At 54.5% G+C, this 56,293-nt stretch carries 52 protein-coding genes (2 of these 52 running past the window's edge); 24 read left to right on the top strand and 28 right to left on the bottom strand.

Going from position 1 to position 56,293, the window contains the following annotated elements; genetic code table 11:
- Positions 1–175, top strand: partial view of a type II toxin-antitoxin system VapB family antitoxin gene (vapB, locus tag INP77_RS10260; RefSeq protein WP_194748920.1) — the 3' portion only. Its footprint begins 26 nt before the window's first position; only the last 175 of its 201 coding nucleotides appear in the window; its start codon lies off the left edge, out of view; it ends in the stop codon at positions 173–175.
- Positions 176–264: 89 nt separating this feature from the next.
- On the opposite strand, the gene INP77_RS10255 is transcribed toward vapB, so the two are convergent.
- The 6 genes from INP77_RS10255 to INP77_RS10230 form a co-directional block, all read right to left on the bottom strand.
- Entirely contained in the window at positions 265–579 is a 315-nt protein-coding gene (locus tag INP77_RS10255) for a hypothetical protein (protein WP_194748919.1), read from the bottom strand.
- Positions 580–637: 58 nt separating this feature from the next.
- Entirely contained in the window at positions 638–1,729 is a 1,092-nt protein-coding gene (locus INP77_RS10250) for an ADP-ribosylglycohydrolase family protein (protein ID WP_194748918.1), read from the bottom strand.
- A 14-nt stretch (positions 1,730–1,743) separates the two neighbouring features.
- Positions 1,744–2,493, bottom strand: a complete 750-nt coding sequence (locus INP77_RS10245; RefSeq protein WP_194748917.1) for a tetratricopeptide repeat protein — start codon at positions 2,491–2,493, stop codon at positions 1,744–1,746.
- A 31-nt stretch (positions 2,494–2,524) separates the two neighbouring features.
- A complete protein-coding gene (locus tag INP77_RS10240; protein ID WP_194748916.1) occupies positions 2,525–3,745 on the bottom strand; it encodes a MalY/PatB family protein in 1,221 nt (406 codons plus the stop codon).
- Complete coding sequence (ovoA, locus tag INP77_RS10235) at positions 3,742–5,847, bottom strand: 5-histidylcysteine sulfoxide synthase (RefSeq protein WP_194748915.1); 2,106 nt, start codon at positions 5,845–5,847, stop codon at positions 3,742–3,744. Before ovoA ends, INP77_RS10240 begins: the two co-directional genes overlap by 4 nt.
- Before the next feature lie 201 nt (positions 5,848–6,048).
- Positions 6,049–6,957 carry a hypothetical protein gene (locus INP77_RS10230; protein WP_194748914.1) on the bottom strand — a complete coding sequence of 303 codons (909 nt, stop codon included), beginning with the start codon at positions 6,955–6,957 and terminating at the stop codon, positions 6,049–6,051.
- A 218-nt stretch (positions 6,958–7,175) separates the two neighbouring features.
- Between INP77_RS10230 and INP77_RS10225 the strand changes: the two genes are divergently transcribed.
- From INP77_RS10225 to INP77_RS10215, 3 genes are read left to right on the top strand one after another with little or no spacing between them, the layout of a single operon-like run.
- A complete protein-coding gene (locus INP77_RS10225) occupies positions 7,176–8,564 on the top strand; it encodes a TolC family protein (protein ID WP_194748913.1) in 1,389 nt (462 codons plus the stop codon).
- A complete protein-coding gene (locus INP77_RS10220; protein WP_194748912.1) occupies positions 8,561–9,712 on the top strand; it encodes an efflux RND transporter periplasmic adaptor subunit in 1,152 nt (383 codons plus the stop codon). The genes INP77_RS10225 and INP77_RS10220 overlap by 4 nt, the downstream gene beginning before the upstream one ends.
- Complete coding sequence (locus tag INP77_RS10215) at positions 9,709–12,810, top strand: efflux RND transporter permease subunit (RefSeq protein WP_194748911.1); 3,102 nt, start codon at positions 9,709–9,711, stop codon at positions 12,808–12,810. Before INP77_RS10220 ends, INP77_RS10215 begins: the two co-directional genes overlap by 4 nt.
- A gap of 77 nt (positions 12,811–12,887) precedes the next feature.
- Here INP77_RS10215 and INP77_RS10210 read toward each other — a convergent pair whose 3' ends face one another.
- From INP77_RS10210 to INP77_RS10190, 5 genes are all read right to left on the bottom strand, one after another.
- A complete protein-coding gene (locus INP77_RS10210) occupies positions 12,888–13,124 on the bottom strand; it encodes a DUF2789 domain-containing protein (protein WP_194748910.1) in 237 nt (78 codons plus the stop codon).
- Positions 13,125–13,271: 147 nt separating this feature from the next.
- Positions 13,272–14,600, bottom strand: coding sequence for a chloride channel protein (locus INP77_RS10205; RefSeq protein ID WP_194748909.1), 1,329 nt, complete (start codon positions 14,598–14,600; stop codon positions 13,272–13,274).
- A 133-nt stretch (positions 14,601–14,733) separates the two neighbouring features.
- Positions 14,734–15,597, bottom strand: a complete 864-nt coding sequence (locus INP77_RS10200; RefSeq protein WP_194748908.1) for a bestrophin family protein — start codon at positions 15,595–15,597, stop codon at positions 14,734–14,736.
- A 44-nt stretch (positions 15,598–15,641) separates the two neighbouring features.
- Entirely contained in the window at positions 15,642–17,750 is a 2,109-nt protein-coding gene (locus tag INP77_RS10195) for a sensor histidine kinase KdpD (protein ID WP_194748907.1), read from the bottom strand.
- Positions 17,751–17,789: 39 nt separating this feature from the next.
- The gene (locus INP77_RS10190) at positions 17,790–18,488 is read right to left on the bottom strand and encodes a response regulator transcription factor (protein ID WP_194748906.1); all 699 of its coding nucleotides are present in this window, start codon (positions 18,486–18,488) and stop codon (positions 17,790–17,792) included.
- A gap of 254 nt (positions 18,489–18,742) precedes the next feature.
- On the opposite strand from INP77_RS10190, the gene INP77_RS10185 reads away from it, so the two are divergent.
- From INP77_RS10185 to INP77_RS10165, 5 genes are all read left to right on the top strand, one after another.
- Positions 18,743–20,041 carry a prohibitin family protein gene (locus tag INP77_RS10185; RefSeq protein WP_194748905.1) on the top strand — a complete coding sequence of 433 codons (1,299 nt, stop codon included), beginning with the start codon at positions 18,743–18,745 and terminating at the stop codon, positions 20,039–20,041.
- Between the two features lie 2 nt (positions 20,042–20,043).
- Positions 20,044–21,540 carry an SH3 domain-containing protein gene (locus INP77_RS10180; protein ID WP_228518852.1) on the top strand — a complete coding sequence of 499 codons (1,497 nt, stop codon included), beginning with the start codon at positions 20,044–20,046 and terminating at the stop codon, positions 21,538–21,540.
- A gap of 163 nt (positions 21,541–21,703) precedes the next feature.
- Positions 21,704–21,973 (top strand): hypothetical protein, encoded by a 270-nt coding sequence (locus tag INP77_RS10175; protein WP_194748904.1) that lies wholly within the window; start codon positions 21,704–21,706, stop codon positions 21,971–21,973.
- A 72-nt stretch (positions 21,974–22,045) separates the two neighbouring features.
- Positions 22,046–23,776 (top strand): DUF692 family multinuclear iron-containing protein, encoded by a 1,731-nt coding sequence (locus INP77_RS10170; RefSeq protein WP_194748903.1) that lies wholly within the window; start codon positions 22,046–22,048, stop codon positions 23,774–23,776.
- Positions 23,760–24,212: a DoxX family protein gene (locus INP77_RS10165; protein ID WP_194748902.1), complete on the top strand. Its 453-nt coding sequence runs from the start codon at positions 23,760–23,762 to the stop codon at positions 24,210–24,212. The genes INP77_RS10170 and INP77_RS10165 overlap by 17 nt, the downstream gene beginning before the upstream one ends.
- 52 nt (positions 24,213–24,264) lie before the next feature.
- Here the strand turns inward: INP77_RS10165 and INP77_RS10160 are convergent, their stop codons facing one another.
- The 10 genes from INP77_RS10160 to INP77_RS10115 all read right to left on the bottom strand — a co-directional run bounded on the left by INP77_RS10160 (position 24,265) and on the right by INP77_RS10115 (position 37,000).
- Positions 24,265–25,698, bottom strand: coding sequence for a PLP-dependent aminotransferase family protein (locus INP77_RS10160; RefSeq protein WP_194748901.1), 1,434 nt, complete (start codon positions 25,696–25,698; stop codon positions 24,265–24,267).
- Positions 25,699–25,839: 141 nt separating this feature from the next.
- The gene (locus INP77_RS10155) at positions 25,840–26,202 is read right to left on the bottom strand and encodes a hypothetical protein (protein ID WP_228518851.1); all 363 of its coding nucleotides are present in this window, start codon (positions 26,200–26,202) and stop codon (positions 25,840–25,842) included.
- The gene (locus tag INP77_RS10150) at positions 26,192–28,516 is read right to left on the bottom strand and encodes an FdhF/YdeP family oxidoreductase (protein WP_194748900.1); all 2,325 of its coding nucleotides are present in this window, start codon (positions 28,514–28,516) and stop codon (positions 26,192–26,194) included. The genes INP77_RS10155 and INP77_RS10150 overlap by 11 nt, the downstream gene beginning before the upstream one ends.
- A gap of 335 nt (positions 28,517–28,851) precedes the next feature.
- Entirely contained in the window at positions 28,852–29,340 is a 489-nt protein-coding gene (locus INP77_RS10145; protein ID WP_194748899.1) for a BLUF domain-containing protein, read from the bottom strand.
- Positions 29,341–29,554: 214 nt separating this feature from the next.
- Entirely contained in the window at positions 29,555–30,769 is a 1,215-nt protein-coding gene (locus tag INP77_RS10140) for a DUF2252 family protein (protein ID WP_194748898.1), read from the bottom strand.
- 84 nt (positions 30,770–30,853) lie between these two features.
- Complete coding sequence (locus INP77_RS10135; protein ID WP_194748897.1) at positions 30,854–31,033, bottom strand: hypothetical protein; 180 nt, start codon at positions 31,031–31,033, stop codon at positions 30,854–30,856.
- Between the two features lie 157 nt (positions 31,034–31,190).
- Positions 31,191–32,945, bottom strand: coding sequence for a bifunctional diguanylate cyclase/phosphodiesterase (locus INP77_RS10130; RefSeq protein WP_194748896.1), 1,755 nt, complete (start codon positions 32,943–32,945; stop codon positions 31,191–31,193).
- Positions 32,946–32,947: 2 nt separating this feature from the next.
- Positions 32,948–33,391 (bottom strand): response regulator, encoded by a 444-nt coding sequence (locus INP77_RS10125; protein WP_194748895.1) that lies wholly within the window; start codon positions 33,389–33,391, stop codon positions 32,948–32,950.
- Complete coding sequence (locus tag INP77_RS10120) at positions 33,363–34,874, bottom strand: PAS domain S-box protein (RefSeq protein WP_194748894.1); 1,512 nt, start codon at positions 34,872–34,874, stop codon at positions 33,363–33,365. Before INP77_RS10120 ends, INP77_RS10125 begins: the two co-directional genes overlap by 29 nt.
- A 239-nt stretch (positions 34,875–35,113) precedes the next feature.
- On the bottom strand, positions 35,114–37,000 hold the full coding sequence (locus INP77_RS10115; RefSeq protein ID WP_194748893.1) for a diguanylate cyclase: 1,887 nt from the start codon (positions 36,998–37,000) through the stop codon (positions 35,114–35,116).
- 309 nt (positions 37,001–37,309) lie between these two features.
- Between INP77_RS10115 and INP77_RS10110 the strand changes: the two genes are divergently transcribed.
- Complete coding sequence (locus INP77_RS10110; RefSeq protein WP_194748892.1) at positions 37,310–37,576, top strand: hypothetical protein; 267 nt, start codon at positions 37,310–37,312, stop codon at positions 37,574–37,576.
- A gap of 43 nt (positions 37,577–37,619) precedes the next feature.
- Complete coding sequence (locus INP77_RS10105) at positions 37,620–38,177, top strand: YgjP-like metallopeptidase domain-containing protein (RefSeq protein WP_194748891.1); 558 nt, start codon at positions 37,620–37,622, stop codon at positions 38,175–38,177.
- Here INP77_RS10105 and INP77_RS10100 read toward each other — a convergent pair.
- Both INP77_RS10100 and INP77_RS10095 read right to left on the bottom strand, forming a co-directional pair.
- Positions 38,123–39,271: a DUF1501 domain-containing protein gene (locus INP77_RS10100; protein WP_194748890.1), complete on the bottom strand. Its 1,149-nt coding sequence runs from the start codon at positions 39,269–39,271 to the stop codon at positions 38,123–38,125. The two genes, INP77_RS10105 and INP77_RS10100, sit on opposite strands and share 55 nt — an antisense overlap.
- Positions 39,272–39,273: 2 nt before the next feature.
- Complete coding sequence (locus INP77_RS10095) at positions 39,274–40,659, bottom strand: DUF1800 family protein (RefSeq protein WP_194748889.1); 1,386 nt, start codon at positions 40,657–40,659, stop codon at positions 39,274–39,276.
- 226 nt (positions 40,660–40,885) lie between these two features.
- Between INP77_RS10095 and INP77_RS10090 the strand changes: the two genes are divergently transcribed.
- The 5 genes from INP77_RS10090 (at position 40,886) to INP77_RS10070 (ending at position 46,296) form a co-directional block, all read left to right on the top strand.
- Positions 40,886–42,232 carry a PAS domain-containing sensor histidine kinase gene (locus tag INP77_RS10090; protein ID WP_194748888.1) on the top strand — a complete coding sequence of 449 codons (1,347 nt, stop codon included), beginning with the start codon at positions 40,886–40,888 and terminating at the stop codon, positions 42,230–42,232.
- Positions 42,217–43,566 carry a sigma-54 dependent transcriptional regulator gene (locus INP77_RS10085; protein ID WP_194748887.1) on the top strand — a complete coding sequence of 450 codons (1,350 nt, stop codon included), beginning with the start codon at positions 42,217–42,219 and terminating at the stop codon, positions 43,564–43,566. Before INP77_RS10090 ends, INP77_RS10085 begins: the two co-directional genes overlap by 16 nt.
- A 157-nt stretch (positions 43,567–43,723) precedes the next feature.
- Entirely contained in the window at positions 43,724–44,566 is an 843-nt protein-coding gene (locus INP77_RS10080) for a hypothetical protein (RefSeq protein WP_228518849.1), read from the top strand.
- 145 nt (positions 44,567–44,711) lie between these two features.
- Positions 44,712–45,059, top strand: coding sequence for a DMT family protein (locus INP77_RS10075; RefSeq protein WP_194748886.1), 348 nt, complete (start codon positions 44,712–44,714; stop codon positions 45,057–45,059).
- A gap of 10 nt (positions 45,060–45,069) precedes the next feature.
- Positions 45,070–46,296, top strand: coding sequence for an MFS transporter (locus INP77_RS10070; RefSeq protein WP_228518848.1), 1,227 nt, complete (start codon positions 45,070–45,072; stop codon positions 46,294–46,296).
- Between the two features lie 20 nt (positions 46,297–46,316).
- Here INP77_RS10070 and INP77_RS10065 read toward each other — a convergent pair whose 3' ends face one another.
- Both INP77_RS10065 and INP77_RS10060 read right to left on the bottom strand, forming a co-directional pair.
- Entirely contained in the window at positions 46,317–46,586 is a 270-nt protein-coding gene (locus INP77_RS10065) for a KTSC domain-containing protein (protein WP_194748885.1), read from the bottom strand.
- 6 nt (positions 46,587–46,592) lie between these two features.
- Positions 46,593–46,832, bottom strand: coding sequence for a hypothetical protein (locus INP77_RS10060; RefSeq protein WP_194748884.1), 240 nt, complete (start codon positions 46,830–46,832; stop codon positions 46,593–46,595).
- 281 nt (positions 46,833–47,113) lie between these two features.
- Here INP77_RS10060 and INP77_RS10055 point away from each other — a divergent pair, with 281 nt between their 5' ends.
- The 4 genes from INP77_RS10055 (at position 47,114) to INP77_RS10040 (ending at position 50,047) form a co-directional block, all read left to right on the top strand.
- Positions 47,114–48,694 carry a Na+/H+ antiporter gene (locus INP77_RS10055; protein WP_194748883.1) on the top strand — a complete coding sequence of 527 codons (1,581 nt, stop codon included), beginning with the start codon at positions 47,114–47,116 and terminating at the stop codon, positions 48,692–48,694.
- A gap of 220 nt (positions 48,695–48,914) precedes the next feature.
- Positions 48,915–49,136, top strand: a complete 222-nt coding sequence (locus INP77_RS10050; protein ID WP_194748882.1) for a hypothetical protein — start codon at positions 48,915–48,917, stop codon at positions 49,134–49,136.
- A 58-nt stretch (positions 49,137–49,194) separates the two neighbouring features.
- Positions 49,195–49,620, top strand: coding sequence for a YeeE/YedE family protein (locus INP77_RS10045; protein WP_194748881.1), 426 nt, complete (start codon positions 49,195–49,197; stop codon positions 49,618–49,620).
- A 7-nt stretch (positions 49,621–49,627) separates the two neighbouring features.
- Positions 49,628–50,047 carry a DUF6691 family protein gene (locus INP77_RS10040; RefSeq protein WP_194748880.1) on the top strand — a complete coding sequence of 140 codons (420 nt, stop codon included), beginning with the start codon at positions 49,628–49,630 and terminating at the stop codon, positions 50,045–50,047.
- Between the two features lie 5 nt (positions 50,048–50,052).
- Here the strand turns inward: INP77_RS10040 and INP77_RS10035 are convergent, their stop codons facing one another.
- The gene (locus tag INP77_RS10035) at positions 50,053–51,417 is read right to left on the bottom strand and encodes a sigma-54-dependent Fis family transcriptional regulator (protein WP_194748879.1); all 1,365 of its coding nucleotides are present in this window, start codon (positions 51,415–51,417) and stop codon (positions 50,053–50,055) included.
- 175 nt (positions 51,418–51,592) lie between these two features.
- Between INP77_RS10035 and INP77_RS10030 the strand changes: the two genes are divergently transcribed.
- From INP77_RS10030 to INP77_RS10020, 3 genes are read left to right on the top strand one after another with little or no spacing between them, the layout of a single operon-like run.
- Positions 51,593–52,297, top strand: coding sequence for an MBL fold metallo-hydrolase (locus INP77_RS10030; protein WP_194748878.1), 705 nt, complete (start codon positions 51,593–51,595; stop codon positions 52,295–52,297).
- Complete coding sequence (locus tag INP77_RS10025) at positions 52,294–54,021, top strand: SulP family inorganic anion transporter (protein ID WP_228518847.1); 1,728 nt, start codon at positions 52,294–52,296, stop codon at positions 54,019–54,021. The genes INP77_RS10030 and INP77_RS10025 overlap by 4 nt, the downstream gene beginning before the upstream one ends.
- Before the next feature lie 34 nt (positions 54,022–54,055).
- Positions 54,056–54,235 (top strand): DUF2892 domain-containing protein, encoded by a 180-nt coding sequence (locus tag INP77_RS10020; RefSeq protein WP_194748877.1) that lies wholly within the window; start codon positions 54,056–54,058, stop codon positions 54,233–54,235.
- Here the strand turns inward: INP77_RS10020 and INP77_RS10015 are convergent.
- Positions 54,232–54,678 (bottom strand): hypothetical protein, encoded by a 447-nt coding sequence (locus INP77_RS10015; RefSeq protein ID WP_194748876.1) that lies wholly within the window; start codon positions 54,676–54,678, stop codon positions 54,232–54,234. The genes INP77_RS10020 and INP77_RS10015 overlap by 4 nt on opposite strands.
- Positions 54,679–54,831: 153 nt before the next feature.
- Here INP77_RS10015 and INP77_RS10010 point away from each other — a divergent pair, with 153 nt between their 5' ends.
- Entirely contained in the window at positions 54,832–55,821 is a 990-nt protein-coding gene (locus INP77_RS10010; protein WP_194748875.1) for a helix-turn-helix domain-containing protein, read from the top strand.
- On the opposite strand, the gene INP77_RS10005 is transcribed toward INP77_RS10010, so the two are convergent.
- Positions 55,818–56,293 carry the final stretch of an NAD(P)-dependent alcohol dehydrogenase gene (locus tag INP77_RS10005; RefSeq protein ID WP_194748874.1) on the bottom strand. The gene runs 532 nt beyond the window's last position, so the window shows 476 of its 1,008 coding nt (coding positions 533–1,008); the start codon falls outside the window, past its right edge; it ends in the stop codon at positions 55,818–55,820. The two genes, INP77_RS10010 and INP77_RS10005, sit on opposite strands and share 4 nt — an antisense overlap.

The raw sequence follows: 56,293 nt of genomic DNA, 5'->3' as shown, positions 1-56,293 counted from the left end.
TAATCGCACGCAAGCTGTACGCCTGCCTGCTGAAATGCGCTTGCCAAAGGATGTGAAACTGGTGAACGTGCGTGCACTTGGTAACGAGCGCATTATCACGCCGATTGCTGAAACCTGGGATAGCTTTTTTAATGCTAACTTGACGGTGAGCGATGATTTTATGCCAACGCGGTAGGGCGGACTCGCTTTCAGTGCGCCGCATGGTTCATTTCAAATACAACGCACCATGCGCGGGAGCTACATAAAAACAATTGCCTTAAGCATTCACCGCGTATTTTTCTTATACACACGGAAAGACTCTACACTCAACTGCCTGGTGATGGTTTTGATTTCCAGTGTTTGCTTGCCTTTTTGGTAGAGGAATGTACAGCCGTCAATTTCCATCGAGATGCAATCGGTGACCTCTGTCATGCCCATGTTGTAGATTTCTTGCGCGTATAGACTAGCCCGATCAATCTTGGTGTTTTTGATTGGCGCCCACCCTTGATCAATCAGCGTTTGCTTGACCTCGTTGTATGGTTTGCCTTCAGTCATAAAGCTTAAGTCATTGGCAGCAAAGGCAACGCTGCCGCTCATCATAAAGAGGGTTGCTAATATTTTTGTAAGCATGGTTTTTATCGCCTGATTAGTCAAAATTTTAGGCAAACTGCGCCACAAACTGTTCAATCTCGCGGTGAATGGCATCGTGTGCGGTGAGGCCTTTGATCCAGCGTGGCGGAATCGCCTCCAACCCAAACGAAGCACCCAAAATCGCGCCCAGCACCGCACCACGGTGGCAGTTATCCCCGCCGACATTGGTGTTGGCAATCAAGGCGCTTTCAAAGTCATCATGGTAGCGGGTGGCGAGGTAGAGCACAGATGGAAACGATTGGTCTATGTAGCAGGCGGGGCTGAGTAGGCCACCTATCACATCGAGGTCAGATTTTTGTGTGGCGCGGACTTGTTCGACTACTTTAGCGGCCGGAAATCCCAATTGACTGGCCGCAGCGCTGGCGAGTTGTTCGTTGTCAGGGTGTGGTGAGTTGAAAATTTCAAACAAGAGTTGGCTCAGTGCCAGCGTATGGCGCTCTAACTCGGTTGAGCTGTGGGTGAGGTTTTGTTGCCTTAAGGCGGCTTGGTTGCAGGCGGCCAGGTCGTTCGCCTTCACGCTGGCCATGACCACCATGGGGATGTTCACCAGGCCGCCGATGGAGGCGGTGTCATGGCCTTCGTCGCCCGCACATTTTTTCGGGGCCACGCCTTTGGCATAGTTGGCAAAAAAATCACGGTGGTATGACTCAGCATAAGTGTCGTTGTGCTGATCTGGTTCGGTCATAAAGCGCACATAGGCTTGCAAAAAGTCTGAGGGATCATGCTGGCCTTGGGCGATAAGGGAGCGCAGCAACACACGGGCACACAGCAGGTTAAGCGTGTTGTCGCCTGCCTGCATGCCTTGGTGATAGTGGCCGTTAGGCAGGCCCCAGAATTGTTTTTTGCCTTTTAAAATCACACTGCCGACAATATCGCCCGCTTGTGTGCCGCGGCCTGCCTTGCCTGTGCTGGCCAGGGGCATGATGGAGCTGGGGTGGCTGGCTTTGGGCGCTTGATAGTCGCGAATTTGACCAAAGTCTTGCCAGAGGGCGGCGATGTTGTAATACCAGTGCACGGGCATGGCCAGCGCATCGCCAATAAACATCCCCCAGAGGGCGCCGCGCATTCGGTCTGCACGTTGAAGGGTGGTGATTGGCATCGTGTGATCCTTGTTTAACAGCCTTGCAGTTGCTGGCTTTTACATTGCGTGGCCAATTGGGTGGCAGCGACTTTTTGCTCCTCGCTCATTTGAGCATAAAGATAATTCAGCATTTTGCTGTGGCGATTCACCAGGCGTTTTTCTTCGTTTTGGGTTGCCAATATCAACCACATTGCCGCTTTGAGGGTACTTTGCTCCACGCCGGCCCCTTGCTGGTAAAGCTCGGCCAGGTAGCCCTGGGCTTCACTATTGTTGTTGCTGGCGGCCAGGCTTAACCAGTGCACGGCGGCGGGCATGTCTTGCGCAATCACTTCGCCCCGCAAATACAGCATACCTAAATTGAGCTGCGATTTCACATGACCTTGCTTGGCTGCTTGCTCGTAATAGGCCACCGCTTGCGGGTAGCTAATGCTTTGAATCTGTCGCTGAAACACTAGTGAGCCCAGTGTGTACTGGGCCTCTTTGTAATTCAACTCAGCCGATTTTGTGTACCATTTGACCGCTTCGTCCATGCTTTTGGGCACGCCATCGCCGTTCTGCGACATCATGCCCAGGTTGTAGCAGGCTTTGGCATCGTTTTGATTGGCGAGCGACAGATAAATGGCGTGGGCGGCGGCATAGTCTTTTTGCAGTAGCTTCTGTCTGGCTTCTTCTAGCGTGTTTGCCTGCGCGAGGCTGGATGCACACAGCGCGCACAGCATCAATGCGGTGGAGATTGCTTTGCTGAATAACTGCGCCAACATTGTTTTAGCTGCTTGCGTCATGGCTGTTCCTAGCGTGTGGTGAGGGGAGTAATTAAGTTGAGAGACCGTGACGGCTGAAGGCGGCTTTTAATCGCGCCAGCGCCGCGAGCACGTTGGCCTGGGGGGTGCCTATGTTCATGCGCATAAACCCTTCGCCGCCATGACCAAACATCGCACCGGGCGAGAGGCCGAGTTGTGCTTCTTCAATAAAAAAGCGTTTTAATGCGGCGTTATGCAGATTGAGGGCGCGGCAATCCAGCCATAGCAGATAAGTGGCTTGCGGAACGATGACTTTGATACTGGGCAGCTCTGCCTGAATATACGCCACTGCCGCATCGCGTGTAGCTTGCAGATAAGGCATCAGCTCATTTAGCCAGTTGCTGCCGCCGCGATAGGCCGCTTCAAAGGCGGCCATGTTGAGTGGGTTGGTCACTGAGAGGCCTAGCGTGTTGAGCTGGCGTTGAATGGCTTGCCGATGCGCGGTGTTTGGCACAATCAAGGCTGAAAGGCCCAGGCCTGGAATATTGAAGGTTTTGCTGGGCGAGACGGCGGTAATCACGCGGTGGGACAACGCGGTTTGCTCGGTGGTTTCGGCTTGCATGGCCAAACGGCTAAGCGGTTGGTGTTGCGCTTCTGCATAGACTAAATCGGCATGGATTTCGTCGGAGAGCACAACTAAGTCGTGCTGGTTAGCGATGCTTAAAATGGCTTCCATTTCTGCCGTTTGCCACACCCGACCTACCGGATTATGCGGTGAGCATAGCAGCAGCATGCGCGCCTGTTGCGCGCACGCCGTCAGGTGATCCATATCCATCTGGTATTGCGGCTGGTTTGCGTGATCGGAGGTTAGGCGCAACGGGTTTTCAAGCAAACGCCGTTGCTGGCCCGTGACCGCTGAAAAAAACGGAAAATACACGGGTGGTTGCACGATCACCCCGTCGTTGGGGGCGGTGAGGGCCGCGACGACCAGGTTGAGCGAGGGCACCACGCCGGGCGTGAGCACAATCCATTCGCGCTGGACTTGCCAACCGTGCTTGATTTGTAACCAATCCATCAGCGCTTGATACAGGCTATCGGGTGCCAGGGAATAGCCAAACACCGGATGGGCGATGCGCGCTTGCAGCGCCTCGGTCACCGCTGCGGGCACGGCAAAATCCATATCGGCCACCCACATGGGCATGACCTCGGTGGTGCCGAAGGTCTGCTGGCGGCCATCGTATTTTAATGCGCCGCTACCTTCACGCGCGATGGGCTGGTCAAAGCGGCTGCTCAACGCACGCGCTCCCACAGCGTCACTTCTGACAGCGTATGCTGGAATTTGTGGCGGGTTTCACGAATCACAAACGGAATCTCTACCGGGGCTTGCATGAGTGTAAAGTGCGGGCTTAGCAGCGCTTTCAGGCCATCCAGCGTGGTCACATTTTCGCCATCTTGCTTGTAGCCGCCTATCCATTCCTCACGTGGGGTGTGCTCTTCCAGCCAGGTATACGGCGAGGTGATCATGAGTACGCCGCCGATATTCAAGCGCTCATGAATGGTGCTCAAAAACTGGCGTGGGCGATAGAGCCGGTCAATTAAATTGGCGGCCAGAATAAAGTCGTAGCCGGTGAATTGAGGCTTGAGGTTGCAGGCATCGCCCTGCCAGAATTCCACCTTGTCGACCACCTGGTCTAAGCCTAAGGCACTCAGTGTGCGCTCTTGGTAGCTGACCAAGTCGCCTTCATTGACCATGGTGTAACGCAACACGCCTTGCTCGGCCGCTTGTAACGCCAAGCCAATAAAGCGGGCAGAAAAGTCTATACCGGTGACGTGCTCAAACTGTGTGGCCAGCTCAAAAGTGGCACGGCCGGTGGCACAGCCCAAATCTAGTGCGGTGCGTTTTGGTTTGGCTTGCAAATGCTGCAGGGCATAATCGCTCAGCGCTTTGGGGAAGTTGGGTACGCCAAAATAGCTGTCACCATAATGAAATTCGGCATACTCGGACAGCTGCTTGTCAGATTCGTAATACGAGCTGTTATTTTCTACGGGGGTATCAGTCACAATATAGCGGAATCCTGCATGTTGAAAAAAATGTCGGCGAAAGGCGTAGCGCGCACTTTTAATCGCCTCGTTGCCCGTTGAGATCCAGGAGCCGCCCTTGATGAGATTATGGCGGCCATCATAGGTCGGGGTGGTAAAGTCATCGTACAACGGGTGTACTTTAAAGCCATCAAACGGAAAAATGGGTGTTTCTGTCCATTGCCAGACATTGCCCACCACATCACACAGCTCACCATGCGCAAACTGGTTGACCGGGCAAGACGATGCTCCATGGTCTAAAAACAGATTGGCAAGATGGCCGTTGGTGACCTGGGCGTCGGACAAGCCTGCATGTTCATACAGACTATACCACTCCTGCTCGCTGGGCAGCCGCACTGGTTTGCCCAGCTGTGCCGACAGCCAATTGCAAAACGCTTTGGCCTCATGGTAATTGACTTCTACCGGCCAGCTCCATGGCATGTCGACTTCTTCCGTCAGCAGGCGCAGTTGCCAGCCGGAGGCTTGTTTGATCCAAAACGTGGGATGCTCGGCTTGCGTATAGGTGCGCCAGGCCCAGCCTTCTTCTTGCCAGTAGGCCTTGGCCTGGTAGCCGCCCGCTTCCACAAAGCGTAAAAACTCGGCATTAGAGGTCAGGTATTGGGCCGCCTCAAAGGCTGGGCAGTGGCCGTGAAATTGACCGTATTCGTTATCCCAGCCGTAATACGCATCTGACTTGCGCAACACAATTTCACGCGCCGGGATAGGCACCAAGCGATTTTCAGGGGCGACCACATCCCGCGCAGCAGAGGGTGCCCATGCGGGGGAGGGGCGAACATACTGTAAGGCATGTTGCCGGATCAGCACCGAGCTGGTTTCCAGATGGATGCGCTCATGCTCAATGCCCATCAGAATCGGCCACCACGGGCTCTCCCAATCCATCGGCAGCTCAAAAGGCAGGCGCATGATCAGTTGGTCAACCACTTCGCGCACCTGTGCACGGTAGGCCTTCACCTCCGCTGGCGTTGGCCATTGGTAGTGGGCTTCGTTCACGTCATCCCAGCCCATTTCATCGACGCCGACCGCAAACATGGACTCAAACCTGGGATTCACGCGTTCGGTGATGAGCCCGGCCAGAATCAGCTTGTTGATAAAAAAGGTATGGGTATGGCCGTAGTAAAAAATCAGCGGATGTCTCAGCGCAATGGGTTTCACGTAGTACGCTTGCTCGTTGCTGAGTAACGTAAACAAGGCTTCATAGACATCTGAGGTCTCATGAAAATAAGCCCGTATCTGCTCACGCGTGAGCGATGTGTGATCCTGGCTGAGTAGAAGGCTGCGATGAGGAGGTTTGGTCATGTCTGTCGTGATCGGTTTCGTGGCCTGTCTATCAAGCGCATCTTTAGAGATTGGAAAATAAGCGCACACAGGGGGAATGTAAATCCCCAGGCAGCGCTTGTTTATTGAATAGCATTTGAAATGATTGGTTCAATTTGAATGCACGATACGCATTTGTGTCGTAGCGATGGATAGGGTGCGCAGCAAACGGTGGCAAGGCTGTTATTCAATCAAGCCCAGCCATTGCGCCGCGCCCACCGCCGAGGCCTGCACGGCTTGTTGATAGGTGGCCGTTGCTGGCAAATGGTCAGCCAGCTGGTGTAGCGATCTGTAGCCAGGGTCTAAGCGTATGTCTTTTTCGCGGAAGATGCTGTGCTCTTGGGCATAGGTGTCTGCCAGCGCTCGCAGCGATTCGGCCAAGGGCTTGTTGGGCGCGCTGGGGATAAAGTCACCCAGCAGCCACAGGTGCACATTCTCTTCCTCGGCATAGCCTGCTTTAGGGTCAGCCAGCATGAGTGCATGGTCTATTCTGGCCTGAGTTTCAACTTGTTTCGGGTCACCATAGGCGACCTCGTAATATTTCACCTCACGCATGAGCAAAGAGGTCGGGCCGTCAATCGGCACCTGGCCCACCGCATAATAGCCTGCAATCGCGCGCAGGCTTTGCAAATGATGCTCTTTGCCGACAAAGTGGATGGGTTCGCCTTGTGCCTGCAAGGCTTGAATACCCGCCGCCATGTCTTTGGTCGCGGCGTAAATCAGCGCGGCGCTCTGTTCGGGACTACTATGCTTGGCACTATCACGCTCGGCACTAGCATGCTCGACACTTTTTCGGGCCAGGCTGTAGTTGATCATGGCGGTGCCGTTGCGATACAGCTCCAGCGCACTGGCGGCAGCGACTTCACCCTGCGCATCCAGCACCACCGACACAGCCATTTTGGTGCCGTTGGCATTGCCGCCCGCCAAGGCAGCCAGCCAATTAGGCAACTGCTCTGCGGGCCATTCCGGGTATTGCTCGCGGGCAAGGGCAAACACTTGTGGCAGCAGCCGGGATTGCTCGGTGACGCTTAAGTTTTGCAACCTTACGATGCTGTGTGCTGGGGGTAGATTGTAGTCGTAGCGGGCGATCATAGTGACCTATTTTAAGTGTGGTACAAGTGAGCATTCAACCGTTTTTCTGCAAGGGTGTCAGCGCACTGATTGTATGAGTGCTGCAGGCTTGCAATCTCGCTACGATGCTGGCTGGCATGCAAAGGCGCTTTAGGCATGAAAACCAGGCATTTTAGGCGGTTGTAATAAATCCTTCACAAAATGGATTCATGATGGACGACATTTGAAATGCCGCCTTTATGAAGTCATTGTTTCCGCATCTCCGACCGCTGTTACTGCTCCTGTTGGCAGCCGTGCAGATGCCTGCTTTTGCAGCGGAGGTTATTGCTCCGCCCGCTTTTGTCAAAGACGGCCTCTCCGCCCGGTTACCCGATCAAAATCATTCACCGCTGGCTGCTGAGCAGCTGGAAGACACGGCGCTCGATCTCAACAAAACCATCTATCTCGCACTTCAGGCAGACCCGCAAATCAAGTCTGCGGTGGAAGGCATTTATCAGGCCGAGGCGGACCTGGTCACGGCCAAGTTGCCGCCTAACCCGGTGATGAACGTCTCTAATACCTTGATGCCGCTGAATCAGTCTTTTAACGTCAATCGCCAAGGCGGCCCTCCGCAGTTTGATCTCGGGGTGGCATATCCGATTGATTGGTTTGTGTTTGGCAAGCGTGCGGCTGAGATGCGTGCTGCCCAACTCGGAGTGGAGGTGGCCAGGGCGAGTGTGAATGACACTATCCGGTTGCGCATTGCTGGGGCGATTGCAGCTTTTTACGATGTGCTGGAGGCGCAAAATCTGCAAGCGCTGGCGCAGGAGGATTTCACCGAGCTGGCGGCCCTGAAAGCGTTGACGGAAAAACGGGTGTTAATCGGCGGGGCCGGGTCTATCGAGCTGGATAGAGTGAATTTGTCTTTGCTCTCCAGCCAAACCGAGTTGCGCGCCAAACGGGTGGCTGTGGAAAATGCCATCAGCCGCCTCAAGGCCTTTCTTGGCATGCAAAAGAACAAAGTCATCCACGTGGTTGGCAGCCTGGAGATTGATCATCCGCAGCCGATCAGTGATCCTGAGCATTTGATCCAGATGGCCGAGGAAAACCGGCCGGATATCGCCATGCTAAAGCGGCAAATCGAACAGTCAGTCGGCAATATCGAGCTTGAAGAGGTCAAGGCTTATCCCTCGGTGGTGACCCATTTGGGGGTGACCCGCCAGTTTCAGAAAGAGGCGATTGGTTTCCCGGATCAGAATGCCTGGGGCATAGGCGTGGATGTTTCGTTGCCAGTATTTGACCGCAACCAGGGCAATATTGCCAAGGCCAAATCACTCAAAAGACAGAGTGAGCTGGATCTGGATACGCAGCTGATTGAGCTCAGGTCTGAAATCGAGCGTAATTACCACATCTATGACGCTTCTTATCTGGTGCTGGTCAATGAGGCAGACACCAAGCTGGGTGTTTCTAAAGTGATCCGTGACAAGATGAAAGCGGCTTACGCGCTGGGCGGCAAGAGTCTGTTCGAGTTGTTGGATGCGCAAAGAAACTACCGCGAAACCAATCGCGTACACATTATGACGTTATCCAACTATTGGCATTCGCTCTACGCCTTGAATGCAGCCATTGGGAAGCAGGTTTTAAAATGAGTCAATTACAAAAAAAGGGCGCCCTGGTTGCACTGGTGTTGTTGGGAATAGTAGGTGCCGGCCTCTATTACATGGCTACACGCTCGGTCAAGCCTGCGGTCGCATCGGCACCGGCCCAGCAGGGGCAGGCAGTGACGCTGTTGCGGAACGGGCAAATCCTGATTGATCCGGCTTCTACCTTTAATCGCAAGATTCTGCGCGAGCAGCTGCAACTGCAAGCGGTCAGTTTGCCGGACTTGACCGTGACAGGCAGCATTATTGCCAAACGAAAACCGACCAGCGCGGCCGACGATGAGCAGTATGAGTTCATCAATCAGCAAATCTCCAGTTTGTATGCCAACTGGAAAAACGATGGCAATGAAATCGAGTTTTTGAGCAAGCAGTACAAGAAAACTGCCGAGCTGAACGAGGCTAAGTTGCACTCGCAACGGATAGAGGTGGAACGCCTGAAAAAACTGGTGGATATCGGCACAGAAGCTGCCAGAGACTTGAGCTTGTCCGAAGCCAACTTGCTGCAGGCGCAGCTGGAAGGGCAGAAAGCGCTGTTTGATATTCAGAGCGCTTTAAACCAGGCAAGAAACAACCGTGCGGATGCAGAACGTCAGCTGTTTCAGCAGGGCATAGACATTGATTTATTGATCCGCCTGAAGGCGGATGAAGTGTTGGTGGCGGGCGATGTGCCTGAAATGAATGCCGGCAAGGTGTATGCGGGCCAGGCCCTGACCACCGTATTTTACGGCAATGCGGATAAACCGTTTGCAGGCAAGCTGGCGAGTATTTCTCCGCTGGTGTCATTTGAGAAGCGTTCCTTACGCATTTACTATGCGCTGCAGGACAGTCTGCATCAGCTCAGGCCCGGCATGTTTGCCGATATCCAGTTAGGCACTGAACAGCGCAAAAAAATGCTGGTGTCGAATGAGGCCCTGATTCATCTCAATAAAAAAGATTATGTCTTTGTCTTGAGCCAGCCGAATACCTGGAAGCTGGTGGAAGTGACCATCGGCGATAATTTTGATCGTAAATCGGTTGAAATCCTGTCCGGGCTGCGAGAACACGACACCATCATTGCGCATGGCGCCATTTTGCTCAAGCCGTTGGCCATCAAGGCGGTAGAGATTGTGAATGCGGACGAGAGTGCTGCATCATGATGGCGAAATTGATTCGCGAGGCATTGCAGTACAAATGGATCGTCATCGGCGGGCTGGTGGCGCTGAGTCTGTTGAGCCTGTATTCCCTGTCGCGCATGAAAATCGATGCCTATCCGGATATTTCATCGCAAATGGTGCAGATCATTACGGTGTTTCCGGGCAAGGCACCCGAGGATGTCGAGCGCCAGGTCACGGTGCCGCTCGAAATCCTGATGAAAAATGTCCCCAATGTGGAGACCGTCCGCTCGCGGACCATCTTTGGTTTGTCGGTGATTCAGCTTATTTTCAAGGAAGGCACCGAAAGTTACTGGGCGCGGCAGCGCGTGCAGGAAAAACTGTCACTGTTTACGTTGCCGCCGGGGGCTGAGGCCGAGCTGGGACCACTGGCGACGGCGTATGGGGAGATGGTGCGCTATCAATTAACCGGCGGTGAGGGCAGCGACCTGGTGCAGTTGCGCACCCTGAATGACTGGGTGGTGATCCCCAGATTGTTGCGGGCGGATGGGGTGGCCGAGGTCACCAATTTCGGTGGCTATGAGAAACAGTACGGCATTATTCTGAATCCCTCGCAATTGCGTCGCTACGATGTGTCGGTGAATGATGTGATTGAGGCGGTGCAATTAAACAACGCCAACTCGGGCGGCAGCCTGCTGTCGCGAGGCAGTATGTCGTTTGTCATTCGTGGTGAAGGTGCGATCAAGAGCAAGAAAAATATTGAGGATAGTTTTCTCAAGAATATCGATGGCCAGCCCATTTACGTGCGCGATGTGGCCAGTGTGCAAATCAACAAAAAGATTCCGGCCGGGATTTTTAGCAAGAATACGGTGGATGAATCTGTCGAAGGCATCGTCTTGCTCAGAAAAGGCGAAAACCCGTCTGAGGTGCTGGCCAGGGTCAAGCAGGCGATACAGGAGCTGAACGATGGCATGCTGCCCAAGGGCGTCCAGCTGGTGCCGTTTTATGACCGCAGTGAGCTGATCAACAGCACCTTGCATACGGTGACGCATAGCGTGGTGTTAGGCATTGCGCTGGTGTTGCTGGTGCTGTTCTTGTTTTTTGGACGGCCCTCGCTGGCTATTCTGGTGGCGCTGACCATTCCGGTGGCGTTGGTGTTTGCCTTGCTGGTGATGTATTTGACCGATATCCCGATTGGCTTGCTGTCACTGGGTGCGATTGATTTCGGTGTGCTGGTGGATGGGGCAATCATCATTTCTGAAAACATAGCCAGACGTTTGGATGAGCGCAATCATGTCGCGGATCCGCCATCGGTGGAGCTCACGGTGCTCAATGCCACGCTGGAGGTGGAAAAACCCGTATTCGTTTCAATTTTGCTGATTATTGGTGGCTTCTTGCCCCTGATCTCGCTCACGCATATTGAGGGCTTGTTATTCCGGCCCATGGCCATGACCATTATTTTTGCATTGATAGGTGCCAGTTTATTCTCATTCTTTGTGGTGCCGGTGCTGGCGACCATGATCTTTAAACAGGGATTCAAGGAGCGGCACAACCCAGTCCTCGAGCGCGTGAATCAGTGGTATACCCGTGGCATCACGCACTTGTTGCGCCATGCCTCGAAAACGCTGCTGGCGGTGTTTGCCAGCCTGATCTTGCTGCTGGTGTGGGTGGTGCCCAAAATCGGCAGTGAGTTTTTACCATATATGGATGAAGGCGTGGTCTGGGTACGCGCCAATTTCCCGGAGGGGACATCGCTTGAGCAGACCGCACTGTTTGGCAAGCGCTTGCGCGAAATTGCGCTGCAGTACCCGGAGGTGAAGTATGCCACCATTCAGACCGGCCGCAATGACAGCGGCACCGACCCGTATCCGCCAAGCCGGATCGAGATGATGATTGTGCCGCAACCGCATGAGCGCTGGCAGCAGTTTGCCACCAAGGCCGAGTTGATTGTTGCCCTGGGGCAGGCATTTAGAAATGAGTTTCCAACCACCCGATTCAACTTTACCCAGCCCATCATCGATAGTGTGACAGAAGATTCTAACGGCACCTCGGCCGATATGGCGGTGGAGTTTTCCGGGCCAGACCTTGATGTGTTACTGGGCTTGGCCAGGCAGTCTGAGGATTGGCTGAAAACGGTGGACGGTGCGGTGGATGTGAACATTGAGCAGGAGGGGCCGCAGCCGCAGCTGGTGATTACGCCCAACCGTGCCTTGTGCGCGCGCTACAAAGTCAATATTCATGATCTTTCGGCGTTTATTGATAATGCGATTGGCGGTGCACCCGTGGGCGTGATTTACGAAGGCGAGCGCAGGTTTGATATTGTGGCCAAGTTTGACAAGGCGGCCATCAGCTCTGTCAATGCCATAGAACGCTTGCCGGTGACCAACACCGATGGCGTGACGATCCCGCTGTCGCAGGTCGCTACCATCCGTGTGGTAGATGGGCAAACGATTATCGCCCGCGGTGATGGCAAGCATAGAATCACCGTGCGCAGCGACATCCGTGGCCGCGATCAGGGAGGCTTCGTCGCCGAAGCGCAACAGTTGCTGGCACAAAAAATGGTGATTCCAAACGGCTACCGCATGAGCTGGATCGGCATGTATGAAAATCTGGACCGTGCTGCCAACCACTTCAAGGTGCTGGTGCCGCTGACCATGGCCATCATCTTTGCCATCCTGTTTTTCTTTTTTAAATCCTATCGAGATACGCTGGTGGTGTTGTCTGTGTTGCCCGCCGCGCTGGCGGGCGGGCTGTTGGCGCTGTTCATGCGCGGCATGCATCTGAATGTGTCTACCGGGGTTGGCTTTGCCGCCGTGTTTGGGGTGTCGATCATGAGCGGGGTACTCATGGTTAAAACCATTAAAAACTACTCAACGCCGGGGCAGGCCTTGCATACCGCGATTATTCAGGGGGCCAGCGTTTGCATGCGGCCAGTCATGATGGCCTCATTGGTCGCGATCTTGGGCTTGCTGCCCGCCTCACTCGCGACGGGGCTGGGCTCGGATGTACAACGTCCGCTGGCGACGGTAATCGTATGGGGGTTGTTCTTCTCGTCAGTGATTTCGCTGTTTATTTTGCCGGTGATGTATCAGGCCTTGCATGGCAGACATACCAAGCCAGAGACTGCATCCGCGCTGGCATGAGATGCCTGATAAAAAAGCCGCCTACTGCGGCTTTTTTATCAGAGGCTGTACAGGCTTAGCCGCACAGTCATTCCGCCTTATTTGGCATGTAGCCTGGCATTCAGCTGGTCGATGACCTCTGCCCAGTCCGCATCCTTCAATATTTCTTCTCTTAAAAAAGCGGCTTGCGCCGGTGTCCAATACGGGGCATCCGCCAGTGAAATGGTGCCGGCCAGTTGACGATGCGTGTGGATAAACTGTTCAATCTCGGCATCACTATTCGGCAAGCCGAGTTGGGCAAACAGATTGTTGAGGCTGTGTAGTGACGCTTCCATAAGGCGGACTCCTGACGTTGTGAGGTTGACTAAGCACGGCATCTGTGAGGCGGGCAAACGATTCGCCTGCCTGCGTGCGCGGTCATTGAGGTCACCAGTCTACGCCGAAACTTGGTCGGCTAGTGGTTCTCTGACGGCTGCCTGGCCTCAGGGGTGATCCAGCCGCTTTTGATCTGGCGGGCCCGCGGTAAACTGGCCAGCAAGTACCGAATAAAGCGGGCGGCTGAAGATGCGCGAGGTGACGGTGGCAATCAGTGACACCGCCATCAGGCTGATCACCATTTCATGCCCGTCTATCATTTCCATGACAATAATAAACGAGGTGATGGGCGCTTGTGTTACGCCGGCCAGAAAGCCGGCCATGCACAAGGCACTGAAAGCAATGGTGAGGTGGTGGTAATGAAAAATGCTGGCTAAGTCATAGCCTATGCCTGCGCCTATGGAGAGGGCCGGGGCAAAAATGCCACCGGGGATCCCGCTTAAATAGGTGAAGATGGTAGAGAGGTATTTGACCACAGGGTAGTACCAGGTTTCGTTGATGGAACCATTGAGCATGGCTTTGGTGAGTGAATACCCTGAGCCATTGGCCGCACCATGACTGACTATGCCCAGGCCGGCTACCAGCAGCGCACAAAAGCCCGTCCAGTACAGCGGGTGGCGGGTACGCAAGCGGGTGATTCTGCCTGGCAGGTTTTCTGTGAGTTCAATCAGGGTTTTGCTGAAGATACCACCAAACACGCCACACACCAGCCCGCCAATCAGCACGGGCAGCAAAATTTGCGTATCAATCGGACTCACGCTCAGGCTGCCAAAATAGGTATAGTTGCCTTGCAATGAAATCGAAACCAGCCCGGACAAGACAATGGCCGAAATCATCACGCCATTGGTTCTTTGCTCAAATTTGCGGCTGAGCTCTTCTATGGCAAAGATAATCCCTGCCAGCGGGGTATTGAACGCCGCCGAAATGCCCGCGGCTCCGCCGGCCAGAATCAGGTGTTTAGGGTCGATTTGAAAGGTTTGCGGCAAAAAGCGGCGAAAGGCATGCATGATGCTGGCCCCCACCTGCACCGAAGGCCCTTCTCTGCCTGCGGAAAAGCCTGCGGCCAGACCGAGGATGACCAGACACATTTTGGAGATCGCAATTTTGATCGACACCAAATGGCCAATCGGCTGGTGTTCTTCATATGAAAGCGCCGCCATGGTCTGCGGGATGCCGCTGCCGGCAGCGCCGGCGAACCAGCGCTTAGTCGCCCAGACTATAAAAATGCCTACCACGGGCATGACGATGAGCGGTAGCCACCAGAGCGCCGATTGCATCTGATCAAACCAGGCGATGGCATACTCGGTGGCACGGGCAAACAACACAATGACCAGCCCGGTGATGATGGCCGCAGACCAGATGATCAGGCGGCCTAGCCACAGATGCACATCAGTCATTTTGATGGAGGCGAGGATATTTTTCAGGTCGTTCAGCATGGAGGTATCGCTGCCAGTTTACCGGGAGTGGGGGCTTGCGCGATGCACTAAACTTAAGTTCATGAGCGCAGGCTTTAACAGAATGCACTTACATCATAACAAATATGATGAGCATAAATACTTGTTATGACGTTTAAAGTAACTCTTCGACGTGCTTTTTGATATTTGCCGCCATTTTGGGGGTAGGCAAGTCATTGGTGTCGGTGCCAAACGGGTCTTCAATCTCTTCGGCAATCAGCTCCAGGCTGGCTAATACGTAAAAGATAAACACCACCACCGGGATCACGTAATAGCCCAGGCTAAACACAAAGCCGAACGGTAACGTCATCACGTAGAAGAAAATAAATTTTTTGATGAACGCGCTATAAGAGTAGGGGATGGGCGTGTTTTTGATCCGTTCGCACACCCCGCACACTTCGGTGAAGGCTTTGAGTTCGTCATGAATGATAAAAAACTGGTCACCGCTGATTTTGCCTGAAGTATAAAGCAAGTTGGCTTGTTGAAAAATGCGCTTGGCGATCTGGTTCGGGTGGTGCTCATGGTGGTCAATGTCCAGATCCAGCCCTTCAAACAGCATTTTGCTCACCTCGGCATTCATCAAGTGTTGGGAAAGCACGGTGGCATAAGTGGGGATAATTTTTCTGAAAAAATCACGGTCGTGGTCATCGCCCAGGTAAGCCGATAGCTTGATTGCCAGATTGCGGCTGTTATTGACCAGCGACCCCCAGGCTTTGCGGCCCTCCCACCAGCGGTCGTAGGCGGTATTGGTGCGGTAGGCCAGCAACAAGGACAAGACAAAACCGACGGTGGTATGTATAAGCGACAGATTTTTGACATGGCTGCTGTCGGCCAGCTTCCAGTATTCGATTTCAAGATAGGCGACGCCTCCGGCATAGGCGCCAATCAGCAGCATCATCGGCATCAGTTGGCGGAAGGTATCTGACTCGTGAAAACGAAAGATGAAGGTCAGCCAGTCTTTGGGGTTGTATTGAATCATAAGTGCGCTAAATGATAGTGTGTTGGTTTCCGACAGTGATCTGTTCAGCTGTTGACACGCTGCAGGCTCAATTTGAAGCTGACACCTTCAGTATGGTTGGTTGCAATTACGGTGCCGCCCATTTTCGCCATATACGTTTTAACAACAAACAGTCCTTGACCACGATGCTCATTTTGCTCAGTTAATAAGGCATCAGAAACACCGTATTCAAAGATGCGATCCAGCATGTCAGGGGCAATATGGCTCCCTTGATTCGAAATACTCACAATGGCGTTGGTGTCGGTCAACTCCAGACTAAGGGTAATAGGACTGCCTGCTTTGCGGTAGCGATTGGCGTTGGTAAGAATATGGGTTACAACATCTTCCAGTGAGAATTCGTCGGCTCTAACTAAAACGCTTTCGGATAATGACGTGAAGACAACGTCTGCTACTTCGACAAAATGTGCGTTAGCAGCAATTTTGGTCAGAAATTCGTTGAGGTCTATGACATCAACGTGCAGGTTTGCGATTTCCAGGGCCTCGCTAGGTGAGGCGCTACCATACAATACACGAATTGCCTGTTGCATCCGTTGGATGTAGCGATGGCTGTTATCCTCTGCATTTGGGTGTAGCACCATTAATGATTGCAACGGCGACATGATTTCATGGCCGACGGCATGCCACATGTCGCGTTCCTGCTGTGCACGTATTTGTTCACGCTGTACATCGTCTTTGACGCGTTGCAACAGATCTGACAGACCACCGGCTAGAATGCCCAGCTCATCAGAGCCGCGGAGGTCTGATACGTCCAGCATGCTAATACGCTGCTCAACTTGTGCATTCTGATGATCCTGAACGTTATAGGACACGGTTGCTGCACGTTTAGTCAGGGTGGCTATGCGCCGTAAAAAACTGACTTCAATTAATAGCCATGCGAGGGCTATTGCACTCAACATGGCACCTACATACCATGAAAGTCTGCTAACAACAGCGCTCAGGCTGCGGTCAATAAATCTGGTATCACCAGAGAGGACAATCTCATAGCTTCCTCTTGAAGTGTGTATGGTTTCGGTAAGGACAGGTGGAGTTTCAGATTTCCCTCCCGCTGCTCTATTCATTGGCAAGTGTTGAATGAGGCGCGTGATCCAGTGAGATGAGTGTTCCATATGATCCAGTTTTGCGCGGATATGAATAATGTCATTGGCCTCGCCTAGTCTGCGTATGCGCAGTGTTTCGCCAGCATGCAGTGTGTCTTCAAGATCATTTAATGCAAAGGGAGGAATTGCGCCAGCCCGATTGCTATCAAATAGTGGCTGCTCAGATTCGGGCGGTAAAATCTCCACCCTTACCAGTATATGTTCAAGGTCTTTGGGAGGCCAGATAGGTAGAGATTTTTCAAACAGGCCCCTTCTAAAGGACTCTACTGGTAAACGGATAGAGAAAAAGGAGGCCTTGCGACAATGGTCACTTGATTCCTGGAGGCATTGTTTGCCCTGCCACAGCCAGCCTCGAAAGTCACGAACAGGTTTTGCGTTTGGTGTCAGCAAGTCACCATGGTCAACAAATCCGGTCAACCGTCCCCTGACTAGGTTGGCATCTGTTGGCTGAATGGCTTCATACGGCGCAATCCATCGCATAGTTTCACCTCGCATTGTGAGGGTCACCCTTGCCCGGTGTACATTGGAAAGGTTTAGCGCACCACGCTCATGCCCGACCAGTTCACCACTTATGAAATTACCAACAATATAGATAAAGCCGCCAGCATAGGGATTGTTACCGATGGCGACACAGACATCGCCCTGATTGGGATAATGTGTCAGACAGCCTGCAATTTCCACTGCTTGTTGCGCCTTATTCTGATCATCAAAATCAAGTGCTGCATAAGGTAGTAACAATGGGCTTAGCGGGGTAAGGGTTCTATTTTGCTTGCCTGGATTTAGCAATGCTAGCTGACCAGAAGGGTGGCGGAGGCGCGCGATGATTCCGGATAAGGTTTTTTCCATCCCTTGTGCATAGGTTTGGTGGCTACGCAGCTTCTCTTCTTTGATTAACACGAGCGCCAACGACAAGGTGGCAATAATCAGGAACAGAAATGCACCACGTAGTAGCAAACGACCACGAAGGGACGAGACGCCTAACTTGGGGACTGACAGGCTGTTTAAATCTAATCGCATATCGACCTTTTAGCCCTGATGATATTCAGTAGCATATGGCTAGCTGACCCAACGGAATCCGCGCATGGGGATGTTTTCAATAGCGTTGAAGTCAGGGTCTAGGTCCCGGAAAGCATCGCGGATAGTGCTCACGTGTTTGCGGACATTGTCGCGGTTACGACCACTCTTTACCACATCGAATAGCTGGTCGTAGGATACTACCTGTCCACGCTGCTGATACAGCGTGGCAAGAATGCGTTGTGCAGTCAGCGGTAGATTGATGCGTTCCCCACGCCAAATAGGCGTGCGTTGCCACAGTGGATCCAGGACCAATTCGTCTGGCGCCACGGCAACTTGTTTTTGAGCGCTTTCCTTCTGACTTTTGGCCACGCGTAAAATATCCAGAAAAGTTTCGACGAAGTCGGATTCTTCGAACGTGGTTTTTTGTAGGTAATCCCATGCGTCCAGCGCTTTCATTATACTGCGGTAAATCGCGGCAGGCATGGCAGAGACGACAAGTACCGGTGTACCCTGATATTGCTTATTGATGGAGTTAATAATGGCAACCCCTGCATTACGCTCACGCCCAAGCTCAATATCAAGAAGCACGACGTCATAGCGCTCTTTGGCCAGTGCGGCCTCAGCATCATCGCGATTAAACCATTGGTCAATCTGGATATCTGGTTTCGTTGCTTTGATCCAACCCGCCAGCTGATTGCTCGTGGGTACATCGTCTTCAATTACAGCAACTTTGGTCATTGACAGCTCCCAAGGTGTATCACGGTGAAGGGATAGCGGTATCCGCATCTATTGCTGGGTATTATCCGTGCTAAACGATAAAAGTGGTGTGAGTTTTTCTTCCGCGACATGAAGATTTACAGCGCTTTTGTGAGTAGATTGGGCATACGCACGCATAGAGTCTTCCGCGAGAAATGTGAAAAATAGCAGCCATGGATTCGTCATCAAAACACCGACGAAATTTCAAAAAGCCATTTTTACATAAGGGAGACATCATGTTGAATCGCATTAAACAAATGAGAAATACTATTCGCCAGGCTTTCAGTCAGTCTTCTCAAGACTCAGGGGCAGCTTTGGCGGGCTCTGGCTGGACTGTTTTTAAATCTACAGAAAACTTTTTCTCGGAAACCAGGGGCACCCTGCTTGTGCTAGCTGCAACTGGTGCTGTGGGGTTTCTGCTTTACACCCATCCACTGATGCAAGGGCTGCCAGCAGGCGGGGTCGGCGTACGTACCAATCGCTTAACTGGCGAAGACACTGTTTTTCGCAGCGGAGGCGTAATTGTCCTACCAATGATTCATGACTTGAGGGTGTTTTCCTTACGCGACCAAACTTATCGACCTAAAGATATGAGTCATGCCGACGGACCTTCACCGTTACAATCATTAGAAGGACTTTCTTTGGGTGTAGACCTCGCTGTGCGTTATGCCGTAGATACAGGTAAGGTTGATGCTATGGCTAAAAAGTTACCAGATAACATTGGCCAGGAAATCGTAGAGCCTGCGGTTCAAGGCATCGTCTATAAAACATTCTCTGGGTACACCGTAAAAGAGATTTTTTCCAGCAAACGACAGACGATTCAAAAAATGATTGAAGCCGAACTCAAGCCAAAGTTGGCTGCGGATGGCATCGTGCTCAAGTCAGTTCAAATTGGCAAGATAGATCTTCCAGCAGATTATCGGCGTGGTATGGAGTCTCTGTTGGCTGAAGAGTTGGCCAGTGAAAAAATGCGCTATACGTTAGAGCTTAAAGACAAGCGTGTGAAAGAGGCCGAGCTCGAAGCGAGTGCAGAAAAAGTACGCCGTGAAAAATCTGCTGAGGCCGCTGCCAACGAGCAAATTATTGCGGCCAAAGCGCAGGAAGATGCGATGAAGCATATTCTTCCGTTCAAACAGCGCCAAATCGAACAAAGGCAGTTGGAGGCAGAAGCCGATAAACAGAGTCGGATTCGACTCGCTGAGGGCAATGCCAAGTCCCGTGAAATTGAGGCGGTTGGTGAAGCGAATTCACGTGAGAAGTTGGCAGATGCAGAGGCTTATCGCATGGAGCGGTTAGGCAAGGTGAATGCCGAACAAATGGAGCGTGAAGGCGTATTGGTGACCAAGCATCCACTCCTGATTCAGAAAGCACTGGCAGACAAGTTGTCTGACAACATACAGGTGATTATTGCGCCACCCCCAGCCGATGGCGGTTTTATCGGTAGCGCGTTGATAGGTGGAAATCATCAAAGCACAGGTACACAATCCTCTCAAACAGTCGTCACAAACATGCAGTCTGAGAATGAGGCAGAGTAATCATGGCAATCACCACCTTGGCATCACTGGCAACCGCGACAGCGCTTTCCAGCGCGATTATTACCCAGAATCCGGTAGCACTGCGCTCTGCACCACGTGATTCTGCCAATCAACAGGCAACCTTGTGGCAGGGTGAGGTCGTAGAGGTGCGGGGAACGCGCATGGATTACCTGCAGGTCTATGATTACAAACGTGAGCGTGCAGGCTATATCCGTGCTGATCAGGTGAGAATGACCAAGTTTGAAAGTGCTGAAGCGCCAGAACTCCTATCCGTGATCCGTTATGTTCATGACGTGTCTGGCGCAGAAACGTTAGGCATTGCTCTTGCTGCAGCTTATATCAAGGCTGCGCCAGCTGACGAAGTGAATGGCAGTCATGGTACGGAAGTACTGGAGTCGATTGGCTATTTTGCAGACAAGCTTGCCCGTCGGGCTTCATCGGCGGCTACATTGAGCAAATCTGCAGCGACGACGTTATCTGCCCAACTGGATGTCGCTGCGCAGTATGGTATCAAGTTTAAGAGTTACGAATTGGCAAACGGGGTACAGATTTGTTATGACGGCGAAGCATATCGGCAAGTGCTTGCCATGAAGGCAACATCGTTACAGATTGCAAACGCGGCTTTGAGCTTGACCAAGCCTGAATGCATGGATCCCAGTCTACAACCGATTGCACGCACTCAGACGGATATGTGGCGACTGGACGTATTGGCCCATGTGAATACTACAGATTTGCCCGTATTTCTGAAGAATCGGGTAGAGATGCGTCGGGCAATGATATTGAGCAATTTGGCGTATGCGCGTAGTCGTCTGCAGACGGCGCCGGAAGCCTTAAAACTCTCTGGTATTAATACAGCTGCGGCAGCGTTGGCACAACAATCCATCCGTGCGTTCGCCAGTGTGAATAAAAATGAACTGCCGGATGATGATTTGCCTTTGTATAACGATACGGCAATACTGGTCAATACCAACCGCCTGGCAGCCCAGCCTCTTAGTGTTGCTGATAAGCATGATCATAACACGCTGGCACTCTTGACCTCTGGCGGACAACCTGGCGAAACCTGTGTATCACTTACAGATGGACAACATGACCTTAAGACACCGCTGGCGGCAAAGTGCACTTACGGATTGGTATGGGAAAACTCGGTATCAATCAATCGCGAACGAAATGCACTCGTTGTTGCAGTGCAACCTATGCAAGGTTGGCGCGAAATGTGGGTATTTCGCAAAGAAAACCATGGCTGGGTACTGAGTGTGCTGCCGCCTGCGGCAACTAGTCCTCTATTAGGCTATATAGAATTTGCAGGCTGGGTCCCCGGTGGCAAACAAATGCTGGTTGCTCGTGAGAGTAGGGGTGAAGGTAAATATAAGCACAATTTTGAAGTAGTGAATCTTGATGCTTTAAACATTGAGCGTCAGGCATCAGACCCAACAATACTTGGCCCGTTTCAACGCTGGCAGGACCCTGTCTGGAAAAATACGACATTAAGCGTGAGGTAGACGATCATTCAGTAAAACCAGGCCGCTCTGGCCGCCTTTTGTAAGCACTCAACTATTTTTAAATTATTTTCAAAAAATCTGTAAGGCCGCGTTGCTTGCCTCGACTAAGGGTGACAGAACACATTTTCTGTTTAACTTTTTAATTGAATCCTTAGGAGATAGTATGAAAACGACTCAAAAATTGGCCAGCGCAGCATTGTTAGGTTTGTTCACTGCAACGGTGATGAGTGCAAGCCCGGCATTTGCTGGGGATGAAGGCAAGTCTGGCTGCAATGGCAAAGATAACGCCAAGATGGAAAAGGCCAATTGCAAAACTGCTGACGGTAAAGAGAAGCATGCATGCAAAGGCAAAAATTCCTGTAAAGGCCAGGGCGGTGATGGCAAGAATGCGTGTAAAGGGCATGGTTCATGCGCCACGGACGGCAGTAAGTAAGCTGGTCATTTTCTTGAATCGTCTCAAGGCGGCGGGGCAGTGGCCCTGCTGCTTTGCAAGGAGTGAGTTGTCATGCCGCTGACCAATCCCTTACCCAATGCATTACCCCATCTGGGCTTTGGACTGGGCCTCAGGCCCACGCACTATCCGTATATTTTTGAACATCAGCCACCGGTGGACTGGTTCGAAATTATTTCGGAAAATTTTATGGATACCGACGGCAAGCCCAAGCGCAACCTGGCGCGTATCAAAGAGCAATACCCGATTGTCATGCATGGTGTGTCGATGTCCATCGGCAGTGTGGATGCATTGAATTCTGAATACCTGACCAAGCTCAAGGCGCTGATTGACTGGGTGCAACCGGCCTGGGTGTCGGATCATCTGTGCTGGACTGGCGTGGCACATAAAAATACCCATGATTTGCTGCCGCTGCCCTACACCGAAGAGTCGCTCAAGCATATGGTGCAGCGTATCTGCCAGGTGCAGGACAGGCTGGGCCGCAGAATCGCGCTCGAAAATCCGTCTACCTATCTGGAGTTCAAGCATTCCACCATTCCAGAGGCCGAGTTTATTGCGGCCATGGCGCAAGCGGCGGACTGCCATTTGCTGCTCGATGTGAATAATGTCTATGTGACGAGCTACAACCACCGGCTGGATGCACAAGCCTATCTGGATGCCTTGCCAATGGAGCGGGTGATTCAGGTGCATCTTTCGGGGCACCGCAACAAAGGCAGTCACATCGTCGATACCCACGATGACCATGTGACGGAGGCTGTGTGGGGGCTGTACCAATATGTGGTGAACCGGGCTGGCCGCGTGCCGAATACCATGATTGAGTGGGATGACCAGATCCCGGAATTTCCGGTGTTGGCCGCGGAGCTGGAGAAAGCCCGGCAAGTGGCTAGCCAGGCTAGCGCCTATGCCTTGCCAGACATAGCCAAGCCGGTTGAGGCATCTAGCCCAGCCATGCAACCGTCTTTACTGCAGGCGCAAACCCACTTACAGCAAGCCATTGTGCTGGGCGATCGCATGGACAGTCGTCCGGCAGAGTGGATACGCGCCAAGGCCGAGTTTGTGCCAGAGGCACAGTTGTCGGTGTATACCGAGGCGTACCGTTACCGCTTGTTTGACGTGGTGGCCGAAGATTATCCGGTGTTGGCGCATTATTTAACGCCGCCAGTCTTTGACCGGCTGCTGTGGGATTTTATTGCGGCGGTGCAACCAGACCATTTTAATATCGGCCGCTTTGCACTTAAGCTGCCTGCGTTTATTCAAATTGCGCTGCCTAAACATGGTTTTGCCCATGCGCTCTGCCAGTTGGAAACGCTGGTCGCACAAATGATGGACCCGGCTGAAACGCCTGTGCTGGAAGCTTCGCAGCTACATGGCCTCACGCCGGATGGATTGATGGACTTGCAACTGATGCCCAGGGCGGCATTATCACTGGCACACTTTAGCCACGGTGTGAATGCATACTATCAGGCCGTGATGGACGAGGTGCCGACGCCGATGGACGAAGCCGTTGACGAGTATCTGGTGGTGTATCGCCATGAGGATGTGGTTTGGCGCATGACGCTGGAGGCGCAGGAGTTCGCATTACTCAGTACCTTGTTTGGCGGGGCGACCGTGGGCGAGGCGTTAGCTGGTCTGGATGACGCAGCAGGCCCCGAGGTCATGGCCTATTTTTCAAAATGGATGAGAAACGGCTTGCTGGCCGCAACGCAGGTGGCGGCGACGATTGACGCTACCGCGGCTGACACCACTCATCTGCAAAAGGAGGAAACACATGCATATCTTGTTTGAGGGATTGATCGCTTGGCCGAAAAAAGTGGCTGCGCATTTTGAATGGCTGGGCCCGTTGGTCGCCCGCGTCGTGGTGGGCTACACCTTTATGCTCACGGGCTGGGGCAAGCTGAATAACCTACCCGCCATTATTGAGAACTTTCAAAGCTGGGGCATCCCTTTCCCAGAATTCATGACGCCATTTGTGGCGGGCTGGGAGTTTTTCGGTGGGCTGGGCCTGATTCTGGGTTTGATGACGCGTATTTGTGGCGGGGCATTGGCGGTGGTGATGGTGGTAGCGATTATTTCGGCAAAACTGGCCGATATCGATTCGCTGGAAACCTTGCTCGGCTTTGAGGAGGCGACTTACTTTGCCGTATTTACCTGGCTGGCGATTTGCGGGGCAGGCAAGGCTTCGCTGGATCATTGGCTGGAGCGGCGCTACAAAAAGCATTAATGCTCATCCGTGCATCGGCCATTGGTGCACTGCCCTCAAGCATCGGGGGTGGTCACTGCGCGGATGAATCGTTGACCAGCATGGCACTCGCCAGCGCACCCACTTCACGCACGGCCTGTTCAATGGCTAGGGTCCACAAGTGACTGAAATTAAGGCGGATGTAGTGCGTGAATTCTTTTTTGCGCGAGAAGATGGTGCCTGGCGCGACGGTGATGCCGTTATCAATCGCGGCACGGTAAAGGGCAAGCGCATCAATGCTGGGTGGCAGTTTGACCCAGATCACATAACCGCCTTGTGGCACGGACAGCTGGGTGCCCGCCGGAAAACTTTGCTCGATGACGTTGCGGATCAGCACGTAGTTGGAGCGCAGGGTGTGGCGCAGCTGTTTGAGGTGTTGCTCAAAGCTGTCGCGTTGCATGAATTTGGCGATGGCAATTTGTGGTGGCGAAGGCAGTGACAGGCTGTTGAGAAACATGAGCCGCTCGACTTCCTGACGGTAGCGTCCGGCCACGGTCCAGCCGACGCGGTAGCCAGGCGCCAGCGATTTGGAGAAGGACGAACAATGCAGCACCATGCCTTGCTGGTCATAGGCTTTGGCCGGCTTGGGCGGCGCGTCACTGAAATAGAGCTCGCTGTACACGTCATCTTCAATGAGCGGGATTTGCTGCGCTGCCAAAAAGCTCACCAGTGCCTGCTTTTTGGCTTCTGGCATGGCAAAGCCGAGCGGATTCTGGAAGTTGGTGGTAAGGATGACGGCGGCAATGCGCACGTTGTTGCTCACGGCATGCAAGGCATCAAGGTCTATGCCCGTCAGTGGGTCGGTGCGTAGCTCGGCGACTTTCATGCCGAGGCGTTCTACCGTATGTGCCAGCGCATAGTAGCCGGGCGATTCGAGTGCGATGGTATCGCCCGCTTTCGCTACGGCTTGCAGGCACAGGGTAATCGCCTCGGTTGCGCCGTGGGTAATGACAATATCATCGGGCGACACATCCATGCCATGCGCCAGGTAACGCCGCGCAATCTGCTGGCGTAATAACTCGTTGCCTGGGGGCAAATCACTCAAGACCCCCCATTCGCCCTGATCATCGGTCAGCGCTTTTTCATACTGGTGGATTTTTTTGAGCGGGAATAACTGTGGATCAGGAAATGGTGACCCCAGCGGGACCGTGCCAAATTCGCGGATGGATTTAAGCGTAGTGAGTACTAACTTGCTGGCGTCGACTTCGGCCAGGTTGAGGTCTTTGGCCAGCGGCGAGGCGGCCTGTTGCTGCAGGCGTTTGCGTGGGGTGACGTAATAGCCGGATTGCGGATGGCTGCTGATGACGCCTTCTTGCTCCAGCAATAAATAGGCACGCAACACCGTGCTGATACTCAAGCCATATTGCTGGCTGGCTTGCCGTACCGAGAAGATTTTTTCACCTGGCCGCAAGACGCCTTCGTCTATCATGGCGCGGATGCGGGCGGCGAGCGAGACGTAAAGCTTCATGGATGGCAAGGCTTGCGAGTATCAAGATGTTCACCATTATACGTGAAGCCAGCGGGCGAGGATTTGCCAGAACAACGATACAACAGCCTGCGTTTAAACACGCTTGCCCTGTTTAAAAACACCTGGGTGAGTTAAAAAAGATCAGGCTGTTTGCAAGGCCAGCGCAACCTCAGCCCCAGTGGCAGTCAGACTGGCCACCAGCCGGTCCTTTTGTGCGCATACCTTGACCAGCGCCTGTTCATCGAGCGCAGTTAACAGACGCTGCAGTGTGCTCATGCGTAGCTCGAGACGTTTGCATAGCGCGGCCAGCGGCATGTGCGCGCGGCCCTGGCTGTGTTCCGCATACAGACATTCGAGGATGCTGAGCAGCATGACCGCACTCGGGTCCAGCGGCGTCAGGTTGATTGAACTGTCTTCCCGAGCCTGCGAGTCTTCAACCGCAGAGGGCAGTGTCACCTCTGTCTCGAGCATGGACTGTAAGGTGTGGTCACGTTCAAGCAGCATGGGCGACCTCGGGGGCAGTGGTTTTCTCGATGATCACCGGAATCGATTTGGAGGTCGGGGTGCGCGAATCGTCGGCTACGCTTTCCAGCGGGACCAGGTTATTGGTTTCCGGGTAATACCCACTCAGGCAGCCGCTTGGAATATCGTAAGCCACCACCAAAAATTTGTCTGCGCGGCGTGTGATGCCGTCCTGCCAGACGCTGACCAGGTTGATCCAGTCCCCGGCTTGCAGACCCTGGCGCGCAATATCGGCCGGATTCATGAAGATGACACGGCGCTCGCCAAAGACGCCGCGGTAGCGGTCATCCATGCCATAAATGGTAGTGTTGTACTGGTCATGTGAGCGGGTGGTCATCAGCACAAATAACTGATCGCCATATTGCTCACGGGCCTGATGGATGGGTGAGTTTTTAGGGATGGCTTGCAGCGTGAACTCAGCCTTGCCAGAGGCAGTATTCCAGATGCGCTCGCTAGACGGCACGGGCAGGCGGAAACCGCCCGGGCGTTTGATGCGCTCGTTATAGTCTTTAAACGCCACCGGCAGGGTTTGTTCAATCAGGTCACGGATTTTGCTGTAATCCTCAATCAGCGCCAGCCAGGGGATGCTGCTTGCCTTGAGCGTTGCTGCGGCCAGGCGCGCTACAATCGCGGGCTCTGACAACAAGTGCGGGGAAGCAGGTTTGTTCATGCCATACGAAATATGCACCATGCTCATGGAGTCTTCCACGGTCACGCCTTGCGGGCCTGTGGCTTGCGTGTCGACTTCGGTGCGACCCAGACAGGGCAGTATCAAGGCCTGTTTGCCATGCACCAGGTGACTGCGGTTGAGTTTGGTGGTGACATGCGCGGTCATCTCGCAATTGCGCATGCCTTGCCAGGTGCGGTCAGTATCTGGCGTGGAGATTGAAAAGTTACCGCCCAGACCAAAAAAGAATTTCACTTTGCCTGCAATCATGGCTTCGATGGCGCCTACCGCATCATAACCTGGTGCTTTGGGCACATTGAGGTCAAACACCTGGTCCAGCCGTTGCAGAAACTCCAGCGGCATTTTTTCATAAATGCCCACTGTGCGGTTGCCCTGTACGTTGCTATGGCCGCGTACCGGGCACAGGCCTGCGCCTTCCTTGCCGATATTGCCGCGCAACAGCATCAGGTTGACCAGGGTTTTAATGGTGGCCACGCCATGTTTGTGCTGGGTAATGCCCATGCCCCAGGTCGCAATGACGCGATCCCCCGTGGCATAAATGCGGGCAATTTCCTCAATTTGTGCCAAGGGGACGCCGGATTCTTCAACGATGACCTCCCAGCTTTCCTGACGCGCATCTGCGGCAATCGCCGCAAAGTTATTGGTGTGTTCGGCAATGAAATCGACATCGACCACGCGCTCGGTGCCATGCAGAATGGCTTCATCATCCCATTGGATGACGAATTTGATCATGCCTTTGATCAGCGCCAGATCACCGCCCAGCTTGGGCTGGATAAACAGGCTGCTGATCTTGCTGCCTTTAAAGCTCAGCATGTCAAACGGGCTTTGCGGGTCGGCAAAACGTTCCAGGCCACGCTCTTTGAGCGGGTTGATGGCGACAATGCGTGCGCCGCGTTTAGCCGCTTCACGTAACTCACCCAGCATGCGCGGATGGTTGGTGGCCGGATTTTGGCCAAAAATCAGCAGCGTATCGGCATGCTCAAAGTCATGCAGGGTCACTGAGCCTTTGCCGATGCCCACCGTGGCAGGCAAGGCAATACTGGTGGATTCATGGCACAGGTTGGAGCAATCAGGAAAGTTGTTGGTGCCAAATGCACGCACAAACAGCTGGTAGAGAAAGGCGGCTTCATTGCTGGCGCGGCCCGAGGTGTAAAACACGGCCTCATCTGGATGATCCAGACCGTTAAGCTGTGTTGCCATCAGCGCAAAGGCCTCGTCCCAGGACACTTCTTCATATTTGTCGGTGACCGCGTTATAACGCATGGGGTGGGTCAGGCGGCCTTCATTTTCCAGGTCGAAGTCGCTCCAGCCCATCAGTTCCGTCACCGTATGCTGGGCAAAAAAAGCCGGTGGGACACGTTTGGCCGTGGCCTCAGCGGCCACCGCCTTCACGCCGTTTTCACAAAACTCAAAGGTAGAGGTGTGTTCTTTGTCCGGCCAGGCACAACCTGGGCAGTCAAAGCCATCGGGCTGGTTTTGTGACAATAGCGTCATCACGCCTTTGACAGGGATTTTTTGCAGCGCCAGTTGGGCGGCCACTTGCTTCAATGCGCCCCAGCCAGCGGCCGGGTGGTGATACGGTTTAATCACAGCTTTGGATTGCGACATAGTTTCCAGTAAGATTGCGTCAGTACGTTTAACAGTGACAACAGGCGAGATTCAACTTGTCTGTCAGTGGGTTGTGCGGATTGCGGATGGTGTTTATCGTAGTCAGGTTGAGGCAACAAAAACAGACACAGAACCGCCCTAATTTTTAGGATACAGTTATTACGGCAGCGATTCTGATTCCTGCAGGGTCAGGCGTGGTTTTCAGTCAAAACGCCATTACTTAGACGCGAATCCGAGCAGCGTTGTGGGGGTGTTTGACCCAGGCAACGCCGCCCATGTGGAGACCTGTGTTGTGCACGTGAGGTTGAGGTGTGCACGTAGATGAAGCAGCAGACTTAGGCGACGTGCTGATAACGGTATTGTTGGGTATTACGTGTCTGCCAGCGACCCTGTCTAAATGCGTTGATCAGGGTTTTTGCCCGCTCACTGTGCATGCCGTCAAAACCGGGTTGATCCCTATCCAAAAAGTCGGTCAATCCAGTCACATGAGCCAAGTCTTCACGCGTCACATGGCGATACCCCATACTCCAGTCGTTAAAACTGCGCGCATCAATGGGTTCTTCAATCAGCTTCATCACATGATGGTGGCGCTGATCATGCGCGATTTTTTCATAGAGGGCATCGATCACCGCCCGCTCTCCTTCCAGCACTTGAAAGAAACATCCTTCCATATACAGCAGCATGCCGGTGATGTGCAGGTGGCGGTTGTTCTCTCTCGCCATCGCCAGAAGCTGGATCAGCTCCTGGCTGGACATCAGGTGGTCGGCAATGCTGGTATAGCTCAGCATCACGAGGTCGTTTTCCTGTATCGGAGCATGGTCCATGGCAGTTCCTTGATGAAACAGACAAACACTATGACCAGTTTGCTTGGGCGAAGGTTCTGGGTGGATGGGAGCGCATGCTTGAAGCCACGCAGACAAACTTAAGCACCTCATCCCAGCTCGCCAGCGGACTAAAAAGCGTGCGGCCATGACGCATGGCACAAAGCAGGCGGCACCCGTATGCAACGCGGGCTTGGGCGTCGTTGATCCTTCAGCCTTAAGAGGGTTTCTTGAAGGCGGCCTGGTAGGCGCTCACATAGTCCTGCCATTGATGGATGGTATGATCGGCCACCTGTTTCGCCAGCGTGAGCACGGGGCCTCGCCAGTCGGCGACTTGCGCCCCAAACGCCATCAAGGCTTCGCGGTTGGCGGCGCCCAGATAACCGGCATTGCGCAAATGGGCCCAGGCGGTGAGGGAGGCCATGCTGGCAAAAATATTATCCAGCACGCTGAGTTTGCCATCCCACTGCGTGAGGTCTACCCGGTCTTGCGAGGGTTGCAGCGCTTTGATCAAATAAGACTGTTTGTCTACGCACACGGCTTTGAGAAGGGCGGGCGGCAGGATTTGGGCGCCTGCCTGTATGGTCGCGACGCGTTGAGATTCCAGCATCCAGTCAGGTTGTGTGAGTTTGATTGCTGCGGTGTTCAGGTAAGGGCTTAGTGCACTCTGGTTGCTGGCTTTCATGTCTATGAGTGCGCGGCGCTCTGGCCCTTTGCCGTTCACGAGCACGACATAGCGTTCCAGGCCCAGGCTGCCGGTGCCAGCAATGCGGCGCGCAATATCCAGCGGATAAAAGAATTCTTTTTTATCCTGCACTTGCATGGCCTTCATGTATTTTTCCAAAGCGGCTTGTTTTTGCACTTTGTCCAAGGCCAGCGCACGTTTGCCGTCTATCAGGAGTGTGTCCGGTGCTTTGGCATTGGTCCGGCTTGCGATAAAGGCCTGGTTGCTGCGCTTGCTCAAGTCTGACAACAGATGCCTGATCGAGCCGCGGGCCGTTTTGCGCTCTACCCATTTGGGTTTGCCTTCTGCCAGTGCCTGCGCGTAGTTCTGCACTATGATGTCAAGCAGTGCAGTGGTTTGTTTGGGTTTGAGCTTGAGTGTGTCCTGGGCGACCAGCAGGCTGGTCAGCAAGCGCGTCAGCTCCCACAGGCAAGGCGCCAGGGCGGCTTCATCAAAATCATTGAGGTCAAAATAGGCCAGGCCGTTTTCGGCTTTGTAGCTGCCAAAGTTTTCCAGATGCAGGTCGCCGCAAATCCAGGCGGCAGGGCTTTTTAGCTTTGCGAGGGCTGGGTGCCAGTCTTCATAAAACAAATGGCAGGTGCCGCGCAAAAACACAAACGGGTCTTTGCACATGGCGGCCAGTTTCATTTGCAGACGCTCAGGGTCGCGGCCGGCGTTGTAGTGTTGGATTCTGTCTAAAATAGGCATGGCGGTTCCGGAAAAGGGTACAAAGCGTTGTCTGCGCGAGGCTGGTTCTGAAAGGGATACTCCGGGCTTTCAGCACGCAACGGTTTAAGGCAGGCCGACCAGCTTGAGATATTCCTCCAGCGTCAGCGTCAATCTTTGCAGTGAGGCATTCACCTCATCCAGCGGTTGGTTATCATGTAAATGCAGTTTCTCCAGCAGGCTTTTATGGGCCTCGATGGCTTGCAAGTGCGCTTCGAGCTTGGATGTTTTGGGGTCTTGGGTCATGGCGGATTCTCCATCATCGTCGGGGGCGGTGAACAGGCTTGAGCGCCTGCTGCAATCTATGTATGTCTGGTTCGAGTATCAATCGGATCACTAAGTTTTGTGGCCCCTGCTGAAAATGATGTGTGGATGGCTGGGCGCTTGCCTGATCAATGTTAACTCATCCTGCCTGGTCTGGCTCGCCATACAGTGACAGGTAACGGGCGGGCTGATGCGAGCTTAAAAAATGTTCAAAGTCGTCGGGCGACAAGGGTTTTGCAAACAGGAATCCTTGCAGCTTGTCTGCACCAAGTGCTCGGCACAGGGTGGCTTGTGGCAGGGTTTCTATGCCTTCGACAATGACTTCAAGATCCAGACTTTTGGCCATGACGATCATGGCTTTGAGCAGGCGACAATCCGCCTCATTCTCTGGCACATTTTGCACAAAGCTGCGGTCTATTTTCAGGATAGAGGCAGGCAGGTGTTTCAAATAGGTCATGGACGAGTAGCCTATGCCAAAATCATCCAGTGCCACCTTGAGCCCAAACTGCTTGAGGTGACGCAGTCTTGCCGAGGTTTTGTTAAAGTCAGACACCAGTACACTTTCGGTAACTTCCAGTAACAAACAGCTGCCAGGCAGGTCAATCTGCCTTAAATCACGCTCAATTTCAGTCAGCATGTGTTCATGTTGTAACCATTGTGCGCTGGCATTCACTGCGAGTACGCAGTCCGCGTCAATCAGACCGCTCTGGCGCCAGCGTGCAAACTGTAAGCAGGCCAGTTGCCGGTTTCTGCTGTCGATCTCGGCAAAAAAGCCAAGCTCTTCCACCACATCGATAAAGACCGCCGGTGGCAGCAGACCTTGCGTGGGATGCTGCCAGCGCATGAGCATTTCTGCACCGCACACGGTAAAGTCTTGTGCATTCAATACCGGTTGGTAGTACTGCACCAACTGGTTTTGCAGGCGTTGCGAACGCAGTTCGTTCTCTACCATCATGCGATGGATAATCTGCTCTTGCAGTACTTCGCTGAAAAAGTGAAAGCCATTTCGCCCTGCACGCTTGGCATGATACATCGCCAGGTCGGCACGCTTTAACATGTCTTCTGCCGTGCTTGCGCAGCGCGGAAAGGTTGCAATGCCTATGCTGCAGGTAATAAATTGTTCGGTTTGATTCAACGCAAAAGGCTCACGCACCTGTTCGAGGATGCGCTGCGATAAGGCGCCGATGGCGGTTTCATTTTCCAGATCGTGCACGATAATGGCAAACTCGTCCCCTCCCAGGCGGCAGACCATGTCGCCTTCTCTGACTACTTCCTGCAGTCGCTGTGCGACTTGCTTCAGCAGGTGATCGCCAGAGTCATGTCCCAGGCTGTCATTGACCAACTTGAAATTATCAATGTCCAGATAAATTAAGCCGAGTTGAACGTTGAGGCGATGCGCACGTTGCATGGCATTGCGCAAATGCTCTTCAAAATAATATCTGTTCGATAATCCGGTCATCGGGTCATTCTCTGCCAGATACTTCAATCGCTTGTGCGTTTCAATCAACTTGTTGTTCAGGGCATGGCGGGCTTGCGCGTGTACCAGCGCTTTGGTCAGGTGTCGCTCAGACAATTCTTTTTTGAGTAAAAAATCCTGGGCCCCGGCGAAGATGCAATTTCTTTCTATGGTCTCGTTATCTTCCATGCCGGTCAGGATCACCACGGCGGCCTGCTTTTCTGTGTGTTGTGTGAGTTGGCTTAACACATCCAGGCATTCCATATCGGGCAGGCGGTAGTCGAGCAGTACGATATCAAAATCGTTTTCTTCATACAGTTTCAAGGCTTTGACGGCGGTATTTGCATGCACAATATCCTTCACCAGTGATGGGTTTTGCAACACCCGCACCACCGCCATGCGGTCCAGTTCATCATCATCTACCAGTAGCAGGCGCATGGTTACTCCTTCGTGGCTGGCAGCTCAACAATGCGCCAATAATGCTCAATTAGCCCCATGACTTCCATAAAGTCGCGGTCCATGTGCTGCTTGAACACATAGCCCGCGACATGTTTGCGGTAGGCCGCGACCAGGTCCTCGTCTGATTTTGACGTCGTCAGCACAAACACCACAGCATGGGTTAATAATGGATCCGTGCGTAAGGCTTCCAGAAACTCCAGGCCATTCATGCGCGGCATATTCAGGTCAAGCAGGATAATATAGGGTGCAGGAATCTGGCACGAACGCAGCAACTCCAGCGCTTCACGGCCATCGCGGGCACGAAACAGGGTGTTCAACAGTCTTAATTTGCGTAATGCGCGCTCCAGCGAGATGGCATCAATGTCGTCATCGTCAACAATCAGCAACGATACTTCCTTATAACGATGTTTGGGCAGGATTTGCACGCATCAACCTTTCTTCTATATTGATCGGCCAGGTGAACGTGATCGCACAGCCGCGCTGACCATCGGAGCGGATGCTGGTACTGCCCCCATAGGCTTCGACGATTTTTTTAACCAGTGCCAATCCCATGCCGCTCCCTTCCACCTCATCGCGCGGCCTCAAGGTCTGGAACATGATATAAACCCGCTCCTGGTATTCTGGTGAGATGCCCGGCCCATCATCAATGACGCTGAACTCATAGTAATGCGGGTTGGCCTGCTGCCATTGCAACTGAATGCTGCCGCGTGTTTGATCGTGGTGTTTGATGGCGTTGCTAAACAGATTGCGCAGCACCTGTTCCAGCGGGGTGGCCAGCGTATAAAACGTGGGCAAATCGTCTGCCATCTTCAGGCTAAAGCCTGCAGGCGGGGCTTGCATCTCAAAAATGGACTGCGCTACTTTGCCAAGGTCGACCTGGCTGACGCTGCCTTCCAAACGTCCGGCGCGCGAATAGGCCAGTAAATCATCCAGCAGGCGTTCCATTCTGCGCAACCGTCCGCGCAACAGGGACATGTGTCCACTAATGGCCTCCACTTTGCCCTGGTTGAGATCTTCTTCGATCCAGTGCGAAATTTGGAAAATGCCGCGTAATGGGGACTTGAGGTCGTGGGAGGCCACATAGGCAAAAGTGGCCAATTCTTTATTGCTGCGCTCCAGCTCGTCACGGTGTTGCGCCAGCTTTTCACTGGCTTTAACACGGGCAGAAATGTCCGTAATGGCCGACAGCACCTTGACGCCGTCATCGGTTTCTATCGGATTAAGCCCGACCTCGACAGGAAACTCACTGCCGTCCTTGCGGCGGCCATATAAGTCCCGCCCGGTGCCCATCGCGCGCGGACTCAGCTCAGAAAAAAAGAAGGCCCGGTGATGGGCATGCTGATGGCGCAAGCGTTCGGGCAACAACATATCTATGGATTGCCCCAGCAGCTCCTCGCGCGGGTAGCCGAAAATACGTTCTGTTTGTGGATTGACCATTTCGATCAAGCCATTTTTATTCACCATCACCATGGCATTGGGCGCGGCTTCGACGACCTGGCGAAAGCGCGCTTCCATGCGCTTGCGTGCCGAAATGTCGGTAATGGCTGACAAGACTTTGACGCCATCATCGGTTTCAATGGGATTGAGCCCGACCTCGACAGGAAACTCGGTGCCATCCTTACGGCGGCCATACAAGTCACGTCCGCTACCCATGGCGCGAGGTCTGAGGTCTGAGAAAAAGGCGGCGCGATGATGCGGATGCTGTTGGCGGAAGCGCTCAGGTAACAAAATGTCTATGCTTTGTCCCAGCAACTCTTCTCTTGGGTAGCCAAAAATGAGCTCTGTCTGTGTATTGACGAGTTCGATCAGGCCGCGACTGTTTACCATCACCATGGCGGTCGGGGCGGCTTCTACTACTTGCCGGAAGCGCAGATTGGCACGCGCAACGTCTCCACTTTCATCATGCATACCCAATCTCCCATGGTGACTGCACTTAATATTTTTATTTTAATAGTTGATGTTGCACTGTTGAAAAGAAGCACATGCGACCACTGTGCTGCCGAGAGAGCTGATGCTGCAAAAGTATTCTTGCAGCTCGCTGAACCGTGGTTTTTATGATGAGTCACAGTCTACACCCATCTTGCTGACTCTTGTATAGTACATCAGCGTGGATAATCTTGCCGTCAGACAGTCAGTATCGGTGCTGGTCAGTCTGTTTGCGCAATACTGACGGCGTTCCGTCCAGACTGTTTGGCCTGATAGAGAGCCGCATCTGCCTTGATCAGCAGTTTTTCCAAGCTGATGCTGGTCTCCGAGGTGGCAGCTAAGCCAATCGAAATAGTCAGGTGAAGAGCGCGGTGGTTTCCAAGGTGCATTTCGGTGTTGGCTGCAGTCGTTCGCAAGCGCTCCGCGACTTCTATCGCTTGTTCTTTCTGCGTATCTGGCAACAAGATCGCAAACTCCTCACCACCATAGCGGCTGATCAAATCAATATCGCGCAACTGCGTCTGACATTGCCGGGCAAACGCTTGCAATACAACATCGCCAGCCTGGTGGCCATAGTTGTCATTGATTTTCTTGAAGTGATCGATGTCTATCATCAATAAAGCGATGGCGCCGCCACGGCGTTTGAGTCTTGCCAGCGCGATATTGGCCTCTTGGATAAAGTGGCGTCGATTGGGCAATCCGGTTAAAAAGTCTTGATTGGCTTGCTTCTGCAATTTTTCCTGTAGCGCCTTGTACTCAGTAATATCTTGTATTTGTACGACAAAGTGCTGGAGCTGGCCGGCTTCATCTTTAATGGCGGAGTAGGTCAACAATACCCAAAGCGTATGACCTTGGCTATGAAAAAAGCGCTTTTCTACCTGATAGTTATCTCGCTGGCTAGTGAGCAGCGAGTCCAGCAGCAGATGGTCAAGTTGGTGGTCGTCAGGGTGGGTGATCTGCTGGATGGTTTTCTGGCATAACGCCGCTTCATCTTCCCCCAGCATATGGCATAAGGCCCGATTTGCCTGCATAAACCTGCCATCGAGGCCTAGCAAAGCCATGCCGATGGCTGCGGAGTCATAGGTTGAGCGAAACAGTTTTTCGGATTGAAACAGGGCGTGTGAATGTTCAGCCGCCATTCGCGCGTGTTTGCTTTCACGGCGTTGGAATACAAACAACATAGTGAATGTAAAGAGTGCAAAAATACTGAAACAGATGATCTGAATCATGGCATTTTCGTACCAGTATCTAAAAATGCGTTCAAGGTCGCGGCTGACCGCTACCATGAGTGTGCTATGCAGTTTGAGGTCGCCGGGGGCCAGTGTGGTTTGAGCCACCATACGCTGCTGCCGGGTTGAATATAATTGACCACTAAATACGGTCACCGCTTTGCCGCTTTGGATATGCCGGGTAAAAAATGAACCAGGGGTTGCCAGATTTGTGCCCGGCTTGAGCCCGTTATCGGGCACGCTCATGAACAGCACGCCTTTGCTGTGTATCAGGGAACTGCGGCTATCCTGCGTGTATAACACAGAGGCTAGCAGCGGTTTAAAGTATTCGGGATCCAGGATGGCAGTGACAATCCCGGAAAATTCACCTTGCTTGCCAGGAATGATCCGGGTCAGGTTGAGTATATAGTTACCGCTCATGCCGGTGAAAGGAGGGGAAACGTAAAGCCTGTCGGGATCACTAACCCGCCGGGCGGTCTGGTAATAATCACGGTAACTGAAGTTCATGCCGAGATATTCTGGAAAACTAGTGTATATCAGTGTTCCATCGGCATCAAACACGTCAAATCCCCGTATTCCTGGCATGGTGCTCGCCATGGTTGTCAAGCGTTTGGTCGCGACTTGCTGTTGATGTTTCCACTCCGGGATTTCTTGAATAATGGCCAGTAAGGCTTGATTGGCGCCTTGAAACTGGAAGGCCAGGTTTTTTGAAATGACATTGGCTTGCGTAATCAGGCGGTCGCGTTCATTCGCTTCAATTTGCGCATGCTCATGGTAAATATTGAGCGCAATCAAGCCGCCAAGCACAGACAGTGCGAGCACAAGTTCTATCCAGAGCACAACGGTCAAGCGAGTTAATAACTTTTTATGCGTGATCATGCGATGTTTTTTGCGCTACCAATGTTGACCAGGGCGAAGTGCGATTGTCCATAGCAGAGTAATTAGCATACTGCAATATTTACGCGATATCTATATTGTCTTTGCACGCGCGCAGTGTTCATGGCATTTTTGATGGATACCGCGCATGCGCGACGGTAGATGAGGCAGAAAATTGGCCGGCCTGTGATGGTTTGATGGGCCTGACGCAGGATGAACTGCTTTAAGCGGCTGTTAACAGGAAGCTTTCCTGTTGTGGCCTGGCGGCAGCTGGCTTAGTGTATGCGGTCATAGGTATGCAAGAGGCCAACAATGAGACTTTTCACTAATGTATGGATATTGGCAACGATCTTGTCTGCAGTGGTCGGGGTGGCATGCGCGGCAGATGCGGGCGCGACGACGCAAGATGGCCGCCCTTTCTCGAGCCTGAATGCGGAGGCCATCGCGCAGCTGAGTCCTGTCGATCAACAGGCCTATGATGCCTGGAAACGGGCGTCAGCACCGCCGGTGACGACATCTACCTATCAGGAGGACACTGGTCCCAACACCATGGATTTGTCTTCCGATTTTTCAATGTAACTGATTTTTGAATGTTGTGGCCGTTGCCGTTTAAAATGGCGGCATGTCTGCGACCTTGATTCAACAATTTCTGCCGGGGTATCCCGCGCATTTACGTGCGCAAATTGCCCAGTTGCATGCCCAGGGCCAACTGGGCCATTATCTGCAGCAGCGTTATCCCGAGACGCACACGATTCAAAGTGACAAGGCGCTGTATGATTTTTGTAATGCGCTCAAGCAGCGCTATTTGAAAAACGCGCCCTTGCTCGACAAGGTCTATTTCGACAACCGGCTCACCATAGAAAAGCAGACACTGGGGCTCAATGCCGCCATTTCGCGGGTGCAGGGCGGCAAGCTCAAAGCCAAAAAAGAAATCCGGATTTCGGCTTTTTTTAAAACGGCGCCGCTGGCATTTCTCAACATGATCGTGGTACACGAACTGGCACATCTCAAAGAGCGCGAGCATGACAAGGCGTTTTACCAGCTCTGTCTGCATATGGAACCCGACTACATGCAATATGAGTTTGATTGCCGGGTGTATTTGTTATGGGCCGCCCTGCAAAAACATCAGCTGGATGCCGGAAACAGTGTGCGGGCCACCTTGCCTGGCTCCAAGCCATAGTGTGCGCTCACCAATGCCGTGATTGCCTTATCCAGCGCCAGTGTCGGTTGCAAGTCGCGCCCCTGATACAGCTGGCTGTCTTTGAGGCCGGGCCAGTCGGCGATGACTTTGCCGGCTGGCCAGCTTCGATTGCTTGCCGTGATGGCGGGCAGGGCGCCCCCAAACGCCAGCATGGCGGCGCCTGTGCCATGGTCGGTGCCGCCTGTCCCATTGGCGGCGGCGGTGCGGCCAAATTCGGTGGCGACGATGATTAGCGTTTGCTGCCAGTGACTCCCCAGATTGGTTTGCAGGCTGGCGAGCAGAGTGTCCAGGTCGGACAACTGTTTGCTCAGACGGCTGTTTTGGGCGCTATGGGTATCCCAGCCGCCGGTTTCCAGCATGGCAATGCGCGGGCCGTCTGGCCGGCTTAAAAAATCACCAACCATTTTACCCAGCGCTGCTGGCTGCTGGCTGTTTTGTCCTTGCATGCCTTTGTCCGCCATATTCTCGACTTGCATCGCACTTTCCCAGGCGGCATGTAATTGGGCATCCTGCTGGTAAAGCTGGCTGACTCTTAACAGTAAATCATCGGAGGGTTGTGGCAGCTTGGCACTGGCATAGGCATCGACCTGATAGCTACCTCGCAAGGCCAGCGGAATGGTGGGGGAGAATGCAATCGCCTCGGTTTGGGCGGGCGGTAGCAGGCCGAGCAAGCGGTTCAACCAGCCATCTTTGAGCTGATAAGCACGCGTGCCGCCACTTTCCAGCACATTCTGCCCGTCAAAATGGGAACGCTCGCGGTAGGCCGAGGCCACCGCATGCACAAACAGTGCATGTTGCTGCTGGTAAAGTGTCTTGGCCTTGACCAGGGACGGGTGTAGCGCAAACAGGCTGTCCAGCTTGGTGTCATTGATGTCTTGCACGGCCAAGGCGCCACGCAAGCGCTGGTAATCGGGATCTGCATACGGAATCACGGTGTTCAAACCATCTGCCGCGCCGCGCTGGATGATGAAAATAAATCGTTGTTCGGTCGCCGCTGCCGCAAAACTCAAGCTGGGGAGCCAAAAGGCTGCCAGCCCGGCACCGCATAATTTCACAAATTGTCTGCGCTGCATGGCTATCTCCTTAAAAATTCAGGGCTGACCAGCAGGAGGGCAAAACCGGTGTGCGCCGATTCGGCGCGACTCACTTGCTGCAAGGTCTCCTGGCTGAGCCTGCCGCGCAGGACGGTATTGGCCAGCACCGCGGGTGGCATGCTCAGCTTGGTCAGCGAAGCCAGCCGCTGCGCATACTCCACCCGACGCAACAACGCGTTGGAGGCGAGCCAGCTTTCGGCCACATCGTCATAACCGGCGGGGGAGCCTGGTTTCCAGATCGGTTGTCCCAGCTGGGTCATGACTTGCGAGACGCGGACATGCGAAAGGTCAATGTCCAGCGCCCGTACACTGCTAATCAGCCACTCCCATGGGGTTTTGAACTTGACCGGCGTGGGCACGCGGCACTCAGGCGCTTCCATCAGCACGCGATACAGTGCCGGAAGTTGGCCCCCGGTTTGCAGATAGGTGTCGCGTAGCCGGTTAATGAGGGTGGGCGGTGGCTGGTCGCCAGCAAAATGGCAGGCCAGTTTGGTCGCCACATGCGTGGCCGTGGCCGGGGCGGCGGCCAAGTCAGTGAGGATGGCTTCGGCTTGTTGCACGCCAGGTTGCGCATAGGTTTTGCCGAGTAACTGACGGACATCAGGCTCGTGTACGCGCTCATTAAAGACAAAGCCAGGATAGCGCGCATCGGTCTCGCCTGTGAGCTTGGGACCGGGCACGGTCCAGCCGGTCAGTGCGCGTGCAAATTCGGTCACATCCTGTTGGCTATAACCGCTGCGTACGCCCAGCGTGTGCAGTTCCAGAATTTCGCGGGCAAGGTTCTCGTTGAGGCCACTTTTCTTGTCCGGCTGGCGGCGCATTTGCCGTTGTACGGCTTCGCTTTGTGGCCCGCGTGATTGCTGCTGGTCTAGGTAGATCAACATGGCCGGATGCTTCTCGACCGCAAACAACATGTCTTTAAACGTGCCCAGTACAAACGGACGGATGGCTTGCAGTTCAAACAATCCGGCCAGTTGTGTGACCTGCGATTTTTGTGCCGAGATTGCAAAATGGTTGGACCAGAAATGCACCAGTCTTTCCACAAACGGGGTATCGGTCTGCTGCGCCACTTGTGCCCGCACCTGGACTGCCTCGGTATAGCTGTCCCGCGCTTCGTTACGCATCTGGCGGCGTAACTGCAGTTTGTCCTCAGGTGATCCGGCCTGATTGATCATGCGCATTTCCTGCATCTCTTGCGCAATGGTCGGTAGCGCTTGCTGGTATTGCTGCCACAATGGCGGCAAGGCCTGGTAACGGCTAAATTCGTCCAGCAATGCCCGCGAGACACTATTTGAGGGCGTAGTGGCCGCGGCGCGTGCGCCTAGGCCAAAACGTTGATCAATGATCAATGCGTCATCCGTCATCATCGACTCCAGACGTAAGAGGGGACAGAAATACTAACAGCCATGGCCAGACTAACAAAGCTGGATTACAGCGGGCTTACAATCGCACGGGGACCAGTCCTGCGGTGTGCTTGGTCAGCCGTCAAGGCTTGTCAGCGCCAGCCTGATTGAAGCGCTGTGAGTGATGTGCTACCGTGTGGTTGCCGCGTTAACCTTCTTACTCACACCATCGACTCTACACAGGCTTTTTATGCAGACCCATACCCACAAGGTGCGCCGAGACCTGCTCCTGCTCTGGGCTGTGATTGCGGCCGTCTCGGCCTTGCTGGTCTGGCTGTTGATCGAACTGAGCCGCCAGGGCGCGGCCTCGCAGATTGCTGAGGCCAGGCTGCATGCGGCTGCCAGCTGCCAGGCCATGCAACATGGGGTACACCTTGCGAGGCTGGAGAGTGCTTCTGCGCAGGCAGGCTGGCAGGCGGTGATAGATCTTGCCTTGCGCGAAGAGCCGGGCAGTGAAGGCGGCTTTTGGCGGCCAGGCCAAGGTGTGTTTGCGTATGCCTTTCCTACGTATGATGGCACCGGCGTCAAGCGTGATCCGCCGGTGGCCGAACTTGAAAAAATCACTGCCACGGCCGAACTGGCCAGCCGCAGCCACCAGTTGATTGTGGAGGTGCGCCCCGGCTTGCGTGAAGCCATTGTGTTTGCTGCCTGCCCACTGACCCAGGCCCCCGGCACGTCTGTTGCCTGGGTGATGAAACGCGTGTTGCTGATTCAGGCTGAGGTGCTCAATCATTTGAGCCTGGCGTTGGCGCTGCTGATAGGCCTGGTCGTGATGTCTGGCGCCTGGCTGGCCTGGATGCTGCTGCGCTGGCAGCGCCAGATGGCTACACTGATGCAACAGCTGGCACAGTCTGAGCGCATGGCGACGCTGGGCCGGGTTTCTGCCGGGCTGGCGCATGAAATCCGTAATCCGCTGGCCACCATGCGCATGAAGGTTGAAAATGCCATGGCGGCGGCCCCTGAGCGCTATCAGCAACGCAGCCAGAGTGCCTTTGAGGCGGTGCTGGCGCAAACCTCGCGCCTCGAAAGCCTGATCTCCAGTTTGCTGGCACTGACGCATCCCTTGCAACTACACAAGCAGGCAGTGGATTTGCGCGCCTGGCTGACCAGCCTGACCCGCTTGCATCAAGAGGCCATGACTGCGCAGCAGGCACGCTGGAAGTTAAGCCTGAGTGATGCCGTAGTGACACGTGCTCAAGCGCAGGCCGTGCTCGACCCGGATAAAATGGCGCAAGTGATGGACAATCTGATCCTGAATGCGCTGGCGCATATCCCTGTGGGAGGCGAGATTGAGTTGGGGCTGGACAGCGTCACTTCGGGGCACCTGCGATTGTGGGTGGCCGACAATGGCAGTGGCGTGCCCGCGCATTTGCGTCCTCAGGTGTTTGAACCTTTTAGTACGGCGCGCAGTGGTGGTACCGGCCTGGGCCTGGCCCTGGCGCGCGAGATTGTCCAGGCGCATGGCGGCGAGCTACGCTTGGCCGATACTGCCGCGGGCGCCCGTTTTGAGATTGAATTGCCATGGCACACCTCCTGATTATTGACGATGATCCCGCCTTTAGAAGCAGCCTGTCTGAAATGCTGTCTGACTTGGGGCACCATGTGCTGGAAGCCAGCCATGTGCAGGCGGGCCTGCACTGCTTGCGGACGGCGCCGGTAGAGCTGGTTATCACCGATCTCAAACTCACCGGGGAAGACGGCTTGTCTTTCTTGCGTCAGGCGCAGGCGATCAAAGCGGTGCCCTGCATCATGCTTACCGCCTATGCCAGTGGCAACAACACGATTGAGGCCATGCGGCTGGGTGCGTTTGACCATTTGACCAAGCCAGTGTCACGGCAGAAGCTAATGGAAACCTTGCAACGCGCACTGCCCGAGCGCAGCGCTGACCTTGAGTCCAGCCCGGAGGCCGACGCCACGCTAACCGCAGATAACCCAACGGCGGAACGCTTGATTGGCAACAGTGAATGCATGCGCGAGGTGTTCAAACACATCGGCCTGGCTGCGGCGACCGAAGCAACCGTGCTGATTTTGGGCGAGACCGGTACCGGCAAGGAAGAGGTGGCGCGTGCACTGCACCGTAACAGCTTGCGCGCCCATGGCCCTTTTGTGGCCGTCAACTGCGCTGCCATCCCGGCAGAATTGATGGAAAGCGAGCTGTTTGGGCATGTCAAAGGCGCGTTCACAGGGGCGGTGGCTGACCGTAAAGGTTATTTGCGGCAAGCGACTGGCGGCACCCTGTTCCTCGACGAGATTGGCGATATGCCGCTGGCGCTGCAAGCCAAGATTTTGCGGGTGCTGGAGGCGCGCGAGTTTAGCCCGGTTGGCGCACAAACGGTGCTTGCGCTGGATGCGCGTATCATTGCTGCCACCCATAGAGACTTGCCCGCCGCCGTCCGCGCCGGGCAGTTTCGTGAAGATTTATGGTACCGGCTGCAGGTGATGCCGATTGCCTTGCCACCACTACGCGCGCGCGGTGAAGACCTGTTGCTGCTGGCGCAGCATTTTTTGGCTAGTGAAGCTGCGGGTACCCCCAAGCGTTTGACCGCTGAAGCCGCACAGCAGCTGGTACAACATGACTGGCCGGGGAATATCCGCGAACTCCGCAACACCATCGCGCGCGCGCAGATTTTGAGTCATCATGCCTGGATCGAGGCTGAACATATTTCTTTTACGCCACGTCCGCAGGCGGCAGAAGCTTCTGGTCGTGGCGCCGCCACCTGCACGCTGGCCGAGACCCTGCAGCAAGTCGAGCGCGAGATGATAGAGCGCGCCTTGCGCGAGAGCGGTGACAACCGCAGTGAAGCGGCGCGTAAACTGGGGTTGTCCCGTCAGCAACTTTACCGCAAGCTCGAAGAGCATGGCCTGACATAAGCGCTGACAGCTGTCCGCCCAGCGGACAGTGTTGTGTCACCAAAGCGGACAAGTGTGCCAGGGTTTATTTTTCAAGCAATTGATTTAAAATGATTTTTTATCTGGCATGCCCCTTGCAATAGAGGAGATAACCTCTATCCATGACAAGGAGCATTTCATGTTAACTTCTTCTGTATGTACACGTAGCAGCCATCTTGCACGCGGCAGTCGTCCTCTGCGTGCCGCGCTGCTCGTCACTACCCTAAGTATGACCCTGCAAGCATTTGCCTTGCCGCCCTTAGCTGCGAATCCTTCTCCGCTGACGCCTGCGCCACTTAATCTGGGACCAGGCGCATCGGCACCACTGGCGCCTGCGCCTATGGTCCCCGCTCCGCTTGCGCCTGCAGGCGCGCTGGATTTACAGGCGACGGCGGCGCTGCCCGCGGTAGCTGAGGCGACTGTCAAATCCATCCTGTTTAATCCGTATGGGGAAGCGGATGGCTTGCGCTTGGCGAATGACGTGATTGTCAAATTCCCCCCGCACCGTTCGCAGGCCTTGCTAGGCGCTGTGCAACCCGGCCAGCATGTGCGTATTCTCGGGCATGCTGAAACGCCAGCCATTGTTAAAGCCGATGCCATTATCAATGTGACCACCGGCAATATTGTGGTGGACCAGCCACCCGCCAATAACCTGCCATTGTTACCCCCACATTTGCGGGCGCAGTCATTGCAGCCGCTGCAGGTGGAAGGCAAGGTCGATTTGATCCTGAATGGTCCGCGTGGCGAAGTCGATGGTGTCATCCTGGATAACCAGAGCATTGTTCACTTTCCGCCTGAAAGCCTGAGTATGCCATTGCGCCCAGGGCTGCGTATTGCGGTGGCTGGTCTAGGGACCAGGACGGCCAATGGTGTGTCGCTGGAGGCGATCCGCATGGGAAGCTCCGCCGCTACGATGCAGCCACTCTATGCGCCCGCGGCCCCAGCTTGCCAGCCAGCGGCTGCGGTAGCCGGCCAGTGCTAGTCCCTGATTTAGCCAAGGCCAACGCTTCATCCGGCGTCGCCTGCGCTTTAAGCAAGTTAGGTGTTGCTTAAAGCGCTTTGGGCAACAGCGGTGCTGCCAAAAGGCCGCCGCCCACGCTGTACTCCCTCTTTTGACAGGATGCATCATGATTGCAAAATTAGCCCCGATTCTATTGTTATTGATCTCCAATGTGTTTATGACAGTGGCCTGGTATGGCCATCTCAAGTTCACCGAAAAGCCGCTGTATGTGGTGATTGTGGTGAGCTGGCTGATTGCCCTGTTTGAATATTGTTTTGCGGTGCCGGCCAACCGGATCGGCCATACCGTGTATTCGGTGGCGGCGCTCAAAACCATGCAAGAAGTCATTTCGCTCAGTGTGTTTGCCGTGTTTTCGGTGTATTCGCTCGGCGAGCATTTCACCTCCAGCCATGTTGTCGGCTTTGCCCTCATTGGTCTGGGCGCCTTTTTTATCTTTAAAGCCCCTGTGGTGTAAGGAGAAAAGCATGCGTCTATTCAAAATGCCTGCAGATTCACGGCAATGGCTGGCGGTGATGAATTTTTTCATGGCCGATGTCCGCGACGGGCTGGGCGCCTTTCTCGGCGTGTATTTATTGGCACAATCCTGGCAGGCGGATGAGATTGGCTATGTGATGACCATAGGCGGGTTGGCAACCATGATGGCGGGAATCCCGGCGGGTGCCCTGATGGACCGCACCCATGCCAAGCGCTTGTGGCTGTCCGTGTGCGCCATCCTGATGGTGGTCGGTTGCCTGGTGTTGTTGCTGTGGCACTCGTTTGCGGCGATTGCCTTGTCGCAAGCCGCTACCGGTGTGGTCCGTGCCATGATTGGGCCCGCGATTGCCAGTATCAGCCTGGGCCTGGTCGGGTCTAAATATTTGTCCAGGCAGCTTGGTCAGAACGAGGCCTGGAGTCATGCCGGTAGCCTGGTGTCAGTCTCCGTGGCTGGCGTGCTTGGCTATTTCTGGGGCTTGTCTGCCGTCTTTATGCTACTGGCGGTGATGGCGGTGCTGGCGCTGCTGTGCATCCGCCGCATTCGCCCGCAGGAGATTGATTACCATGCGGCGCGCGGTCTGGAGTCACATGCTGCGGTCAGTGATTCTGGCCGTGCCGTATGGAAGGCATTGCTGCAGTCACGCCCCTTATTGATGCTGGCTTGCATCATGATGCTGTTTCATCTGGCCAATGCCGCCATGCTGCCTTTGCTGGGGCAAACCATGGTGTCGCAAGGTCTGGTCAACGCCAGCCTGTTTACGGCTTTGACGGTGATGATTGCGCAACTGGTGATGATCCCCATGGCATTGCTGGCCGGGCGTTATGCCGAGCAGTTTAGTTACGAACGGCTGGTCACGCTGGCCTTGCTTGCCTTGCCGGTGCGCGGCGTGATTGCTTCGACCTGGAACTCGCCCTGGGCGGTGGTGCCCGTGCAGTTACTAGATGGCGTCGGCGCGGGGCTGTTAGGGGTGGCTTTGCCAGGACTGGTGGCCAAGATGTTGCAAGGCAGTGGGCACTTCAATGTCGGGCTGGGATTTGTGTTGACCATCCAGGGCCTGGGGGCAGCCTTGAGTCCGGCCATGGCAGGCTGGGTCGCGCAGCGTTATGGCTACGCCATGAGTTTTACCTTGCTAACAGGGGTGGCGGTGCTGGCGATATTGTTATGGTTGCAACAGGCCAGGCAAACGGCTGCTCAATCTGCGGCAAGCTGTGCTTGAATGCGTCTCTGTCCCCGCGGTTACTGGAACAAATCATCCAGCGGGTTGCGGACCAAGGTCGGGGCCGAGGTAACTGAGGGGCTCACCCGTTGGCAACTATAGGCTTCTTCAATGTTATCGCGGTAGTAACTCCATTGGGCACTGGCGCTTTTGAAGCTACGCCAGACGCTTTCGCCGACATTGGCATATTCGAGGGTGCTGCCGTCTTCCAGCCTCACGCGCAACGCCCGCTTGCCTGCATCATAGCCAATTGCCCGCAACTTGCCGGCATGCGTGTTGATCATGTCCATCAGGGCCTAGCCGCAGCAGCCGGGTTTGCAGCCGCAGGATTTACCCGCAGGCTTGAGGCCTTTTTGTTGCCAGGCTTGTAAAAACGCTTCTTTGCTCATGGGTTGCAGTTGCAAACTTTGTTGCAAGGCGGGATCCACCACTTGCGACTGGTAATGCTGAAAATGCGCCAGATATTTGGCATACGCCCGATCTGCACCGCGCCAGGCCTGCCATTGCCGCCATATCCATTTTTTCAAGCTAAACATGTTTACTCCTTATCCTGTGTCGGACTGCCGTCATCTTACTCCAACTTGACGGTATTCAGTGCGGCCACTTCATCTTTGAAAAGGGCACTCTTTGGTTTGAGCCATTGCGGGCATGCAAGTTCAAGCCCGCGTCAAACAGGCGCTTCCCCGCACACTCACAACAGACAAATCCTGTTAACGCAAGCCTGGCGCAAGCTGCCTGTGTTAGATTAGCGGCACTGGCGCGCCTCAGTGGTGCGGTTTCATCTGTTTACATGAGGGCCTGACCCTCTCGGTCTATCATGAGTAATTCGTTTTATTTCAATTTAATCCTGTTTTTTCTGGTGGCGATTATTGCACTCGAAGTCCTGGCCAACCGGCTGCGCTGGCCGCCTGCGGTAGCACAGCTGGCGGGTGGTGCCCTGATTGCCCTGGTGCCAGAATTACCGGCGTTTGAGATTGATCCTGCCCTGGTCATGGAGGTGTTTTTACCGCCGTTGCTGATGGCGGGTGCCTATTTCACGGTCTGGCATGAGTTCAGGCGGCACCTGGGCGGCATTTTACTGCTGGCGATTGGTGCGGTGCTGTTCACCACGCTGGCGGTGGGGCTGGCCTTGCATAGCTTCAATCCCAGCCTGCCGTGGGCGGCCTGTTTTGCCTTGGGCGCAATTGTGTCACCGCCGGATGCGATTGCCGCCAAAGCCGTGCTGCAACGCGTGGCCTTGCCACGCAAGCTGCTGGTGTTGCTCGAAGGCGAGAGCTTGCTCAATGACGCCACCGGGCTGGTGCTGTACAAGTTTTCGATTGTCGCCTTGCTGACCGGCGTGTTTTCACTGAGCGGTGCGCTCGAAACTTTTGCCTGGCTCAGTGTTGGGGGCGTATTGTTTGGCGCGGCTATGGGCTATCTGGTGTTTAAAACCCTGCGCTATCTGCATGGCACTGAGCTCATGGTGCTGGCCTCGGCCTTGCCGGGGTGGATTTGTTATGTCGTGGGCGAGCACATCGGTGTTTCAGGCGTGATCGCCACGGTCACCTACGGCATGATGCTGGGCTGGCACCAGCATGAAATCATGTCGGCCACAGCGCGCCGGCGCGGTGCCGCGTTTTGGGAAATCATGATTTTTATCTTTGAGTCGCTGGTATTTATCTTTATCGGCCTCTCTTTGCGCGGCGTCTGGGAGCGTGTCGCCCATGCCGACAAGTCCCTGGGGGCCTATGGACTGGAAGTGTTGCTGGTGCTGGCCGTGGTGATCTTGTCGCGCTTTGTCTGGATTTTCATGATTGATGGGTTGGCCAGACTCATCCGCAAGCCGCATGCGGCGCATGGACACAGCACCTGGGGCGAGTCTTTTGTCAAAAGCTGGGCAGGCATGCGTGGCGTGGTCACGCTGGCAGCAGCACTGGCGGTCCCCGCCCAGGTGCCCGGACGCGACTTGATGTTGATGTGCGCGTTTGCTGTGATCCTGGTGACGGTGGTGGTGCAGGGGACGACAATTGGTCAGGTGATCCGCGCATTTAAACTGAAGGCGACCAAGCATGAGCACATTTACCTTAATGAGCCACAGGTGTGGGCCCGGATTGAGCAGGCACAGTTTTCAGTGGTTAACAAACTGGCCTATAACGAACATGGCGCATTAATGCACCCGCGGTTGCTGGAGCAGTACAGCTACCGGCAAAGCCTGTCAGACAAACATAAACATGAAGACAGTCTGCCCGATGACCTCCGCAAAGCGCATTTTAATGTGGTACTGGCCGCCGTAGCCGCCGGTCGTGAAGAGCTGCTTAGACTGCATCGCTCGGGGCAGATTCATGACGAGTTGCTGCATCTGATGGAACGTGATCTGGACATTCAGGAAATCGCTGCCTTACATAGCCGTGGCTAAGGGGCGCCTGTCCACATTTTTTGTGGATAACTTTTATGGTGAGCTGTGGGTGAGTGTCTTAACTATTTGATTTTATGTATTAAATTAGGCCTGATTAAAATCTGCACGTTAAAATTATTTGATGAAAAATCTTGCTCAAGGCGATTTTTTGTGTATTGCCAGCCTCCTGGCGACAGCGTAGCATAGGTCTTGTCTAGTGCTGTGATGAGGAGCAAGTAACATGAAACGACTGTTTTATATCGACTATCCGCAAGAGCACTTTGAAGGTCAGGCCCACCGTTATCGTTGCGCCTACTGCAAGCAGGAAACCACCCATATCAACGGCAAGCTGGAGGGGCATTTGCCCGGCTGCGAGTATCGGGTTGCGCTGGAAAAAGCCGGTTTTGAATGTAACCAGCTTGCGGAACCCGCCCATGAGGACATGGCCGACGAAGTCGATTGAGGAGTGATCACGCTGGCTAGGCCTGTTCATAAACGCTGTTGAGGATGTAGAAAAAAGCATGATTTCTTTTACCCCCTGGCAATCACTGATGGGTGGATTGCTGATTGGTTTTTCCACCTTGCTGATGATCCGCTGGCTGGGCAAGGTCACTGGCATCAGTGGCATTGTGGGTCAGGTCTGGTCGGCCGCCGCCGGTGACCGGGCCTGGCGCCTGGCTTTTGTCGCAGGTCTGGTGCTGTCGCCATTGGTTTATGTGCTGGCACGGCCGTTGCCTATGGTGGAGATTCAGGCGTCCACGCCCTGGTTGATCGTGGCGGGATTGCTGGTGGGCTTTGGTAGTCGCCTGGGGTCGGGGTGCACCAGTGGTCACGGGGTTTGCGGCTTGTCTCGGCTGTCGCCACGTTCGCTGGTAGCCACGCTGACGTTTATGCTGGTAGCGATACTGGTGGTCTGGCTATGGCGCCATGTGTGGATGATAGGGTAGAAGCAAGATGGCAAATTTGATGGCATTGATCGCCGGGCTGATCTTCGGCGTGGGGTTGATTGTGGGCGGGATGACCAATCCAGCCAAGGTACTGGCCTTTCTGGATGTGACCGGTGACTGGGATCCGTCACTGGCATTTGTGATGATGGGTGCGATTGCGGTGGGCTTTTTTGCCTTCAAGTCTGCGGCCAAGCACCCCACCAGTGTTTTGGGCCTGCCTGTGCAGTTGCCAGGCACGCGCCTGATTGACCGCAAACTGGTGCTGGGGGCGGTGATCTTTGGCACCGGCTGGGGCATTGCCGGATTTTGTCCCGGCCCAGCCATCGCCTCACTCTTGACGGGTGGCCCGGCGGTCTGGCTGTTTGTCGCCAGCATGCTGGCGGGAATGGCCGTGCATACGCTGGCGGTGCGTCGCGGCTGGTTGTGACCGTATCAGTCTTTTTGCCAAAGTTTGCGGTAACGCCACAGTGTGGTGCGGCCAATCCCTAGTTGTTTGGCCGCCTGGGTCAGGTTGCCCTGGCAGTCAGTGACGGCTTGCACGATGGCGGCTTCTGAAAGCGCCTGGCGGCCTGGTTTGGCGACTGGCGCTGCCATTGCCTGTGTTGACCCGGGTATCGTTTGCAGTTCGGGCGGCAAGTCTGCGGTGGCTATCTGTTTGCCATCCGACATCACCAGTGCGTAATTCAACACATTGCGCAGTTCGCGCACATTGCCCGGCCAGTCATAGGCCATCAGTTGCTCCATGGCGGCGGCCTTCACTACGGGCAGTAGTTCCCCGGTAAATTGCTGTTTAAGCAGATGTCGCAGTATGAGCGGAATATCCTGTTTGCGCGCCTGCAAGCTGGGTAAGAAGATGGGCACCACGCGCAAGCGGAACAACAAGTCCTGTCGGAAACGCCCGGCTTTAACCTCTTCGCGCAAGGCTTTATGTGTGGCGGCAACAATGCGGACATTGGCTTGCATGGCTTGACTGGCCCCGACGGGCAGGTATTCACCGGTTTCGAGTACGCGCAACAGTTTGGCCTGTAATTCGTAAGGTAGTTCGGCGATTTCATCCAGAAACAGCGTGCCGCCCTCGGCCCGGCCAAACAGGCCCTGGTGATCACGAATGGCGCCGGTGAAGGCACCCTTGACGTGGCCAAACAGCTCACTCTCCAGCATGCCCGCATTGAGCGTGGCACAGTTGATGGCGACAAAGGCGCCACGTTGACGCGGACTCTCGCCATGAATGGCGCGAGCCACCAGCTCTTTGCCCGTGCCGGAGTCGCCGCGGATCAACACCGGGATATCTGTCACTGCCACGCGCCGTATCATTTCAAACACTTTTTGCATTTCGGGCGCATGGCTGATCAAGCCATATTTTTCACCCAGCGAGGATTGGGCGGCGGTCTTGCCTGCGTCCGCCTGCTGGGGCAGCAGGATTTCGAGGCCGCCCGCAAACGCGCCATCTTCTGGCAGGTAGGCCATGGCATATTTCAACACTGCCTGTCGTTCACCATCAGACCGGTGCAGCAGCAGGGGCGCGCCCTCGACCTTGCCAGACTCGGTGAGCCCACAGCCGCGCATACACTGTTCGCAGCGGTTGGCAGTCAGGCAGTTTTCACCCAGGAGCGCAGCTTGGGTGAAGCCTAGCAGTTTTTCGGCACCCGGGCTCCAGTAGCTGATCCGCTTTTGAGCATCGACGGTAAACACGGCTGCATCTGGCATGATCAATGAAATCATGCGGGCCAACGATTCGCCCTGTGCCCGGGTCAGACCGGCCTGCTGGCTGAAAAAATCGGGGGTGGTTTGTTCCATTTTTTTATTTGAAACGTTTCATGATTGTGGTTTTGTGTTTCATTGAAACATTTTTGGCGGGGGGTGGGCAAGTGATATTTTTATATAAGTCATTGATTTGACTGTTTTTAAATTTTTATTGAAACATTGGCACTGGTTTTGCTGAATCAACGCCATCTTGATAAGGAGCACGCGGATGATTTTCAAGCAATTTTTTGAGCCTGAAAGTAGCACTTATACCTATCTGCTAGGCTGTGAAGAAACCCGGCAGGCGGTGATGATTGATACCGTAGGCAGCGAGGTAGACAAGTATGTGGCGGCTTTGCAACAGCATGGGTTGACGCTGGTGTTTACCCTGGAAACGCATGTGCACGCCGATCATGTCACCGCTGCCGCCACCTTGCGCGAGCGTCTGGGCAGTAAAAGTGTGGTGCATCGTGATGCTGGCGCGCAATGCGGCGATGTGCTGGTGACCGATGGCGTGCACTTGCAAGTTGGCACGCTGGATATCGAGGTCCGTTACACGCCCGGGCACACCAACGGCTGCGTCAGTTATCTGGTCGGTGACCGCATTTTTACCGGCGATGCCTTACTGATTGATGGCTGTGGCCGCACCGACTTTCAGCAGGGCAATGCCGGGCAGTTGTATGACAGCATACATGCCAAAATTTTCAGCTTGCCTGAGGATACGCTGATTTATCCCGGCCACGATTATCACGGTAGGACCGTCTCCACGGTCGGCCACGAGAAGCGTGAAAACAAGCGCTTGGGCGGGCAAACTTCCCGCGCTGAATTTATCAATATCATGGCCAATCTCAAGCTGGCCTATCCCAAACAAATTGATGTAGCCTTGCCTGCCAACCAGGCTTGCGGGCAAGTGGTGATCAAGCAGTCGGCATGAGCACAGCGATGTTGACTCGGCTGGCCCATTACGTGCCCGCCCTCCGCTGGGGGCGGCATTATCGGCGCGAGCAGGCCATGCATGACCTGATGGCGGCGCTGACGGTGACCCTGATGCTGGTTCCGCAGGCGCTGGCCTATGCCATCCTGGCGGGCTTGCCGCCACAAGTCGGCCTGTATGCCAGCCTGTTGCCGTTAATCGTCTATGCTTTGTTAGGCACCAGTGCGACGCTGGCTGTAGGCCCGGTGGCGGTGGCGGCGCTGATGACTGCGACCGCAGTGGCGCCTTATTCAGCACAGAGTCCCGCGCTGGGGCTGCAAGCGGCGCTGATCCTGGCGTGTTTGTCTGGCCTGTTTCTGATGCTGGCCGGGATGTTCAAATTAGGCTTTCTGGCGAATTTTCTATCGCACCCCGTCATGAGCGGCTTTATTGCTGGCGCCAGCCTGGTGATTGCCAGTAGCCAGCTACCCACCTTGCTCGGTATCCGGGCCGAGGGCAGTCATGTACTGGCGCTCTGGCAGAGTATGCTGGGGCAATGGCCGCAGATTCATCTCGCGACGGCCATGCTGTCGGTGCTCACCCTGCTATTGCTGGTGCTGGCCAGGCGGCAAGGGCAATCGCTGTTGCTAAGTCTGGGCTGCTCGCCGTTTTGGGCGCAGGCGTTGGTGCGGGCAGTGCCTGCGCTGCTGGTGTTGATCGGGACGATTGTCATGCATGCCGGTTGGGCCCTGCTCACCGGGGTGCGGACCGTGGGGCAGATTCCCGCCGGGCTGCCTGCGCTGGCCTTGCCGCATGGGAGTCTGGCAATGTGGCAGTCTTTATTGGCCCCTGCCTTGCTGATTTCCATCATCGGCACGGTGGAGTCGATTTCTGTCGCGCAGAGTCTGGCCATGAAGCGGCGCGAACGCATAGATCCTGACCAGGAGCTGATTGCCTTGGGCGGCGCCAATCTGGCGGCCAGCCTGAGTGGGGGACAGCCGGTCACCGGCGGCGTGTCGCGCTCAGTGGTGAATATGGATGCGGGTGCGCAAACACCGGCAGCGGGTTTGTTTACCGCATTGGGCATGTGGCTGGCCACGGTTTTTCTGGCCTCGTGGCTCAGTGCGTTACCCAGATTTATTTTGGCCAGCACGATTATCGTTGCGGTGATGAGCCTGGTGGACGGACGCGTGTTTATCGAGACCTGGCGGCGTAACCGCAGTGACTTTGCCGCCTTGCTGGTGACTTTTATGATCACCTTGCTGGTCGATATTGAACATGGCATCAGTGCAGGCGTGTTGCTGTCCATGGCCATGCATCTATACCGCAGCAGTCGGCCGCACATTGCCATTGTCGGGCAGGTGCCGGGTACCGAGCATTTTAGAAACGTGGCGCGGCACGCGGTCAGTGTGTGCCCGGATGTGATCACTTTACGTGTGGATGAGAGCTTGTATTTTGCCAATGCGCGCTATCTCGAGCAAAAAGTGCTCGAAGTGGTCGCCGACAACCCGGCATTGAAACATGTGATCCTGATGTGCTCCGCCGTCAACGAGGTAGATGGCAGTGCCCTGGAGGTGCTGGAGGTCATCAACCACCATTTATCTGCATTGGGAATTGGCTTTCATTTGTCCGAGGTCAAAGGCCCGGTGATGGACATGTTGCAACATGCTCCACTCAGGCAGCAGCTCAATGGCAAGATTTATCTGACCCAACATCAGGCTTATGCAGCGCTGTCCTGTCATTAACGGCGTTAAGCGCCGCTAAATATAGGAGGCTGGCATGGCAGATAATATCGGGCAATTGGAACAGTATTTAAGAGTGATTATCGGCGCCGGATTGCTGATGTGGACCCTGTTTTTCCAGGGTCCCACCTGGGGCTGGTTTGGGCTGGTGCCGTTGGCGACCGGGCTGATCCAGTGGTGCCCGCTTTATGCCTTGCTCAAGATTAACCGTCGCTAAGGTTCTCGGTGAGGGGTTGTTTGCAACCCAGACTTTAAAATCAGCACAGAGGCTTTGCCAAAACCATAGCTGGTGGTAAAGAGGCTGGCAAACAAATAGTCCTGAAACAGCAAGGGCGGCGGGAGCTCAGGATTGTCCAGCGCCGGGAAAATGGCCATCAGTAAAAACAGGCTGGAGTTGGTAAATGCGCCTATCACCATCGCCCAGCGTACATGCCATGGCAACGAGACCCGGCTGGCTGCAATACCAAAAATGAGTGCGGTCATGAGCAGAAAATCGATATGTGCTTGCAACAGCCGCGTGAATTTTCCCGCGAAAATCGCCTTGAGTGGGGCCACACCAAAGTTAAGGCCCACCATACACCATGCCAGTAACAACGCCATCAGCAGCCAGCATGCGGCCCCTTTCAATAACATCTGGTGGGCTTGTGGGGTCGATTGCATCAAAGTCTCCTGGGGGATGTCATGTCCCCAGCTTAGCTGATCTGTCATGGTTTGCTTGATCTGGACGGACCTCACGCTTGACTGAAACGGAGATGACTCGCTTGCGAAATCTAGCTGTTTGTGACTTAATTTCGCTCAGCAAAGGAGAGGGTCATGGCGCAGCAAGCAAGGACAGTAGTCGCAGCGACAGGTCGAAAATATAGCTCCGATCTGGTCGCACCCAGTCAGCGCAAGGCATGGTTGTGTGAGGTGATTGGACGTGAATATGCGGAGGTGGACATCGTCCCGCCCACGGCAGCCCCACTTTACAACGAGATGACGCTCTATCCTTGGCAGGCGTTGCAACTATCCGTGATCCACTCCAACAGCCTGACCATCCAGCGCGGGACGCGAGAAATCAGTCGTCCGCAGTTGGATAATTATTTTGCCGTCCTGTTGCTGCAAGGCCGGTATTGTCTGCAACAGCAAGGGCGGGAAGTGTTTTTGCGCCCTGGCGACATGACTATTTATGATGCCACGGTGCCGCACTATATCCATTGTCCAGAGGCGTTTTCCAAGCTGATTGTTTCCATCCCAAGAACCTTGTTGCATCAGCGTTTGCCGCAGGCCGGGCATCTGACGGCGATGCCCATGCGATTGCAGCACGGCATGACCGCCATGTTGTCGCCGTTTTTGCAACAGCTCACGCGTCAGCTGAATCAACTCTCCATGCAGGCATTCGATGCCAGCGCGGCGCCCATGCTGGACATGCTGGGCAATGCGCTTGAAACCTTGCAAGACCATACGCTGCCGCGTTCGCCTGGCCGCAGTTTGTCATTGTTGCAAATCAAGCAGTGGCTCAGTAAGCATCTACAGGATGCAGACCTGGATAGTGACGCCATTGCCGCTGCCACCGGATTTTCCAGCCGATATATCAATCAATTGTTTGCCGATGAACAGACGTCTTTGATGCGCTATGTCTGGCAACAGCGGCTGGCGCTGAGTGCGCAATATCTCAAGCGACCGGCCTGGCAGCACCGGAGCATTTCCGAGATCGCGCTGGCTTGCGGCTTTAACGATTTTGCACATTTCAGCCGGGCCTTTAAGCAGCAGTTTGGCGACGCCCCCCGTGCTTTTCGGCAGCAGGGGGCTTTACTCCGTTAAATCTGCAGGCAAATTTTGCCAAAGTGCTGATTGGTCTCCTGATACTGGAAGGCCTGCACCATTTCCTCCAGTGCAAACACCTTATCTACCACCGGTTTCAGGCCATTCGCGTCTATGGCCTTGATCATGGCTTGCTGCATGCTGCGGCTACCCACCAGCACACCTTGCAGGCGCAGTTGCTTGATCAGGGCCGTGACCAGGGGAAAGTCGCCCGCCAAGCCGGTCAAGATACCAATGACAGAGACGTGGCCACCGACGCGCGCCGCCAGCATGGACTGTTCGAGGGTGGCCGGACCGCCCACCTCGACGACGTGATCGACGCCACGGCCGCCCGTCAGTTCGCGCGCCAGCGTTCCCCAGGCCGGGGTGGTTTTGTAATTGATCAGGTGATCTGCACCCATGGCCTTGAGTTTTTCCAGCTTGGCTTCGCTGGACGAGGTGGCAATCACGGTCGCGCCTGCCAGCTTGGCAA

Origin of the sequence: Methylophilus sp. 13, from assembly GCF_015354335.1 — a bacterium.
Lineage (GTDB): Bacteria > Pseudomonadota > Gammaproteobacteria > Burkholderiales > Methylophilaceae > Methylophilus > Methylophilus glucosoxydans.
The sequence above is the reverse complement of the archived record's forward strand: the minus strand, read 5'-3'. Positions and strand labels throughout refer to the sequence as shown.

What these genes read in the sequence shown, in the direction of transcription:
- INP77_RS10255 (WP_194748919.1), bottom strand. Translation starts at nt 579, where the DNA reads ATGATGAGCGGCAGCGTTGCCTTTGCTGCCAATGACTTAAGCTTTATG.
- INP77_RS10250 (WP_194748918.1), bottom strand. Translation starts at nt 1,729, where the DNA reads ATGCCAATCACCACCCTTCAACGTGCAGACCGAATGCGCGGCGCCCTC.
- INP77_RS10245 (WP_194748917.1), bottom strand. Translation starts at nt 2,493, where the DNA reads ATGACGCAAGCAGCTAAAACAATGTTGGCGCAGTTATTCAGCAAAGCA.
- ovoA (WP_194748915.1), bottom strand. Translation starts at nt 5,847, where the DNA reads ATGACCAAACCTCCTCATCGCAGCCTTCTACTCAGCCAGGATCACACA.
- INP77_RS10230 (WP_194748914.1), bottom strand. Translation starts at nt 6,957, where the DNA reads ATGATCGCCCGCTACGACTACAATCTACCCCCAGCACACAGCATCGTA.
- INP77_RS10225 (WP_194748913.1), top strand. Translation starts at nt 7,176, where the DNA reads ATGAAGTCATTGTTTCCGCATCTCCGACCGCTGTTACTGCTCCTGTTG.
- INP77_RS10220 (WP_194748912.1), top strand. Translation starts at nt 8,561, where the DNA reads ATGAGTCAATTACAAAAAAAGGGCGCCCTGGTTGCACTGGTGTTGTTG.
- INP77_RS10215 (WP_194748911.1), top strand. Translation starts at nt 9,709, where the DNA reads ATGATGGCGAAATTGATTCGCGAGGCATTGCAGTACAAATGGATCGTC.
- INP77_RS10210 (WP_194748910.1), bottom strand. Translation starts at nt 13,124, where the DNA reads ATGGAAGCGTCACTACACAGCCTCAACAATCTGTTTGCCCAACTCGGC.
- INP77_RS10205 (WP_194748909.1), bottom strand. Translation starts at nt 14,600, where the DNA reads ATGCTGAACGACCTGAAAAATATCCTCGCCTCCATCAAAATGACTGAT.
- INP77_RS10200 (WP_194748908.1), bottom strand. Translation starts at nt 15,597, where the DNA reads ATGATTCAATACAACCCCAAAGACTGGCTGACCTTCATCTTTCGTTTT.
- INP77_RS10195 (WP_194748907.1), bottom strand. Translation starts at nt 17,750, where the DNA reads ATGCGATTAGATTTAAACAGCCTGTCAGTCCCCAAGTTAGGCGTCTCG.
- INP77_RS10190 (WP_194748906.1), bottom strand. Translation starts at nt 18,488, where the DNA reads ATGACCAAAGTTGCTGTAATTGAAGACGATGTACCCACGAGCAATCAG.
- INP77_RS10185 (WP_194748905.1), top strand. Translation starts at nt 18,743, where the DNA reads ATGTTGAATCGCATTAAACAAATGAGAAATACTATTCGCCAGGCTTTC.
- INP77_RS10180 (WP_228518852.1), top strand. Translation starts at nt 20,044, where the DNA reads ATGGCAATCACCACCTTGGCATCACTGGCAACCGCGACAGCGCTTTCC.
- INP77_RS10175 (WP_194748904.1), top strand. Translation starts at nt 21,704, where the DNA reads ATGAAAACGACTCAAAAATTGGCCAGCGCAGCATTGTTAGGTTTGTTC.
- INP77_RS10170 (WP_194748903.1), top strand. Translation starts at nt 22,046, where the DNA reads ATGCCGCTGACCAATCCCTTACCCAATGCATTACCCCATCTGGGCTTT.
- INP77_RS10165 (WP_194748902.1), top strand. Translation starts at nt 23,760, where the DNA reads ATGCATATCTTGTTTGAGGGATTGATCGCTTGGCCGAAAAAAGTGGCT.
- INP77_RS10160 (WP_194748901.1), bottom strand. Translation starts at nt 25,698, where the DNA reads ATGAAGCTTTACGTCTCGCTCGCCGCCCGCATCCGCGCCATGATAGAC.
- INP77_RS10155 (WP_228518851.1), bottom strand. Translation starts at nt 26,202, where the DNA reads ATGCTGCTTGAACGTGACCACACCTTACAGTCCATGCTCGAGACAGAG.
- INP77_RS10150 (WP_194748900.1), bottom strand. Translation starts at nt 28,516, where the DNA reads ATGTCGCAATCCAAAGCTGTGATTAAACCGTATCACCACCCGGCCGCT.
- INP77_RS10145 (WP_194748899.1), bottom strand. Translation starts at nt 29,340, where the DNA reads ATGGACCATGCTCCGATACAGGAAAACGACCTCGTGATGCTGAGCTAT.
- INP77_RS10140 (WP_194748898.1), bottom strand. Translation starts at nt 30,769, where the DNA reads ATGCCTATTTTAGACAGAATCCAACACTACAACGCCGGCCGCGACCCT.
- INP77_RS10135 (WP_194748897.1), bottom strand. Translation starts at nt 31,033, where the DNA reads ATGACCCAAGACCCCAAAACATCCAAGCTCGAAGCGCACTTGCAAGCC.
- INP77_RS10130 (WP_194748896.1), bottom strand. Translation starts at nt 32,945, where the DNA reads ATGCGCCTGCTACTGGTAGATGATGATGAACTGGACCGCATGGCGGTG.
- INP77_RS10120 (WP_194748894.1), bottom strand. Translation starts at nt 34,874, where the DNA reads ATGCATGATGAAAGTGGAGACGTTGCGCGTGCCAATCTGCGCTTCCGG.
- INP77_RS10115 (WP_194748893.1), bottom strand. Translation starts at nt 37,000, where the DNA reads ATGATCACGCATAAAAAGTTATTAACTCGCTTGACCGTTGTGCTCTGG.
- INP77_RS10110 (WP_194748892.1), top strand. Translation starts at nt 37,310, where the DNA reads ATGAGACTTTTCACTAATGTATGGATATTGGCAACGATCTTGTCTGCA.
- INP77_RS10105 (WP_194748891.1), top strand. Translation starts at nt 37,620, where the DNA reads ATGTCTGCGACCTTGATTCAACAATTTCTGCCGGGGTATCCCGCGCAT.
- INP77_RS10100 (WP_194748890.1), bottom strand. Translation starts at nt 39,271, where the DNA reads ATGCAGCGCAGACAATTTGTGAAATTATGCGGTGCCGGGCTGGCAGCC.
- INP77_RS10095 (WP_194748889.1), bottom strand. Translation starts at nt 40,659, where the DNA reads ATGATGACGGATGACGCATTGATCATTGATCAACGTTTTGGCCTAGGC.
- INP77_RS10090 (WP_194748888.1), top strand. Translation starts at nt 40,886, where the DNA reads ATGCAGACCCATACCCACAAGGTGCGCCGAGACCTGCTCCTGCTCTGG.
- INP77_RS10085 (WP_194748887.1), top strand. Translation starts at nt 42,217, where the DNA reads ATGGCACACCTCCTGATTATTGACGATGATCCCGCCTTTAGAAGCAGC.
- INP77_RS10080 (WP_228518849.1), top strand. Translation starts at nt 43,724, where the DNA reads ATGTTAACTTCTTCTGTATGTACACGTAGCAGCCATCTTGCACGCGGC.
- INP77_RS10075 (WP_194748886.1), top strand. Translation starts at nt 44,712, where the DNA reads ATGATTGCAAAATTAGCCCCGATTCTATTGTTATTGATCTCCAATGTG.
- INP77_RS10070 (WP_228518848.1), top strand. Translation starts at nt 45,070, where the DNA reads ATGCGTCTATTCAAAATGCCTGCAGATTCACGGCAATGGCTGGCGGTG.
- INP77_RS10065 (WP_194748885.1), bottom strand. Translation starts at nt 46,586, where the DNA reads ATGGACATGATCAACACGCATGCCGGCAAGTTGCGGGCAATTGGCTAT.
- INP77_RS10060 (WP_194748884.1), bottom strand. Translation starts at nt 46,832, where the DNA reads ATGTTTAGCTTGAAAAAATGGATATGGCGGCAATGGCAGGCCTGGCGC.
- INP77_RS10055 (WP_194748883.1), top strand. Translation starts at nt 47,114, where the DNA reads ATGAGTAATTCGTTTTATTTCAATTTAATCCTGTTTTTTCTGGTGGCG.
- INP77_RS10050 (WP_194748882.1), top strand. Translation starts at nt 48,915, where the DNA reads ATGAAACGACTGTTTTATATCGACTATCCGCAAGAGCACTTTGAAGGT.
- INP77_RS10045 (WP_194748881.1), top strand. Translation starts at nt 49,195, where the DNA reads ATGATTTCTTTTACCCCCTGGCAATCACTGATGGGTGGATTGCTGATT.
- INP77_RS10040 (WP_194748880.1), top strand. Translation starts at nt 49,628, where the DNA reads ATGGCAAATTTGATGGCATTGATCGCCGGGCTGATCTTCGGCGTGGGG.
- INP77_RS10035 (WP_194748879.1), bottom strand. Translation starts at nt 51,417, where the DNA reads ATGGAACAAACCACCCCCGATTTTTTCAGCCAGCAGGCCGGTCTGACC.
- INP77_RS10030 (WP_194748878.1), top strand. Translation starts at nt 51,593, where the DNA reads ATGATTTTCAAGCAATTTTTTGAGCCTGAAAGTAGCACTTATACCTAT.
- INP77_RS10025 (WP_228518847.1), top strand. Translation starts at nt 52,294, where the DNA reads ATGAGCACAGCGATGTTGACTCGGCTGGCCCATTACGTGCCCGCCCTC.
- INP77_RS10020 (WP_194748877.1), top strand. Translation starts at nt 54,056, where the DNA reads ATGGCAGATAATATCGGGCAATTGGAACAGTATTTAAGAGTGATTATC.
- INP77_RS10015 (WP_194748876.1), bottom strand. Translation starts at nt 54,678, where the DNA reads ATGCAATCGACCCCACAAGCCCACCAGATGTTATTGAAAGGGGCCGCA.
- INP77_RS10010 (WP_194748875.1), top strand. Translation starts at nt 54,832, where the DNA reads ATGGCGCAGCAAGCAAGGACAGTAGTCGCAGCGACAGGTCGAAAATAT.